Source organism: Paraburkholderia sp. GAS199, from assembly GCF_050436585.1.
Classification (GTDB): Bacteria; Pseudomonadota; Gammaproteobacteria; order Burkholderiales; family Burkholderiaceae; genus Paraburkholderia.
The window spans coordinates 57,672-98,992 of record NZ_JBNDMM010000015.1 but is presented as its reverse complement, the minus strand read 5'-3'; the positions used below and the strand labels follow the sequence as shown (position 1 = coordinate 98,992).

Sequence of the window (41,321 nt, the reverse complement as noted above, 5' to 3'; positions counted from 1 at the left end):
TCCCACCCCTTCCCATCCCGAACAGGACCGTGAAACGACTCCACGCCGATGATAGTGCGGATTCCCGTGTGAAAGTAGGTAATCGTCAGGCTCCCCAGCAGAAAACAGAAACCCCGCCCAGAAAGGCGGGGTTTTTGCGTTTGGGGATGCAATTCAACACGCCAACCCGTGGCACGGTGATTGCGTAAGGTCGGTTCACAAGCCATATCAATAACGAGAACCACCATGCGACCCAACCACACCGCTACCGACTTCGCTGCAGACTTTGTTTCGCCGTCGCCCCTGCTGGCCACGCCAGCAGACGCTGTCGCCGACACTGAATTGCCGCAGCGCACGAGCGCTTTCACGCGCATGACGTTCTGCTTCGCCTGGCTCTTCGGGCTGGAGCCGTTTCTGACCGGAACGTCTAACGAAATGCCGCGCTCGTCTTTCGATCGACACTGAGTCGACTATGCGCCAGCAGCGTTTTCGGGCATTGAAAATTCTGTGACGCACTAGCGCAATTTGTACAAGCAAGCATGCGTCAGCGTGAATAAGTCGCGAGGCGCCGCGGATGAGTGGTCCGCGCGTCGGGCACACGCCAGCGGGCAGACTCGGCGCCACAGCCCACCATCAGGCGCAGCAGCCCATGACGCACGATCGTCCGGAAGTAGGGAAAGTCCCTGTAAAAAGGATCGATGCTTCGCCGTTAATGCAATAAGGAGGGCGGTGTGATAACTGCCTTTCGCTTTCGGCGCGGGATTTGTCACGCGGCGGTTGGCGCCGCAGATTACCTCCGGGCAATTCCCGCGCTGAAGGCTTTACTATCTGAATCAAATCCAATTTAGATATCGGCATTAATTCGCCGCGCGTCACTTCAATAAAATGATAGCGGCCGACAAATCCGCTGTGTCCCGCCGATAAAGCTTCTCCTACCTGCGCACGCCGCCTCGCTTCTCAAGCGAATTCAGCGCAATTCAAAACCCCATTCACAAAGCCGCACGGAAACGAGATTCTGTTAAACGGATTAAGTTCCCGAGATTCTGAAATAAATTTCCGACCGTCATTTTGTCGCAGATTCATGTGCCTAATTTAAAGGCATAACTCGGTCTCTGATATCGAATCGTTCCGACCCGATTACGACAGGCATATTAAAACGTGTTGCATACGCACAACTTTATTATTGATAAGTTGCAAAAGTCTTATCGTCATTGCAGCTGATTTTTCTAGCGAATTTCACGATAAGTGTATTCAAAACAATCACTTAACGATCAGGCCTTACCGATTGTTGCGTATTTCGAAAAATCCTGTTGTGCGAATTGCCGCCGCTGCTACCAGGGGCTCCCCCTACACTCACGCTTCGTTTCAAGGGTGCCCAGTCGAGCCGAAGCGGTTCGTCGAATTGGGCGGTGGCGCGAAGCAGCGCTGTCGAGGCAAGTCTTGCTCCCCGCGTAAATCTTTCGAACAGGAGTCCCACATGAAGAAGAGTCTCATCGTCGTTGCGGTTGCCGCATCGTTCGCATCCGTCGCTCACGCACAAAGCAGCGTGACGCTGTACGGTCTGCTGGATGCAGGCCTGACCTACACCAGCAACGTGAACCACGGTTCGCAGTGGTCGGCTGGCAACGGCGGCATCAATCAAAGCATGTTCGGTCTGCGTGGTTCGGAAGATCTGGGCGGCGGTCTGAAGGCAATCTTCACGTTGGAAAGCGGCTTCAACATCGGCAACGGCAAGTTCGCTAACAACAACGGCATGTTCAACCGTCAATCGTTCGTCGGTCTGTCGAGCGCACAATTCGGTACGATCACGTTGGGTCGTCAATACGACGCAGCGCAAGACTACCTGGCACCGCTGACCGCAACGGGCAGCTGGGGCGGTACGTACTTCGCTCACCCGTTCAACAACGACAACCTGAGCACGAACGGCGGCTACGCTGTCAACAACTCGGTCAAGTACCAGAGCGCTAACTACGCTGGCTTCTCGTTCGGCGGCACGTACGGCTTCTCGAACCAGGCTGGCGCATTCGCAAACAACCGCGAATACAGCGTCGGTGCTGCATACCAGTGGCAAGGCCTGCGTTTGGGCGCTGCTTACGCACAGCAGAACAACCCGGCTGCAACGAACGCAGCAGGCACGGCAAGCAACGGCGGCGCTTCGGACGGCTCGGTGCTGGGTCTGGGCGGCAACTTCCGTCAGCGTGAATTCGGTGCAGCAGGTTCGTACGCATTCGGTCCGGCTACGGTCGGTCTGGCATGGACGCAATCGCGTATCGACAACGTGACGGGCGCACGCCAATCGCTGCGCGCTAACAACTACGAAGTCAACGGCAAGTACAACGTGACCCCGGCTCTGGGCCTGGGCGTGGCGTACACGTTCACGGACGGCACCGGCTACGGCGTTGGCGCGAACGGCAATTCGGAATCGGTTCGCTATCACCAGATCGGCCTGCAGGCTGACTACTCGCTGTCGCGTCGTACGGACGTCTACGCTCAAGCCGTGTACCAGCACGCAATGGGTGACGGCGGTGTTGCTTCGATCTACAGCGGCGATGTGAACCAGCTGCCGTCGTCGTCGAAGAACCAGACGGCTGCTACCGTCGGTCTGCGTCACCGCTTCTAAGCATCAACAGAAGCTGGTCGTAGTAAAAAAGGTGCCGCTCGCGGCACCTTTTTTTATGGGCGCGGTTTTCAGCGCCACGCTCTTGTCATCCGGCAACTCTGAACACCGACACCGCATGACGCAACTGCTCGCTCTGCTCATCGAGAGAACCGGCTGCGGCGGCAGCCTGTTCGACGAGCGCGGCATTGCGTTGGGTAACATCGTCCATCTGACGGATCGCGAGGTTCACTTCGCCGATGCCGGAGCTTTGCTCTTTCGACGCCGCCGAAATCTCGTTCACGATAGCCGTCACGCGACGAACCGCGCCGACAACCTCGTCGATCGTGGTGCCTGCCTTGCCGGCCAGCGTGGAGCCTTCCTCGACCTGCGCGACCGACTGGTCGATCAACACCTTGATTTCCTTGGCGGCTGTTGCGCTGCGCTGCGCGAGATTGCGCACTTCGCCGGCAACCACCGCGAAACCGCGGCCTTCCTCGCCGGCGCGCGCGGCTTCCACCGCGGCATTCAGCGCAAGAATGTTCGTCTGGAATGCGATGCCTTCGATCACGTTGATGATCTCGCCGATCTTGCGCGAGCTATCCGTAATGCCGGCCATCTTTTCGACGACGTCGTTGACCACGCGGCCGCCACGCTCGGCGATGCTCGACGCGTCCGTCGCCAGGCCGGACGCGGTCACCGCATTGTCGGCGTTGCGCGTGACGGTGCGCGTGAGTTCGTCCATGGTGGCGGCGGTTTGTTGCAGTGACGCCGCCTGTTCTTCGGTGCGGCTCGACAGGTCGAGATTGCCCGCGGCGATTTCCTTCGACGCCACCGTGATGGTTTCCGCGGACGTCTTGATGCGTCCGACCGTAGCGGCCAGTTGATCGCGCATCTCGCGCAACGAATGCAGCAGGCTCGACGTGTCGCCGTGGCGCAAATCGATGGGCGTGGCGAGGTCGCCGCGCGCAATCTGCATCGCCATGGCCGCGGCGCTCGACGGCTCGCCGCCGATCGAGCGGGAAACGTTGCGCACCACGCGCGACGCCACGAACGACACCAGCACGCCGAGCACGACCAGCATGCCGGCCGAGCGGACCAGCGTGGCATAGAACTGCGCCTGAATGTCGTCCATGTAGGCGCCGGCAATGAAGTCCCAGCTCCACGGCGCGAAGCGCTTCACGTAGCCGATTTTCTCGCTCGGCGCGGTCTCGCCGGGTTTGGGCCACCAGTAGCGCAGATAACCCGCGCCGTCGGGTGAACCGCCGGCTTGCGCGATGTCGTGATACAGCGCGTTGCCTTTGGCGTCGCGGAAGCTGCTCATGTCTTTGCCGTTGAGCTTCGGGCTCATCGGATGCGTGACCATGACCGAATCGCTGCGCACGATCGTGACGTAGCCCGACGTGCCATAGCGCTGCGCGTTGACGCGCGCGATCGCCTGCTGTTTGGCATCGTCGACGGACAGCTTGCCGCTGTCGGCCAGCTTCGCGTAGTCGGAAACAATGGAGACGGCCATGTCCGTGACGTCGGCCAGATCGGCGCGGCGCGCGTCCATTTGCGCGTTACGTGCCTCGAACGCGTTCACAACGGTCACGATCAGAAGGGCCGCCCAGCACAGCAGCAACGGCACCCACAATTTCTGTTTCAGTGTCAGACGGTTCATTTCTCGATTTCGACGGTACGTTGGCCTCGGAATGGGGAGGGCTGCAATCTGCGCTGCATAGTCCGCATAACGGCGTGAGCGCCGCTTTCTTTATCCGGGTGACGGGAACGCGAGCCGAAAGACGACCGGCCGCTCCGTGGAAACGGCGGCCGCGAGCGATGGAAAAAGCGTGAATGCGCGTCAAACCCGGCGAACGGGAACGCATCCGATCAGATCTGTTCCCGTCCGAAGGCGGACAGGCGTTCCAGGTCGAGCACGTCGATCTGGTTGTAGGCGAGGCGCAGCATGCCGAGCTTTTCGAGGTTTTGCAGCGCCTGATTGATCCGTTGCCGCGAGACACCGGCCAGCAGACCGATCTCTTCCTGCGAAACAAGCAGCGTGCGGCCCGTGTCGGGGTAAAGATCCGGATTGAACAACTGCGCGAGCGATTGCGCGACGCGTGCGTCGACGTCGAGGAGACGGCTGTTCTGGATCGACGCGATGAATTCGCCCATGCGGTTGTTCAACTGCCGGATCACGAAGCCGGTAAATGGCAAACTCGTTTCCAGCAGCGCGTGGAAGGTGTCGGCGGGCACGAACATCACCAGCGAGGGCTGGATGGCGGCCACGTCGTACTTGCGCAGTTCGCGCTTGATCACACTGCCTTCGCCGAACCAGCCGCCCGGCGGCACGCCGGACAGCGTGCAACTGCGTCCCGAAGCGTTGTAGATGGCGAGCTTGATGAGCCCGGAATGCACGCCGATCCAGTAGTCCGACGGCTCCTGACGACGCGCGATCCAGGCGCCGCCGTCCAGATACTCGGCGTGCGCGCTGGCCAGCACCAGCGCCCGATGCTCGTCGGCGAGCGCGCGAAACCAGGCGCAACTGGCGAACAGTCGCGGCAGATCGCCATGCGCGAGCCGTTGCGGCCGGGTGCCGGAAGCAGGAGTCGGGAGCGTGTGGTCCATAGCGGGCGAAGCAAAGTCTGCCGGATAAGATCGATGCGGGAAATCATGGGGCGCGCCACTCTGTCATTTGAATGACAGACAGTTCACCATGACACTTGTTAGGCTAACTCATCAGGCGAACTCGCCGGACAAACAGAATAAACGACGGCGCGACCCGCGCATCAGGAGACGATACGATGAAGCACAGGTTCGAAGAAGGCCTCGAGCGACGCGAAGCCAATTATGTCCCGCTGACCCCGATCGATTTCATCGTGCGTGCCGCGCAAGTCTACGGCGAGCGGACGGCGGTCGTCCATGGCGACATTCGCCGCACCTGGCGCGAGACCTACGAACGCACCCGGCGTCTCGCGAGCGCGCTGCGGCAGGCGGGTATCGAGCGCGGCGACACCGTGGCCGCCTTGCTGCCCAATATTCCTCCGATGATAGAAGCGCACTTCGGCGTGCCGATGGCCGGCGCCGTGCTCAACACGCTGAATACGCGCCTGGATGTGTCGTCGCTGCTGTTCATGCTGCGCCATGGCGAGGCGAAGGCGCTGATCGTCGACACGGAGTATGGCGAACTCGCGCACCGCGCGGCGCTGGAGTTTCCCGAGCTGCGCATCATCAGCGTGGCCGATGCCATGCCCGCCGACGCCGACAAATTGGTGCGCGCCACCGATTACGAGGCGTTCCTGCAATCGGGCGACCCCGAGTTCGCGTGGACCATGCCCGCCGACGAATGGGACGCCATCGCGCTGAACTACACCTCGGGCACCACGGGCGATCCCAAAGGCGTGGTGTATCACCATCGCGGCGCGTATCTGAACGCGCTGAGCAATATCCTCGAATGGGACATGCCCAAACATGCGGTGTACCTCTGGACCCTGCCGCTCTTTCACTGCAACGGCTGGTGTTTTCCGTGGACCGTCGCGGCGCGTGCGGGGGTGAACGTCTGTCTGCGCAAATTCGACGCGAAGACCGTGTTCGACCTGATCCGTCGCGAAGGCATCACGCACTATTGCGGCGCGCCGATCGTGCAGAGCGCGCTGGCGAACGCGCCGGCGCAATGGCGCGAGGGCATCGCTCATCGCGTGTCGACGATGGTGGCGGGCGCGGCGCCCGCACCTGCCGTGATCGCCAAGATGAAGGAAATCGGTTTCGAACTGACGCACGTGTACGGGCTGACGGAAACCTATGGTCCGGCGGCCGTGTGTGCGAAACAGGACGAATGGGACGCGCTCGACGACAGCGGCCGCGCCGAAATGAACGCGCGCCAAGGCGTGCGTTATCACTTGCAGGCGGATATCGCCGTGCTCGATCCCGACACGCTTGAACCCGTGCCGAACGACGGCGAGACGATCGGCGAGATCATGTTTCGCGGCAACATCTGCATGAAGGGTTATCTGAAGAACGAGCGCGCTACGCAGGCCGCGTTCAGCGGCGGCTGGTTCCACACCGGCGATCTCGGCGTGCGCATGCCCGACGGCTACATTCGCATTCGCGATCGCAGCAAGGACATCATCATTTCGGGCGGCGAAAACATTTCGAGCATCGAGGTCGAAGACACCTTGTACCGCCATCCTGCGGTCGCTGTGGCGGCCGTGGTGGCGATGCCCGACCCGAAGTGGGGCGAGGTGCCGTGCGCATTCGTCGAGCTGAAGGAAGGGGCCGAGGCGAGCGCGGAAGAGATCGTTGCGCATTGCCGGCTTTTTCTGGCGGGCTACAAGCTGCCGAAAGCGGTGCGCTTCGGCGAATTGCCGAAGACTTCGACCGGGAAAATCCAGAAGTTCGAATTGCGCGCGCGGATCAAGGCCGAGTCGGCCGGTTGATCCACGCGAAGCTAGTAAGCGCGCCGGATGGTGCGCCTCGTGGTCGCGCTCGATAACGCTCGACCACGCTTAAGCGCGTTCAACCGCGCGTATCGACCCAGTGACGCGCCCAGCGCGCCGAATGCTGCAATGCCTGCTCTTCGTTCGTGAAGTAGTCGAGCGAATAGAACTGGTAGCGCCCTTCGGCACGCGCGCTGTCGGCACGTTCGAGCAACAGGTTGGACGAAAAACTACCGTCGGGCAAACGATGCGCCGAAGGTTGGACGGCATAGCCGTTGTAATGATGAATATGTTTGTTTTGCATTTTATGTTTTTAATAATTGTCGAGTGCGCGCCGGCCGTGCGAAGCCTCGTCGAGGTCGCGCGAGCGCAGCCGATTCAAGCCATGAAGAGGCGAATCCAGACGCAGTCGGAAAGCGTAAAAAGGGCGTTGAAGCCAGAGGGGAGAATGAGGTGCAACGAGGCGTTTGGCGCTTGAGCTAGCTGCTTTGAACACACTGCAGCCAAAAAGCGATCGCGCCAACTGTGGGAGCAAAAAGGCTCCGCGAGGATGTCGCTGCAGCCCGATGTCCGTTGCCGGACACCGAGCCCTTCAAACTTACATCGGCTTGATGTTAGCCGCTTGCAGACCCTTCGGGCCTTGCTTCGTTTCGAAGCTCACCTTCTGATTTTCAGCGAGCGTCTTGAAGCCGTCACCGCTGATTTCGGAGAAGTGTGCGAACAGGTCGTCGCCGCCCTTGTCCGGAGTAATGAAGCCAAAGCCCTTGCTGTCGTTGAACCACTTAACTGTACCGGTATCCATGAAGAATCCTTGAGGTAAAAAAATTGAAAATTTGCTCGATTGACGAGCGCGTGAAGCATCAAGGAGGGAGAGGACAACGAATACCGCTGAGGGAGCGAGACATTGATGAACAGCAATCGAACTTCTTGAACTTCGAGTGCCACAGTAACCGTTGGCGCCCTGGAGCGTCAACACTTATCTTGTAACTGTTTTCGGGATACGCGTAAAACGGTCACTGCGACTGTCACGATCAGATGCCGACTTTGTGCGCCGTGAGCACGAGCCGCAAGCCGAGCGCGGCGACGGCGCCGGCCGCGACGCGGTCGATCCAGGCTTTCCAGGTCAGATAGATTTCACGCGGACGCCGGCTCGAAAAACACAGCGCGACCACCGTGTACCAGCCGGCTTCGATCGCGAAGATGGCCGGCGGCAGCGCGAAGTAACTCCACAGCGGCGGGTGTTGCGGCAGCAGCGCCGCGAAGATGCTGCCGTAATAGACCGCTGTTTTCGGATTGCTGAGTTGTGTGCTCAAGCCAACCCAGAACGATTTGCGTACGTTGCCGGTGGCCGTTTGCGTGGCCTCGAATGCGAGCGGTTGCGCCGCGCCCCGCCAGATTTTCGACGCCAGATAGATCAGATAAAGGCCGCCGGCGATCTTCAGGCCGATATAGAGCCATTCGACCGTCGCGAGCAAGGTGTAAAGCCCGAGCAATGCAATGCCGCTGAAAAACACGCCGCCTATTCCCATGCCCAACGCCGTAGCGAGGCCGTCCGTGCGCGAGAGCCCGATGGCGTTGCGCGCGACGATCACGAAGCTCGGTCCGGGGCTCATCGCTCCGAGCAGCAGCGCGGCGAGGATGGTCAGAATGGCAGTTGAGGCGGGCATGTCGGCAGCTCCGGTGCGCGTTCTTCAGTGGGATAAACATAGCATGCGCGCTGCACTTTTTTCCGCATTTTTATTCGTTTGCCGGTAAAAGCGCATTCACGTTAATACGTCAATCAGGCGCTAACCGTGTGATTGGCGGTTTATTGATAGGTCAATGCAGACGGTCGAAGTTGAATGCTAGAATCGGCTTCCATACGCTAAAGCCGCCTTGCAATAACGAGGCGAAACCCGGCGCAGGTCGAACCATTTACCGTAGATTCCCTGAACTCTGTCTGGAAAGACATGCATTCCCGATGCGAGCGTTTTTCGCACCGGAAGAGGGCGCGCATTCGACTTGCACTTCCCCATTGAATTGCGGCAAAGGCTTCGCGTTGTTTAGCGAGGCCTTTGTTTTTTCACCGCGCGCGTGAATCGCCGCGCATCCGATACGCTATGAAAGTGCGACACGAACAAGGGCAACTCGACTTCGACGGAAATGCGCGCGAGCGCCTGATTGCCTGGATCCGTCATCGTATGGACGAATACAGCATTACCCTCGACGCGTTGAGCGAGTCGATCGAAGCCGATAAGGCCGCGATACGCGCGGTGATATATCGCGACGCCTTCGGCAATAGCTGGGACGGTCACGGCGACAAACCCGACTGGCTCAAGCGCGCAATTTACGCCGGCCAGAGCATCGACCACTTCCGCTGTTAAAAACGCGAGGCGCGTACCCGATTGTTTCGCTATCCAGACGGATCGCAAAAACGGCTAGCCGCCTTCCATCCGTTAGTCCAACGGACGAAAAAAAAGCCCGCATTCGCGGGCTTAAATTCGGAGTTTCGCGATCCAGTCGCTAAACGGATCAACTCCAGTGTAGGTGAAAGCTATCTGAAAGTGTAGAAAATCCGCTTCAGATGTCGAAAAATACGGTTTCCTTATCGCCTTGCATGTAAATGTCGAAGCGGTAGACGTTTGCCGTATTGGGCTCGCGGCGCGCGATCAGCGTATCGCGGCGCTCCGCCGGCACGGCGGCCAGCACCGGGTCTTTGCTGTTCGCCTCGGCTTCGTCTTCGAAATAGATGCGCGTGAAGGTGTGAAGCAGCATGCCGCGCATCGTCACGATCACGTTCAGATGCGGCGCTTCGTCCGGATTGGCGCGTCCCGGCTTCACGGTTTCCACCACGAAGCGCTTGTGCGGGTCGGTTCCCGTTCCCACGCGCGCAAAGCCGCGGAATCCGCTCTTCAGAATTTCTTCGCGCGAGGTCGGATACTGGCCGTTCGCATCCACTTGCGACACTTCGAGCATGGCGTCGCCGATCGCTTTGCCGTCGCCGTCGAACAGTTGACCGACGATCGTGATGTGCTCGCCGGCCGCTTCACGGTCGGCCACGACCGGCGTGAACAGGCTTTTGAAGTCGAAATCGTATTGCTGCGGGCACAGGCCGTAGGCGAAGTAAGGGCCGACCGTCTGCGAAGGCGTTTGCTTGAGAGTCGTCATGGCTTAGCGCTCCATCGGGGTTTCGTTGCGGCCGCGCAGCACGATGTCGAAGTCGTAGCCGAGCGCATAGGCCTCTTGCGTGGTGTCGAGCGAGAAATTCGCGATCAGACGGTCGCGCGCGTGTTCCGGCGTGCCCTGGAAGATCGGATCGAAAGCCAGCAGCGGATCGCCCGGAAAATACATCTGCGTGACGAGTCGCGAGCCGAAATGGTCGCCGAACAGCGAAAAGTGAATATGGTTCGGACGCCATGCGTTCGGATGATTGCCCCACGGATAGGCACCCGGCTTGATCGTCAGGAAACGGTAGCGGCCTTCGTTGTCGGTGATGCAGCGGCCGGCGCCGAGGAAGTTCGGATCGAGCGGCGCGTCGTGCTGATCGGCCTTGTGCACGTAACGGCCGGCCGCATTGGCCTGCCAGATTTCAACCAGCGTATTGCGCACCGGGCGGCCGCCTTCGTCGAGCACGCGCCCCGTCACGATGATGCGTTCGCCGAGCGGCTCGCCGTTGCGCACGGCGTTGCGCGTCAGGTCGTGGTCGAGTGCGCCGAGGTCGTCGGTGCCGTAGACCGGCACGCGCTGGTCGCGCAGTTTTTCCTTCAGCGGGATCAGCGGCAGCGTCGGGCCGCGTTTGACCGAGGAACCGTAGCCGGGATAGACGTAAGCCGGGTGGGACGCGAAGTCGCGCGCGGAGAGAAAGGAATCGTCCATCGATGTCTCCTTGGGGGAATTGTGGGATAGGTTTGTGGAGCGACTTTATCTAACCTGATCGGTTATGCAAAATGACGTTTTCGCCCTTTTCGTATAACCTGCCGTTATGCAACGCAGCCTCGCGGACAGCCGCGTCAAATTCCGTCATCTCCAGTGCTTTCTGGCCGTCGCCCAGTTCGGCGGCGTACAGCGGGCCGCTGAGAGCCTGTCGATCACCCAGCCGGCCGTCTCCAAGACGGTCGCCGAACTGGAGGCGATTCTCGGCGTGAAGCTGTTCGAGCGCGGCCGGCACGGCGCCGTCCCGACGCGCGAGGGTCAGCTTTTCATGCCGCATGCGAGCGCCTGCGTGGCCGCGCTGCGTCAGGGCGTCGATTTATTGGCGCGCGCCGAAGGCGCTCCCGCGGCGACGCTGGAAATCGGCGTTCTGCCGACCGTCGCCGCCGTGCTCATTCCGCCAGTGCTGAAACTGTTCGCCGCGCAATGGCCGCGTGTGATCGTGCGGCTCGCGACCGGCGCCAATCCCGAACTGCTCGAACGCCTGAAGGCCGGCACCATCGAATTTGCAATTGGCCGTCTCGCGGACCCCGAACGCATGGTGGGCTTAAGCTTCGAGCAGCTATTCAGCGAGCCGCTGATCGCGGTGGTGCGCGCCGGTCATCCGCTGGCGTCGGGGCCGGGTTTGCCGGCCACGTCGCTGGACGACTATCCGGTGGTCTTGCCGCCGTTCGGCACGCTGATCCGGCAGTCGGCCGAGAGTTTGCTCAGCGCATGGGGCGTGGCGCCGCTGTCGGGCTTCATCGAAGTGCTGTCGGTGTCGACCGGCCGGGCGTTGGCGCTGGAGAACGGCGCGGTGTGGTTCGTGCCGCTGAGCGCCGTCGAGTACGAGCTGGCGCACGGCATGCTGGTGCGTTTGCCATTGCCGTTCGCGGGCACGGACGAACCCGTCGGATTGATCCGGCGTTCGGACACGCAACCGTCGGCAGTCGGCCGCGCGTTGATCGACGCGGTGCGCGAAGTGGCCCGGCAGCGCATGACAGCGGCCTCGGCCGCGAGCAGCGCGAGGCCGGCAGCCGTCGCGAGCGGCAAGGGCGCACGCAAGCGCAGTCGCGCCACCTTGCCAAAACATTGATGCCGCGCGCCGTTCGAAGCGGGACCGCTGCAAACGTCCGCGCGAGTGAACCAGTCAGTACAAAATGAAGGTTGCGAACGCACCGTCAGCCGGTGTACAAACACGGTTCAAAAGCCGTCGCGCTGCCGATTTGCTGCGGCACACCATGCTTTGCGCCGTGACACAGCGTCGAATGACTGTACAAGGAGATTGCCATGCCTAGCGACTTGCCCACTCCAGACGCCGCGCTGCGCGCCGTGTCGGTTCCTGAGCACAATCCGCTCGGCACTGCCGGCCTCGAATTCGTGGAGTTCGCCACGCGCGAGCCCCAGGTGCTGGCCGACACCTTCACCAAACTCGGCTTCAAGGCGATTGCGCGCCATATCAGCAAGGACGTCACGCTGTACCGCCAAGGCGAAATGCAGTTCCTGCTGAACGCCGAGCCCGATTCGTTTGCCGCGCGTTACGCCGAGGAATACGGCGCGGGCATTTGCGCGATCGGCATTCGCGTGGCCGACGCGCAGCGCGCCTTCGATCGCGCGATCGAACTCGGTGCGTGGGCATTCGAAGGCGAACGGCTCGGCGCAGGCGAACTGCTGATTCCGGCCATTCAGGGCATTGGCGACTCGCACATCTATTTCGTCGACCGTTGGCGCGGCCGTGGCGGCCAGCGCGGCGGCCTCGGCGACATCTCGATCTTCGACATCGACTTCCGCCCCATCGAAATCGACACCGCTCAGGCCGACCTCAGTCATGCCGGCACGGGCCTCGTCGCAGTCGACCACCTGACGCAGACGGTCGGCGAGGGCCGCATGCAGGAATGGCTCGATTTTTATCGCGACCTGCTCAACTTCCGGGAAATCCACGAGTTGCATGCCAACTGGCACGTCGCGGCGGAATCTCGGGTCATGGTGTCGCCCTGCGGCGCGATCCGCATTCCGTTATACGAGGAAGGCACGCGGCGCACGAACCTGATGCACGAATATTTGCCGGATCATCCGGGCGAAGGTGTGCAGCATATTGCGCTCGCCACCGACGACATTTTCACGTGCGTCGAGCAGCTGCAGGCGAACGGCGTGGAATTCGTCGAACCGCCGCCGCGCTATTACGAGCAGCTCGATGCGCGCTTGCCGGGCCACGGTCTCGATATCGAGCGGCTCAGGCGCACGCATGTGCTGGTGGACGGCGAGATTGGCGCGGACGGTGTGCCGCTGCTGTTTTTTCAGACGTTCGTGCACCGCCGCGCGGGCGAGATTTTCTTCGAAATCGTGCAGCGCAAAGGGCATCACGGTTTCGGCGAAGGCAACCTCGGTGCCTTGGCTCAGGCGCGCGAACCGGCGGGCGCCTGAGCGAGACTGCCCGCGCCCGCTGCGCCCGTCGGCGCTACTTTTTCGGCGACCCGGCAGGCGTGACCTGCGCCAGATCGGCGCCGGTCGCCATCCACAGAACTTCCGCGTCTTCTTCGCTGGTGGAGACCGCGGCGTGGCCGGTGCGGCTGTCGAAGTAAAGGCTATCGCCGGCGTTCAGGTGCGTGGGCGCGTATAGCTCCGAATACAGGCACACGCTGCCGCTGATCACATACAGAAACTCTTCGCCTTCGTGGCGGCCCCAGTCGTCGAACGCGTCGAGCGTATGCGCGGAGATACGGATCCGGAACGGCAGCATCGCCTTGTGCGCGAGGTCCGTTGCCAGCAGTTCCATCTGATAGCCGCGATACGCGTGGCGCTGGCCTTCGTCTTTGCGAGTCAGGGCACGGCGGCCGCTTGCGCTGACTTTCGGCGTCGAGCCGAACAGTTCGCCGATTTCGATCTTCAATCCTAGGACGATTTTCTGCAGCACGTCGAAAGTGGGGGACATGAGCCCGTTTTCCACTTTCGAGAGTGTCGATCGGGAAACGCCGCACAGACGGCTCGCGGTTTCCAGCGTCAGATCCTGCGCCTGCCGCGCGGCGCGCACCCGGCGGCCGAGGTCGGTGGTGGAGGGATCGGCGGATTTGGTGATGTGGGTGTCCATGAGGATGGCTGCTTCAAATGCACGCTTTGCAAGCGCTCGGTGTTTCCGATATTAACATTCGAACGCAGCCGTCTTTGCCGCCAGACAAACACGCCATACAGGTAGAGCGATTCCGGTTTGAAACTTGCCGCAATCTTTTCTTATCGGAAACGCCGGGGTTCGCTAGAAGCGATAGCCGATGCCGCCCAATATCACGTCGGTGTCGCGGCTGTAGCGCGTGACGACGCGATTCCACGTGACGCGCGCCGACCAGTGCTGCGCGAAACGATAGGAAGCCGACACCGAAACGAGTCCCGAGAGAATGCCGTCGCCGGTATCGCGGTCTTCGTTCGAACTGCCGTGATGAATTGCGGCGTACGCGCCCGCGCCGACGCCGAGCGAAAGACGGTCGTCGAAAAACGCGCGCGTGAGCCAGAGTTGCGCGGTGGCGCCGTCGCGTCGCGCGACGAGGCCATTACCTTCGTGCAGATAGCCGAGCGTGGCGTCGAGATAGTTGGTGATGCCGCGCCGGTATTCGATGGCTTCCGCCGCCGACGTTTGCGACTCGAGGCTGTTGAGAATCGTGGTGCCCGCCATGAACGTGATTTCGTTGTTCGTGACTTTGTGCGAGCGGGGCAAAGCGAAATCGCGCGGGCCGGGCGAATCTGGCGCGTCGAGTTGATAACCGACGCCGAGCATCACCGCATTCGTGGATGGTCCGTTCGCGACCTGAACATGATTGAACTGCAGATTCGCTGTCCAGCGCGCAGTGGAATACCAGGTGGCGCGCGCGCTGTACACGACGCCCCAGCCGTGCGTGTTCGAATAGTCTTTGCCCTGTTCCGCGGCCTCGGTATCGAAGTAGCGATACGGACCCACGCCGAACGCGACGACGAAACGACGCTGCGCGAGCGGCAGACGTCCCCAGACCTGAACCAGTTGCCCGTCGCGGTGATTGTTAGGCATATGGCCTTCGTTTAGCCAGGTAAAGCTGCCGGCAAAGTACTGACCGAAGCCTTCGGTGTAGTCCATTGCCCACGAGTACGAGTGACTTCCGTCGCCGGTCAGCGGACCGGTATAGAGCGCGAATTCCTGTGCCTCGGCGCGGCTCGCGCTCACGCAAAGTACTGCGCCGGCGAGAACAAAAGTCCAGTTGGCCTTCATCGTTGTCGAGAACTTCTGTCGTGATTAAGTGCGCGACCACTCGCAGCGTGACGCGAGCTTTACGTCCCTCGTTGACATCCCTAATACGCAGAAGAATTGTGGCAGGCTTTCTCGTGAAATGACGCTGGCAAGCGACGTGAAAGTATTTCCACAGGTTTCAATCCGGGGCCGGAAAGTCGAGTCGCACGCTCGCGGCAGTGGCACGGTATCTGAAGTTTTTTTTAAAGCCTCGTATAATTTTTTCGTGTCGAACATGACTTCAGATCTGTGCAATGCGTTGGGCTATCCTGATTCTTTTCGTTGGGTGCGCAATCTATATTCACTGTCGTGGCAAGGCGCGGCACGGAAGTTTCTTCAGACAATTTTCTGATCACTCCACCTTCACGGCGCCGCTTAATTGCATTGCGTATCTGTTCTCCGGTGTACCCAATACGCCGTATATCGCGCCGTCCGAATTCCCAGAACTTGCCTTGCTGAAATCGGAATGGAGAACCTTCCGGGAAGAAGCACTCGCGCTGTGGGAGGCGAGTCGTATTCAGGCCGCGAACAAATATAACGACATCGGCTTCAATTCGTTTTTTCGCACGGGCTGGAAGCGGTTTTATCTGAAGTGGTATGACGATCCGCATCCGTCGGCGGCGTCGTTATGTCCGCGCACCATCGAAGTGCTACAGCAAATTCCGTCGGTGAAGGCGGCGATGTTCGCCATGCTGCCGGCGGGCGGCAAGCTCAATCCGCATCGCGATCCTTTTGCCGGTTCGCTGCGTTATCACCTCGGTCTGATTACACCGAACGACGACCGCTGCGCGATCGTGGTGGACGGTATTCCCTATTCGTGGCGCGACGGCGAAGACGTGGTATTCGACGAAACCTATTTACATCACGCGGCCAATGCCACGGAGCAGGACCGGATCATTCTGTTCTGCGATATCGAGCGGCCCATGAAATACCGTTGGGCGCAAAAGATAATGAATGCGGCGGGCGGCTTTCTGATGCGGGCAGCAGCGTCGCCGAATGAGATTGGTGATCGCACTGGCGGGTTGAACCGCGCGTTTCATTATATTTACGCGGTTCGCCGCGCGGCCAAGGCACTGAAGGCCTGGAATCGCACCGTGTACTACGTCGTGAAGTGGTGCCTGTTCGGTGCGATTCTGGCCGCGATTTTCTGGCATTAAAAGAACCAGCGGCAGAGCGATTACATCGCGGAAAAAACAGCCGGCGACTCCGCTCGTTTCAGACTTGTCCGCAATCCGAGGTTTCGCGCGCGCTCCATTACGGACTGCACGGTCCGTTTTATTCGGAACCCGAGGCCGTTTTTCTCGTTGCGTCCGGTCCGTACACTGCCCCTTGGCTGGACCGCAGCCGCGTGCGAAGTCGCGGCGCTGGTGCTGACTGTCGGCGTCGGCCGGTATCTGCTCGGGGCGCGCAAGGAAGCGGCGGTTTGCGCGTGAAGTGAACGACGTCGGTTTGGGCGGGGAAGCGGGGAAATAGCGCGCATCGGACGCTGCACGCAGGCGAAGCCGCGTGCAGTGTCGGGCGCTCGTGCTTTTACAGATAACTGCAGACGTAGTCGAGCGTTTCGATCACGTCGATATCGAAGCGGCTTTTACCCGGCACGGAAAACGACTCGCCGGCGCCGTAGGTTTTCCATTCATCGCTGCCTTCCAGACGGATGCGGCATTGACCGGCCTGCACTTCCATCAGCTCGGGCGCGTCGGCACCGAAGTTCAGCGTGCCCGGCAGAATCACGCCGAGCGTCTTGCGTGTGCCGTCGGCGAACAGGACGGTGTGCGAAATGCACTTGCCGTCGAAGTACACGTTGGCGCGTTTGACAACAGAAACCTGATCGAATTGCGTAGTGGCCGTCATGGCGGTCTTCCTCTGGGTCTTCGTGAATGAATGCGTCGGCATCGGCTTGCGGCCGGAACACGCGTTAGCGGCTTTCCGTCGAGTGCCAGGCCGTCATCATACAGAAGCGCTTACCGGCACTCGCGCTTGCACAAGGCAAGGCGCGGCCATTCAGGTGGGCCGTTGCCAGCGGCCCGAAGCGGGACACAGCACGGCCGCTTCGCCATTCACGCGGATATGCTCTTCTTCGGCCGGTGCCGAGGCGCTATCGCCGATGTCGAAGCGGATGCCGAGCGTTCGTGTCACGCGCGGGTCTTCGATGGCAAGCTCCCACGTCAGGAAGATCTGCACGAGATCGTGAGCGGGAATGAAATCCGCGGCGTCGAAGCCGCTTGCGCCGCGTCGAATCACGCCGTGCGGCTGGCCGGTGTCGAATACGACGGCGGTGCCGCGCGTCAGCGGAATGCGCAAATCCAGTGAAGCGAAGTGCAGGTCCAGTCCTTTGTCTTCGCTCACGAACAGATTGCAGAAGGCGGCGTTGCCGTACTGCGCGCCGTCGTGGTGGTAGCGCGCGCCGCGGCAGGCCATGAGCGCCACGTCGCTTTCGGCGAGCACGCCGGACAGCCCGAGCGAGCCCGTCCAGTCGGACATGGCTTCTACGCAGCGCGAGTAATCGGGCCAGCGCACCCGCGCTCGCGGCAGGGGCAGCGTGTCGACGTCGCCGGCTTCGAGAACCATGTTCGACGCGATCTCACGCTCCCAGTCCGCCAGCAGTCGTGCAGACGGCTGGGGAACCTCGACGACGCCCGACAGCACGATGTCGCTCACACGCCGGCTGCGGATAACGTCGCCGCTCCAGAACCAGGAGGTGATTGCGTCGGGCATGCGAGCTTTCACCGATTAACGAACCGATCAGCCGACGCGGTTCGCGATCGGCCCTTCGAGCAGACAACCGAACTCGCGGGCGAAATCGACCGACACGCGTGCATGAACCGCGCCTTGCTTGTCGAAAAAGCGCTGCGTGCCTTCGAGCGTGAATACGCCTTCGTGCCAGATGTTCGGATGAATGTAGAGACCCTGGCTTCCGTCGAAACGGAAGCAGACGAACTTCTCGGGCGTGATGTCGTCACCGGGCAGAGCCAGCGGCACGTAAAACGGGCGGCCGTCGAGCGGGAAGAATAGTTGACCGCCGTCGGGATGATAGTTCGCGTGCCACAGCAGCATGCATTGCGGCGCGTCGGTATGGTGCTCGTTCGCCGTTTCAGGCTGCGTGGCGTAGGCGAGGATGTAATTGCCGCCCACTGCTTCGTTGCGGCCGTAAAGAATATCGCCGCGCCATTCGCTGATGAACGTGCCTTCGGTGGTTCCTGCTTCGTCGCCCGTGCCGGGGTCGATGGGACGCGAACCCATGGCCGGCCATTGCACGATTTCTACAGTGCAGTCGTTGGGATCGGCGACGAGACGGCCGTAGCCTTCGAGCGTGGCGGGAGTCGCGTCGACCACGGGCATGGTGACGCGGCGCAGGCCCGAGGGAAGGGCCGGATTGAGGTAATCGATAGCTTCGGACATGCGCGCAGTTTACACGAGTCGAAACCATTCGAACGTGCTCACTGCACGCAAAAACGGCGCGGCGTTTTACGTCCGCGCCGCTATCGGCGTGACGCCGGGCTTACTGGTTTGCGGCCGGCGTATTGGAGCCCGTTTGCGAAGAACCATTTGCCGCCGGACCGTAACCAGTCGTGTCGGCCTGAGCGGTGGCGCTATTTTGCGCAGCGACGCGTGCCTCGGCGGCCTGGATATCGGCGGGGTAGGTGGAGTCGACGGCGCGTGCCGGGTTGTAGCCCGCTGCCTCGATCTGACTCAATTGCGCTTTCACTTCCGCGCGGGTCAGCGGCTGTTCCGATTGCGCGAACGACGCAACAGGTGCGGCGAGAATGACAGCCAACGCAACTGCCTGGATAAGTGATTTCATGATGCTTCCCTCCGAGAATTTTTGTAAGGCGCCGATGAGCCATGTCTGCCATCCGTGGCAGTGACGCGCGCACGACGCGCACGGCAACCAATGGTCTGATTCTAGGAACGGGCCTACTCAGGGGAAACACCTAATCGGGTAATTCAGTCTTGCAGAAAACAGTAAGTCGGAATTGTAAGGACACCGGCGTTTGTCGACGAGTTGAGCGCTTACACGCTGCTGCGCACATCGACGCGATACTGCGTCACCTGCTGGTAGACGCCGCCGGCGCGCACGATCACCTGTTCCTGGTCGGCCATATTCACTTCGTTCGGAAAGCCGCCCGCTTCGAGACATAAACCGGCGTGCGTTCGATACGCAACGCCGTTGCGTCCCACGTCGCCATTCAGAAAGTTGCCGCTATAGAACTGTAAGCCGCGTTGGTCTGTCGATACCGTGAGTTCGCGGCCGCTGCCGGGATCGTAGGCGCAGGCCACGCGCCGCACCTGCCCGGCGCTTTGCGCGCTCTCGCTGCTATCGCGCAGCACGTAGCAGTGATCGAAGCCGCCGGCCACCGCGAGTTGCGCATGCGGCCAGTCGAGCCGCGCGCCGATCGGCGCGCTTTGCCGGAAGTCGAAGGCGTTGCCCGCCACGTCGGCGAGGTTGCAGGGAATCATCGTGGCATCGACTTCGAAGAACCGGTCGGCGTCGATCGACAGCATGTGACCGCGAATGTCGGTGTTCGGTTGGCCGGTCAGGTTGAAATACGGATGACTCGTCAGATTGAGCGGCGTCGCCGCGTCGGTGACGGCTTCGTAGGCGATGGTCAGCGTGCCGTCGTCGTCGAGCGTGTAGCGCACTTGCGTCGTCACGTTGCCGGGAAATCCGGCGTCGCCTTCGGGCGACTCCAGTCGCATGACGAGCGCGCCGTTGTCTTCGCTCGCGTCCCACAGCGCGCGATGAAACCCGGTCGTGCCGCCGTGCAGCAGGTTGGTGCCTTCGTTGCGGTCGAGCGTGTAGTCGATACCGTCGAGCGTGAAGCGCGCGTCGGCAATCCGGTTGGCCCAGCGTCCTACGAGGCCGCCCATGTAGGTGGTGGCCGCAGCGTAGTCGGCGGGCGTGTCATGACCGAGCAGAATGTCGCCGAGACGGCCGGCCCGGTCCGGCGCATGCCACGACACCAGCGTCGCACCGAGGTCGCTGATGGCGACTTTCATGCCGTGCGTATTGCGCAGCGTGAAGAGCCGGACGGGATCGCCGCCGGGCAGCGTGCCCCACGGTTCGGAGGAAAGCGGTGCGATGCTGATCATGTGGTGGGCGGCAAAAAGTAGTGGCGTGTTCAGCCCGGTGTGGCTGTCGAACTGGCGCGCTCCTGATACTCGCGCGGCGTACAGCCGAGTTCGCGGCGAAATACCGCGTACATGTATTGCAAGGACGTGAAGCCGCAGCGGATCGCAACTTCCGCGCTGGAGGCGTCGCGTTTGGCCAGCAGTGCTTTTGCCACGTCCAGTTTATGGCGCAGGATTTCCTGGTGCACCGTGCATTGTCTCTCGCGCCGGAAGTATTCTTCGAGCGAAGAACGCGACACGCCCACGTAATCCGCCACCTGTTCGGTGCGGATGCCCTGACAGGCGTACTGCCGGATGAAATGCCGCGCTCGCATGACATACGGGCTCGCGAGCGGCTGATGGCGCGTCGATTCCAGTACGTTGATGCCGACCGGCGGCACGCGAATGCGCCGCCCTGGAAAGCGTGCGCCGTGCAGCATCTGGTGCAACAGGTGAGCGGCGGTGCGGCCCATTTCCTCGGTGCCCTGAATGACCGAAGACAGCGGAATGCGGGTGAGCGTGCGAGTAAGCGGATCGTTGTCGATGCCGATGATCGCCACTTCTTCCGGCACCGGAATGCCGGCGATCAGGCAAGCCTGCAGAAGGTGGCGCGCGCGGGCGTCGGTCACGGCGATAATGCCGACCGGTTTCGGCAACTGACGCAGCCACGCCGTGAGTTGTTCGGTTGCCTGATTCCACGAGGGCGCACTGGTGGAGAGCCCGCGATAAATCTCACTGCGGGTCTGTTCGGCGCTGTGACCGTCTGCCTCGCGCAGATGCGCAAAGGCGAGTTCGCGCTGCTGCGCCCAGCGATTTTCCTGCGCCTGCGGCAGACTGTAGAGCGCGAAATGTTCGAGGCCCGCGCCGATCAGATGCGTGTAGGCGAGCGAAACGAGTTTGGCGTTGTCGGTGGCGATATAGGGTAAGTCCGGAGGATAGTGCGCCGGGTCTTCGAACGACGAGCCCACCGCCACCACCGGCAGCGCGCAGTCACGCAATGCTTCGCCCACGGCGGGGTCGTCGAAGTCGGCGATGATGCCGTCGCCGTCGAACCGCTCGATGCCCGTGAGACGGCAGCGAAAGTCTTCTTCGAGAAAGAGATCCCACGCCACGCGAGTGGACAGCAGGTAGTTGCCGATACCGGTGATGATCTCGCGGTCGTACACCTTGTTCGCGTTGAACAGCAGCGCGATCCGATGGGTCGTCTGAGGTGATTGCGGTCGGGTCATGGGTAGGGTCGACGTAATGTCCTGTTCTGGCGCGGCACCGTTTTTAAGCGTCTGGTTATTCTAGGCCTCGAATCTCGCGCTGGTGTTAAACAAAATGCGCGGGCGGTAAGAAACATCAAGCAGGCTGCGCAATTTCGCAATTGCCGAGGCAACTCGCACGCGGCAGCATGGCGTCACCTTGTCGACCGGTGCGGTCCGTCGCACGGTTGCAGTGCAACATACAACAGGAGACGCCGATGTCCTACTTCGAACACATTCCCGAGATCCGCTATGAAGGCCCGCAATCGGATAATCCGCTTGCGTATCGACATTACGACAAAAGCCGGCGAGTACTCGGGAAAACACTCGAAGAGCATCTGCGAATTGCCGTGTGTTACTGGCATACGTTCGTGTGGCCCGGCGTGGACATCTTCGGTCAGGGCACGTTTCGCCGCCCGTGGCAGCAGGCCGGCGACGCCATGGAGCGGGCGCAACAGAAGGCCGACGCCGCTTTCGAATTCTTTAGCAAGCTCGGCACGCCGTACTACACGTTCCACGATACCGACGTGGCGCCCGAAGGTTCGAGCCTCAAGGAGTACAGCGAAAACTTCACGCGTATTGCGGCCTACCTCGCGCGCAAGCAGCAGGACAGTGGCATCAAACTGCTTTGGGGTACGGCCAATCTGTTTTCGCATCCACGTTATGCGGCCGGCGCGGCAACCAGTCCGGACCCCGAAGTATTTGCCTTTGCCGCCACCCAGGTTCGCCACGCGCTCGACGCCACGTTGCAACTCGGCGGCGAGAACTACGTGCTGTGGGGCGGACGCGAAGGCTACGACACCTTGCTCAATACCGACCTCGTGCGCGAGCGCGATCAGCTCGCGCGATTCCTGCATATGGTGGTAGATCATGCGCATAAGATCGGTTTCAAAGGCGCGCTGCTGATCGAGCCGAAACCGCAGGAGCCCACCAAGCATCAATACGATTACGATGTCGCGAGCGTGCACGGCTTCCTGCTGCAATACGGGCTCGAAAAAGAAATACGCGTGAACATCGAGGCCAATCACGCCACGCTCGCCGGACACTCGTTTCATCACGAGATCGCGACGGCGTACGCGCTGGGTATTTTCGGCAGTGTCGATGCGAACCGGGGCGATCCGCAAAACGGTTGGGATACGGACCAGTTTCCGAATAGCGTCGAAGAACTCACACTGGCCTTCTACGAAATTCTCAAACACGGCGGCTTCAAGACGGGCGGCATGAACTTCGATTCGAAAGTGCGTCGTCAGAGCGTCGATCCGGAAGATCTTTTTTACGGCCATATCGGCGCCATCGACAATCTCGCGCTCGCTGTCGAACGCGCGGCCGTGCTGATCGAAAACGACCGCCTCGAGCAATTCAAACGCCAGCGCTACGCGGGTTGGGACGCCGATCTCGGCCGCAAGATTCTCTCGGGCGATTATTCGCTCTCGACGCTGGCCGCGGATGCCGTCACGCGCGGCGTCAATCCGCAGCATGCAAGCGGTCAGCAGGAGCGGATGGAGAACATCGTCAATCAGGCGATTTATAGCCAGCGCTGAACGTGTCTGGCAGCAGTTGCAATATCAGAAGGAAAAGAAGCAGGCAGAAACAAGAAGGCAAAAAAATCGCGCGGCCACGCTGACCGCGCGAACACAAAGAAGCTTTGGGTTGTCGCTTGTCCGGTTTCGCGGCTCGCAGCGCGGACCGCCCAATCCGGTATTCCGGCTATCAGAAGAAGGAGAGAGACATGAAGTTCGCAACGCGTCGTACCGTTCTGAGTTCGCTCGTCTGCACAGCGATGCTCGCCAGTCTGTCGCTTGTCGCGCCGCTCGCGCACGCAAGCAAGGATCACCCCGAAATTGGTTTCTGTATCGACGACCTGCGTGTCGAGCGCTGGTCGCGTGACCGCGATTATTTCGTCGCCGCGGCGGAAAAACTCGGCGCGAAAGTCTCGGTGCAATCGGCCGACGCGAGCGAAGAGCGGCAGATTTCGCAAATCGAAAACCTGATCTCGCGCGGCGTCGACGTGATCGTGATCGTGCCGTTCAATTCGAAGACGCTCGGCAATGTCGTGGCGGAAGCGAAAAAGGCAGGCATCAAGGTCGTTTCGTATGACCGCCTGATTCTCGACGCCGACGTCGATGCGTATATCTCTTTCGATAACGAGAAGGTAGGCGAATTGCAGGCGCAAGGCGTTTTCAATGCGCAGCCGAAGGGCAATTACTTCCTGCTCGGTGGCGCGCCGACCGACAACAACGCCAAGATGCTGCGTGAAGGCCAGCTCAAGGTGCTCAAGCCCGCCATCGACAAAGGCGACATCAAACTGGTCGGCCAGCAGTGGGTGCCGGAATGGAGCGCGTCCACGGCGCTGCGTATCGTAGAAGACGCGCTGACGGCGAACAACAACAAGATCGATGCCATCGTGGCGTCGAACGACGGCACTGCCGGCGGCGCGATTCAGGCGCTTGCAGCGCAGCATATGGCGGGCAAAGTGCCGGTGTCCGGGCAGGACGCCGACCTCGCCGCCGTCAAGCGCGTGATTGCCGGCACGCAGACCATGACCGTCTACAAGCCGCTCAAGCTGATCGCGGGTGAGGCGGCCAAGCTCTCCGTTGCGCTTGCGAAGGGCGAGAAGCCCGCCTATAACGCGCAATACGACAATGGCAGAAAGAAAGTCGATACCGTGCTGCTGCAACCCACCTTGCTGACGAAGAGCAATGTGGATGTGGTGGTCAAGGATGGCTTCTACACGCAGGCCCAGCTCGCGAGCCAATGAGCGTAACGTGCGCGCGGTGCGCGCCGGTTCGTCCGCGTGACGTGGGACGAACCGGTGTTGCCGCGCGCCATGCAGCGAGGCATAGCGCATGACGCAACCCCTACTGACGATGCGCGGCATCGTCAAAGCGTTTTCCGGCGTAAAAGCACTCGACGGCATCGACCTTACCGTTGCGCCCGGCGAGTGTGTCGGCCTGTGCGGTGAAAACGGCGCGGGCAAATCCACGCTGATGAAAGTGCTCTCCGGTGTCTATCCGCATGGCACGTGGGACGGCGAAATCACGTGGGAAGGCGAGCCGCTGAAAGCCGCGAGCGTGCGGGACACCGAGCGCGCCGGCATCATCATCATTCACCAGGAACTGATGCTGGTGCCGCAGCTTTCGGTGGCGGAGAACATTTTTCTCGGCAACGAAATCACGCTGCCCGGTGGCCGCATGAATTACGCCGCGATGTATCAACGCGCCGATGAACTGCTGCGCGAGCTCGGCATCAGCGGCATCAATGCCGCGCAGCCGGTGATGAACTACGGTGGCGGTCATCAGCAGCTGATCGAAATTGCCAAGGCGCTCAACAAGCGCGCCAAGCTGTTGATACTCGACGAGCCTTCTTCGTCGCTCACGGCATCCGAGATTCGCATTCTGCTCGACATCGTGCGGGATCTGAAACGGCGCGGCGTGGCCTGCGTGTATATCTCGCACAAGCTCGACGAAGTGGAAGCCGTGTGCGACACCATCAGCGTGATTCGCGACGGCCGTCACGTGGCGACCGAGCCGATGCATGCACTCACCACCAACCGCATCATCTCGCTGATGGTGGGTCGCGAAATCAAGAACCTCTTTCCGCGCGAACCGCATCCGATCGGCGACGTGATCTTCGAAGCGCGGCACGTGACCTGTTTCGACGTCACCAATTCGCGCCGCAAGCGCGTCGACGACGTGTCGTTCACTTTGCGGCGCGGCGAGATTCTCGGCGTGGCCGGTCTGGTCGGAGCGGGGCGCACGGAGTTGATGCAGGCGATTTTCGGCGCCTATCCGGGCGTGAGCGAAGCGAGCGTGGTGATGGAAGGCAAACCGCTGAAAATCCGCGCGCCCGTCGACGCGATTCGCGCCGGTATCGGCATGGTGCCGGAAGACCGCAAGCGCGACGGCATTGTGCCGGGCCTGAGCGTCGGCCATAACATCACGCTGGCGGTATTACAGCGCTTCGCTGCGGGCGGCCGCATCGATTCCGCCGCGGAACTCGACACCATTCACACCGAAATGAAACGGCTCTCGGTGCGCGCCGCGCATCCCATGCTGCCGATCGCCAGCCTCTCCGGCGGCAATCAGCAAAAAGCCGTGCTGACGCGCATGCTGCTGACCAACCCGAAAGTGCTGATCCTCGACGAGCCGACGCGCGGCGTCGATGTCGGTGCGAAATTCGAAATTTACAAGCTGATTTTCCAGCTCGCGCAACGCGGCATGTCGATCGTGATGGTGTCGTCGGAATTGCCGGAAGTACTCGGCATCAGCGATCGAGTACTGGTGATCGGCGAAGGCGAATTGCGCGGCGATTTCATCAACGAAGGCCTGACGCAGGAAGACATTCTCAGCGCCGCGATTCGCGCCGTGCCGCGAACGCCGAACTCAACCGTCTCTACCGCAGCGAGTGCCGCATGACTCCCGACGTTACTTCCCGACCCACCGAGGCCGCCGCTTCGCGCGGCGCATTCGGCGGTCCGCAACGACTCCAGCAACTGTTCGCGCGCTACAAGATTCTCGCGCTGCTGATTGCCGTGGCGGCTATCTGGCTGTTCTTCTCCACGCTCACGCACGGTGCCTTCGTGACGCCGCGCAATCTGTCGAATCTGCTGCGGCAGATGTCGATCACCGGCATGCTCGCGTGCGGCATGGTGTTCGTCATCATCGCGGGTGAAATCGATCTGTCGGTCGGCTCGCTGCTCGGATTGCTGGGTGGCGTGGCGGCGATTCTCGACGTCAACCGGCACTGGCCGATCGGCGTCACGGTGCCGGTGGTGATGGTGCTCGGCGTGCTGGTCGGCATGTTCAACGGCTGGTGGTCGACGTATCGGCGCGTGCCGTCGTTTATCGTGGGACTCGGCGGCATGCTCGCGTATCGCGGCATTCTGCTCGGCGTGACGGGCGGCTCCACGATCGCGCCGGTGTCTGATGGTTTCGTGTTCGTCGGACAAGGCTATTTGCCGCGACTCGCGGGCGACACGCTCGCCGTGGTGCTGTTCGTCGTGCTGGCCTTTCTGACCTTGCGGCAACGGCGCAACCGCGAGCGTTACCAGTTGTCGGTCGTGCCCATATGGCAGGACGTGGTGAAGGTGGTCGGCGCGGGCGTGATTCTCGCCGCCTTCGTGGCCACGCTCGACCGCTACGGCGGCATTCCGGTGCCCGTGCTGCTATTGCTGGCGCTGCTCGGCATCTTCACGTGGATCGCCACGCAAACCGTGTTCGGACGGCGCATCTATGCCGTGGGCTCGAATCTCGAAGCCACCCGGCTCTCGGGTGTGAACACCAATCGCGTAAAGCTCGCAATTTTCGCGCTGATGGGGCTCATGTGCGCATTCGGCGGCATCGTGAACACGGCGCGGCTGGCGGCGGGTTCGCCGTCGGCGGGATCGATGGGCGAACTCGACGCGATCGCGGCGTGCTTCATCGGCGGCACGTCGATGCGCGGCGGCTCGGGCACGGTCTACGGCGCGCTGATCGGCGCGCTGGTGATGGCGAGCCTCGACAACGGCATGTCGATGCTCGACGTCGACGCGTACTGGCAGATGATCGTGAAGGGCGGCATTCTGGTGCTCGCCGTGTGGATCGACGTGGTGTCGGGCTCCAACAAGCGTTGAACGACAACCAGGCGGCGCGACGTGCGCCGTCTGTGTTTCGAAGCAAATCAGGCGAATTTACGCGGCGCTGCCGCATCGTCTCCATCGGCCTACGCAGTCGAGCCGGCAAGATTGGTGTCCCGCCGAAGCGCCTCGCGCCTCGCGCCAGGTGCAGCGCAGCGTGCGCTGCATCATCCCATGACATTTAATGAAACGGCACACGGCTTGCCGGCGCGGCCGCGCGCCCGCTGCGCGTGGCTTTGAACCGTGCGTTTAAGTCGGGCCGCCGCTCGCGCGTCTTAGTTGTGTTCCACAGCGAAAGTTCGACGCCCGTGCTCCGAAGCATGCTGCCTGCGCCGGCGCACCGGCTCCTTATTCCGTCGTCGCGCACGCTCTTCGAGTCATGACATGGTCAAGCGCAGAACCTTTCTGCTCGGCGGTGCCGGCGCCTTCGGCGCGTTGCTGGTCGGCTGGTCGGTGTTGCCGCCCGCGCAGCGTCTGACGGCCGCGATGCCCTTGCCCGTGGAAGGCACGCAGGTACCGCTCAACGGTTGGGTCAAGATATCCGCCGACAATCGCGTGACGATCATGATGAGCAAGGCGGAAATGGGCCAGGGCATCCACACCGGCCTCGCCATGCTGCTCGCCGAAGAACTCGACGCCGACTGGTCGCAGGTTCGCGTCGAGAATTCGCCGATCGACAAGATCTATAACAGCGTGCAGAACATCATCGACGATCTGCCGTTTCGCCCCGACGATGACAGCGAACTCAAGCGCGCGGTGGTGTGGATGACGCGCAAGCTGGTGCGCGAAGCGGGCACGATGATGACGGGCGGGTCGTCCAGCATCAACGATCTCTGGACGCCGATGCGTGAAGCGGGCGCGTCGGCGCGCGCCATGCTGATCGGCGCGGCCGCTGCGCAATGGAAAGTGCCGCCTGACGAGTGCCGCACGCAAGGCGGCTTCGTGCGGCATGCGTCGGGCCATCGGGCGAGCTATGGCGAACTGTCGGCGCAGGCCGCGCAGCAGGCGCTGCCGCGCAAGATCGCGCTGAAGAATCCCGCCGACTTCACACTGATCGGCAAGCCGCTACGGCGCATCGAGGCGGCGTCGAAAATCAACGGCACGGCGCGGTTCGGCATCGACGCGCTGCCCGACGAACTGCTCTACGCCAGCGTCGTGATGTGCCCGACTCTGAGCGGCACGGTCGCGCATTTCGACGCGTCGAAGACAATCGGCATGCCCGGCGTCGTCAAGGCGTTTGCGGTTGCGCCGTATAGCGGCGGATCCGGTGGCGTCGCGGTGATTGCCAGCAATCCGTTTCGCGCGATGAACGCGGTCAACGCGATCCAGGTGACGTGGAACGAAGGCGGCGCCGCGAACCTGTCGAGCGCCGACGTGCTGAACCAGTTGGCGAGCGCGCTCGATCACGGCGACGGTCACGCGTACTACCATGCAGGCGATGTCGAAGCCGCGATGCGTGGCGCCGCGCGCGTGATCGACGCGGAATATCGCGCGCCGTATCTCGCGCATGGCGCGGTCGAGCCGGTGAACTGCACCGTGCAGGTCGCGGACGGCGCGGCCACCGTGTGGGTCTCCACGCAGATGCCGGCGCTCGCGCGGCAACACGTCGCCAAAGTGCTCGACATCGACGCCGACAAGGTCGACATCCAGTCGCAACTGCTCGGCGGCGCATTCGGGCGCAGGCTCGAACTCGATTTCATCGCGCAGGCAGCGGCGATTGCGCGCGAGGGCGGCGGACGTCCGGTGCAAACCGTCTGGTCGCGCGCGCAGGATTTCACGCACGACTTCTACCGGCCCGCCTGCGTGTCGCGTCTGAAAGCCGGGCTCGACAAGAACGGCAGACTGATCGCGTGGCGCAGCACGTCGGCGAGTCAGGCCATCGTGCCGGAATCGTTGTCGCGTTACTACGGCGTGCCGCGCATTCCGATCGACAAAACTACGTGCGAAGGCGCGTTCGATCAACCGTACGAATGGCCCGCCGCGCGCGTGGCGCACGAGATCGTCGATTTGCCGGTGCCGATCGGTTTCTGGCGCTCGGTCGGGCATTCGCATCAGGCCTTTTTCACCGAGAGTTTCACCGACGAAATCGCTGCCGCCGTCGGGCAGGACCCGGTTGCGTTTCGTGCCGCGCTGCTCGCGCGGCATCCCCGGCATCTGGCCGTATTGCGTCGCGTGGCGGATTTGTCGGCGTGGGGACGACCGCCTGGCCGCGCCGCCGACGGTGCGCCGACAGCGCGCGGCGTGGCGCTGCACGAGGCGTTCGGCAGCGTGGTCGCGCAGGTGGCGGAGGTCTCGCTCGGGCCGGCCAGGCAGATTCGCGTGCATCGCGTGGTCTGCGTGATCGACTGCGGTTTGCCGGTGAATCCGAACCTGATCCGTCAGCAGATGGAGAGCGGCATCGTGTTCGGACTCTCCACTGCCTTGCAGGACGAAATCACGATTGTCGGCGGCAAGGTGCAGCAGCAGAACTTCCTCAACTTTCCCGTGGTGCGAATGAACGATTGCCCGGTGATCGACACCGACATCATGCCGAGTCAGCTGCATCCACAAGGCGTGGGAGAACCCGGCGTGCCGCCGGTTGCGCCCGCTATCGCCAACGCGGTGTTCGCGCTGACCGGTCAGCGTTTGCGTTCGTTGCCGTTGAAGCTGGCCTGACGCGAGTCATCGAGAAGGAGGACGTATGGGATCGCTGAATATCAATGGCCGCGCCGTGGCGGTGCAAGCCGAGCCAGACATGCCGCTGCTCTGGGTGCTGCGTTGCGACCTCGGCATGACGGGCACCAAGTTCGGCTGCGGCGTGGGCATCTGCGGGGCCTGCACGATCCATCTGGACGGTAAGGCGGGACTCGCCTGCCAGACGCTCATGTCGAGCCTGCATGCGCAGAAAATCACCACGATAGAAGGCGTGCAGGGCCCCGAAGCGCAGGCGTTGAAAGCGGCGTGGATCGATCTCGATGTCGTGCAGTGCGGCTACTGCCAGAGCGCTCAACTGATGGCCGCGTGCGCGTTGCTCAAACAGCATCCGGACCCCACCGACGCCGATATCGACGCGGCCATGAGCAACATCGTGTGCCGTTGCGGCACCTATCCGCGAGTGCGGGCGGCAATTCATCAGGCGGCGAAGCGGCGGCACGCGTAAAGCGTCATGCGCACGCACCGGCCGCCTGGCGTTCACTTCACTTCAGTTCGCCAGCGTTTCCACGACGGCGACGACCATCGTAAAGACGCCGATACAGCCGCCCAATGCAGCGAAACTCTTCATGAATTGCGACATACATGCCCCGTAACGTGTGGTGTAGATGGGCTGTATTTAACACGAACTGAAAGCTAAAAGAAAGCTTCTCAATAATAGCGATTTACCCGCAGCGGCAATCGCTCATGGCGCGTCCACCGTGCATTCACTGCGCTTTGACGGCGGTTGTGGGCACGACTGCCGGCACCACCTTCGGCGCAGACGCTCCGGCCGCGGAATCCGCGCTCGCCGCCTGCGGATCCATTTCCCAACCACCGCCCAGTGCGAGGAACAGGTTCACCTGATCGATCGCGACCTGACCTTCGGCGGCGGCGACCTGTGAACGTGTCGAGGTGAGCGTACGCGTGGCGTCCAGGTCGGAGATGAACGACTCGCGTCCGGCCTGATAGAGCTGGTGCGTTTCGTTGGCCGATTCGGTGGCCGATTTCAGCGCGGCGTGCAGCGCGTCGGCGCGGGCGTAGTCGGAGGAATAGGTGGCGAGATTGGTTTCGGTTTCGCGCAACGCGGTCAGCACCACGCCGTCGAATTTGGCGAGCGCCACCTGGCTTGAAGCCGCCGCTTCGCGCACACGTCCGCGCGCGCCGTTGGCCGGGAAGGTCCAGCTGATCAGCGGACCGAAACCCCAGCGGGCGGTCGGCGAGGTGCCGAGGTCTTCGAGGATACCGGTCAGGCCCGCCGACGCGCCGATGCTCACGGTCGGATAGAGCGCGCCGGTCGCGACGCCGATGCGTGCCGTCGAAGCCGCCAGCTGACGCTCGGCTTCGCGCACGTCGGGACGGCGCTTGAGCAGCGCGGCGCCATCGCCGACCGGAATCGGCTGACGAATTTGCGGCAGCCGCTTGCAGGCCAGCACGGCGGGCGGCAGATCGGACGGCGCGCGCGCCAGCAGCGCGGCAAGCCGGTATTGCGCGATCTTGCGACGCGCCGTGTAACGCGGAATATCCGCCGACAACGTATCGACCTGGGTTTGTCCGCGCGTCACGTCGGGCTGATTGCCGCGCCCCGCGTCACGCAGACGCCGCGATACGTCCACGCGCTGCTTCTGCAAGGCGAGCGACTGCTGCGCGATCTCGAGTTCTTCCGCCGCCGAACATTGCTCGACGTAGGAGCGCACCACGTCCGCGACCACGGTGATGCGCGCGAGGTCGCCGGCGGCCTGCACGGCTTCGGTGTCGGCTTGCGCCGCTTCCACGCCGCGCCGAAGTTTGCCGAACAGATCGATCTCGTAGTTGATGCTGATGCCGATGTCGCCTTCGTTGGCAACCGGCAACTTGCTGAACAGCAGATATTGTTCGGCCGACTCCTGCGCGCGTTCGAACGCGGCGGACGTCTTGCCGGAAAAGCCGCCCTGCGCCTGCGCCACGCCGAGCGCTTCACGCGAGCGCGCGAGGTTCGCGGCCGCGACGCGCAAGTCGGTATTCGATTGCAGCGCCTCGTCCACGAGACCGTTCAGCACGGGATCGTCGTAGAGTTTCCACCACACGGCGGGCACGTTCCGGCGCGTGGTCAGCGTCGTATCGGCGCCTTCGATGGGCGCGTTGGCGAGCGGCGCATTGACCAGCGCCTGCTGCGGCAACGAATAATTCGGGCCGACGTTCATGCAGCCGTCGAGCGCCGCGACCAGCGGCAATAGCGGCAGCAACGACAATAAGGGCAGGGCGCGCGACAGCTTCATTGCGAGGCGCCCGACGTGACAGCGGCCGATGCCGGATGCGCGATGGACGCCGTCGGCGCGGTCGGCGCCACGGGAACCGGTGCGACTTCGGACGCGCTCGAACTCGCCACGGCGCCCGACGCGCCCGCCGCCTTGAGCGGCTTGCCGGTCGGCGACAGATCGCGCACCGAGACGGTGGCGGTACGTCCCGCGATCAGACGGAAGTCGGCGGGAATTTCGTCGAGCGCAACGCGAACCGGAATCCGTTGCGCGAGACGCACCCAGCTGAACGCCGGATTCACGTTCGGCAGCAGGTTCGCGCCCTGCGTGCGGTCGCGGTCTTCGATAGCGGCGACGATGCTCTGCACGTGACCGCGCAGCACGCCGGGCTCGCCCATCACGTTGATATCGACCGGCTGGCCGATGTCGATGCCGCGCATCTTGGTTTCCTCGAAATAGCCATCCACGCGGAACGAATGCAGATCGACCACCGCCAGCACCGCACGGCCGGACGACGCGAATTCGCCGACGCGCGGCGCGCGGTCGTTCAGATAACCGTCTACCGGACTATGAATCGTGGAGCGCTGCAGATTGAGACGCGCCGTGTCGATCGCGACGTTCGCGTCGGCGAGTGCGGCTTCGCCCTGCTCGACTCGCGAGCGGCTTTCTTCCGAGATTTCGGCCGCGACCAGGTTGCCGAGCTTGCGGTTGCGGGCGTCTTCGCGGCGCGCCTGATCGAGCGTGGCGCGGCGTTGCTGCGCGGTGGCCTGCGCCTGACGCAGCGCGAGTTCGTAGCGGGCTTCGTCGATCTTGAACAGCACCTGGCCTTGCTTGACCTGCTGGTTGTCCGCGACTTCGACCGACGAGATGAGTCCGGAGACGTCCGGCGCGACCTGGATGATGTCGGCCCGCACGTGACCGTCGCGCGTCCAGGGCGCGAACATGTAGTAGCCGACCAGTTTCCACAGCACGAAGGCCGCGATCACGACGACGATCAGGGTCAGCAGAATCTGACCGACGGAGAACCAGGTTTTTTTCACGTTATTAGTCTGTGCGAAACGACGACGACAAGGCCCAGCACCAGCACATAAATGCCGAGATCGAAAATGGAACGGTGCCAGACGAAGCGGTAAAAACCGACGCGGCCGAGCACCGTGCGGATCGCGAGGTTGATCAGATAGGCGATCAGCATCAGGACCAGCACGGCCGGCACGAACACGCCGAAGATATCGATTTCACCGATCATCGCGGAGAGTAGAAAAGGACAGGAAAACGGTGACGCCACGCGGGCGCCGAAGCGGCGCCGCGGTAGCGACGAGGTGCTTACGCCGGCAGGGGCAGGAGCGGCGAAAGGTTTGCATTACGCAGCGGCCTCCGGTTCGGGCGGCGTCGGTGTCGTGAGCGTGGCCGGAAACAGCGAAAGACGCAAGCCGACCAGCGCATGCAGCGCTTCGCGCAGATGCCGCGCGGACGTTTGCGAAGTCGGGCCGGGCGTGCCGGCATTGGCGAGACCTTGCGCGTTGACGCGCGCCACGGCGGCGTCGATCGATGCCATCAGGCTGTCCGGCACCGGCTGACGCGCGCGCCGCTCGACACAGCTTTCGAAATACTGACGCACGTGGTCGAGCACCTGATCGATCGCGACCGGCGCTTCGCCACCGAGCTTGCGGGTCAGACGGCGCAGGTCGAGCGCGTTGAAGGCGATGCGCAGATCGCGGAAGCTTTCGATCGACGGATGGCGATTGTCGTCGGTGGCGGCGAGGCGCGGAATCAGTTGCATCAGACGGTCGAGCATGCGCGCGGCGAGATTGCGCGGATCTTCGATCGGGCGTGTCGACGCGGTGAGCGCGACGTCGGCCCAACTCGAACGCAACAGCCGCGAGGCCGCGAGTTCGGCGCCGAACGGCCGTGTGACGCGCGTCCACAGATAGGCGTAGAGCAGACCCGCCAGACCGGCGATGTTGCTGTTCAGGAAGATCAGGAAGTCCGCCGAGTAAGCATCCTGAATGCTGATGAAGGTCGCCGTGTTGACCGCCACCAGCACCGTGACCATGTTGAATTGCGGACGCGGAATCAGCGTGCCGACCAGAATGAACGGCGCGGCGAACAGCACCACCAGCATCGGGAAGTCGTGCACGTGCGGCAGCACGGCGAACAGATAGATGCCGGCCGCCACCACGCTGACCGCCGTCGCGAGAAAGAACTTGAAAACGAATGGCGCGGGTTCGTCGAGCGCCGCGAAGAAGCAGCAGGCCACCGCGGCCAGCGTCACCGCGCTCGCGCCGTCGGCCCAGCCGGAACTGATCCACAGTGCGCAGGCCAGCACCACGGCCGCGCCCGCCGAGACAGTCGAGAACAGCATGATGCCGCGATCGAAGAAGCGGTCGGTGCCGCCCAGGCGCCAGTGACGGAAGCGCGGCCGCCACGAACCGTCTTCGCGCGTGATGATGATGCGCAGCGAACGGCAGTCCTGCCACACGTCGATCACCTGTTTCATACGCCATAAAGCGTTCGACAGCAGCGCGCCTTCCCACGTGACCACCGCGGCCGGCGGCGGTTGCATCGTGGCGATTCGCGCGCGCAGGGCGTCGGCGGCGAGATCGGGTTGATCGCCCTTGCTGGCGGCCGGCAGCGGCGCGTTGAACCACTTGATGACGTCGTTGAGCAGCGCCTCGAGGTCTTCCGGCCAGCTTTGCCGTCCGCTGTTGTAGAGCGCGAGCAGCGGATCGGCGAGCGACGACATGATCGGCAGGAACAGTTGCATGCGTCCGCGCAACTCGTAGCTGCGGGCGAGCACGTCGGGCCGCGTGTGATCGTAGGAAAGCTGGCTCAGCAGCAGTTCCAGGCCGTTGACGGTGGCCGCGAGCCGCTGGCGCGCGCTGGAAATGGCCGAGCCGGCGATGCGCCCGGACAGCGTTTCGCTTGCGTAGAAAGCGGCGTCGCGAAACCAGGCGTCGGTGCGTTCGATGATGGTGGGCGCGAGCCGGCTCGGAAACAGCGAACTGCCGACGATGCTCGCGCAGGTGATGCCGAGCAGGATTTCTTCGGTGCGGCTGATCGCGAGGTCGAACACGCCGTCGGGGTTGGTCACCGAAGGCAGCGCGATGATCGGCATGGTGTAGGCCGCGAGCATGAACACGTAGCTGCGCGCGGTGCGGTCGGCGACGGCGAGGTAGAGCAGCGTGCCGGTCCATAGCGCGACCACCACGCTGAACAGATACGGCGACTCGACGAACGGCGGCACCAGCAGCACCGCGGCCGACGCGCCGAGCGCCGTGCCCAGCGCGCGATACAGCGCCTTGGAACGGGTCGCGCCGACGAACGGATTCGACACGATGTAGACCGTCGCCATGGCCCAATAGGGGCGCGGCAATTCGAGCGCGAGACCGATATACAGCGCGATCATCGCCGCAGCGAAAGTCTTGACCGAGAACAGCCAGTCGCGAAGAGTGGGATAGACCATAAACCTTTATGCCGGATCGCGCGGGGCGGCCTGACCTGACGGCGGATCGTCGCGCTCGCCGGCGTCCGCGGTGAAAGCGGCCAGTACGCGCAGCGTCGCTTCGAGGTCGCTGCGCGAGATGCCTTTGAGTGCCTGGGCGCGCAGCGTCACGAGTTCTTCTTCCATCTTTGCGGTGACGGCGCGGCCTTCTTCGGTCAGCACCACGGTTTTGGCGCGGCGGTCTTCGGGATCTTCGTCGCGGCGCATCAGACCGGCCGCGCAGAGCTGATCGAGCAGACGCACGAGCGACGGCCCTTCGATGCCGACGTGATCGGCCAGCGTCACCTGACGCACCGCGGCGCCGAGGCGGCTGGCGGTGAGCAGCGGCGTGGCGCACGCTTCGGAGACGTTGAAGGTCGCAAGCACGCCATGACTCGTGCGCCGCCATTTTCTGGCGGCGACGACCAAAGTACTGCTGACGGTGCGGCGCAGGGCATCGAGATTCGACATGGCCGCCATTGTATGGCCTAAATATTCGTTAGCAAACTATTGAATTTGAATTTTTTATGAAGAAACCGAGTGCACTCCCTGGAGCGTGTCGGCGGGTGAGTCATCTAAAATCAGACGAAACGATGCCGTTAACCATGCTGTTAGCCGGTGGACGATTTAGCGCTCGTGTCTGCAAAACAGCGGCGAGACAGCGGATCGTGCGCCGGCCAGCCGGTTGTGCGCGCATCGGGTTCGCAAGCTGGCGCAATCAACGGGAAGCCAACGTGATTCATGAATTCGACAGTGTGTCGTTCGCGACACTCCATGCCGCCGACCAGCCCACGCTCGACGCGTTGCCGTTCGGCGTGATCGGTTTCGACGCCGAGGGTCTCGTCACCGTGTACAACGCGTTCGAATCGGCGGGCGCGGGTTTGCGGGCAGCCAATGTGGTCGGCCGCCATCTGTTCGTGGAAGTCGCGCCGTGCATGAACAACTTCATGGTGGCGCAGCGTTTCGAAGACGAACCCCGGCTCGACGCCACGCTGCCCTACGTGCTGACCTTGCGCATGCGGCCGACGCCGGTGCGCTTGCGTCTGCTGCAAGCGGAGGCGGGCGCGACCCGCTTCGTGCTGGTCGACCGGCAAGGCGCGCAGTGAAGTCCGCCAGCGAAGCCGACGACGAACTTCAGGCGGAACACGAGGCGCTGCTCTCGTTCATGTACATGTCGCCGGTCGGGCTCGTGCGCAGCAACGCCGCGGGCACCATCGACATGATGAACCCGCTCGCCGCGCAATTGCTGATGCCGCTGGTCGGCGCGCACAGCATCGACAATATCTTCGACAGCCTGGCGTCGGTCGCGCCCGAGTTGCGTCATCTCGTGCAGCGCTTCACGGCCGAGCGCGGACCGGTGTGCGAGAACCATCACGTGTTCGTCACGCCGGCGCACGAGCGCGCCGTCGTGTTGTCGTGCTCGGTCTTCAAGATCGGCGCCGATCTGCTGATGACCGTGCTCACCGACATCTCGCGTCAGGTCGCGGCCGACCGGCGCGCGCGCCAGACCGAGTCGTGGCTCGCCGCGATCTACACGAACGTGAAGGACTTTTCGTTTTTCACGCTCGACCAGCATGGCCGCGTGGAAAGCTGGAACACCTCGGTCGAGCGCGTGACGGGTTACGGTGAAGAGGAAGCGCTGGGTCACACGTTGTCGCGTTTCTTCGCGCCGGGGCAATTTCCGCCGCATCGCTCGCCCGAGCATCTCGCCTTTGCGCGCGACCAGGGCTGGCATGTCGAAGAATGCTGGTGCGAAACGCGTGACGGCCAGCGCTACTGGGGGCAAATTCTGGTCGCGGTGCTGCGCGAAGAAGACGGCGTATTCAGCGGCTACTCGGTCGTGCTGCGCGATATCACCGAGCGCAAGATCACCGCCGACAATTTGAAACGTCTGCTGACCACCGATCACCTGACCGGCGCGTCGAGCCGCGCGCATTTCTTCGAAACCGCCGAAGCGGAAATTGCGCGGGCGCAGCGCAACGGCGAAGCGTTGTCGATCGTCATGCTCGACGCCGATCACTTCAAGCGCATCAACGACACGGCGGGCCACCCCGCCGGCGACGAGGTGCTCAAGCGGATCGTGAGCGAAGCACGGCAGACGCTGCGTCCGCAAGACATGCTGGCGCGACTGGGCGGCGAGGAGTTCGCGCTGCTGTTGAGCGGCATCGGCGCGGCGGCGGCGCGGCAGGTGGCCGAGCGTTTGCGCGTGGCGATCGAGGCGGCGCGCGTCGAGACATCGGCGGGCGAGGTGCGGGTGACGGTGAGCCTCGGTTGCGCCACGCTCGGCGAATCGTGCGCGAGCCTGCAGGCGTTGCTGAGCGCCGCCGACAAAGCGCTCTACGAAGCCAAAACGGCGGGACGCAACTGCGTGCGCTGATGCGTCCGGTCGCTCGATACGGCGTTAGCCGATCTGGCGCAACACCGCTTCGAGCGTCACCGTGTCGTAGGGTTTGCGCAGCAGCCAGCAGCCCGGCGGCGTCGGCACGTGATCCGCGCCCGTCGCGAACACCACCTTCAATTCGCGACGCGCGGCCCGCGCGTGTTCCGCCAGCACGTCGCCGGGCATGCCCGGCAATCCGACATCCGTAATGAGCAGATCGAACGGCAGCGTGTGCAGCAGTTGCAACGCGGCTTCGCCGTTGCCGGCCTCGTGAACGAGGTGTCCCATGTCGCGCAGCAATTCGCAGGTGGCGGCGCGAATCAGCGCGTCGTCGTCGACGAACAGAATGGACAGGCGGCGCGCAGGCGACTCGACACCCGGCACCAGCGGACGCGTCGCGCGATTGGCCGGCTGGCTGGCGCTGGTGGTCGGCGTGCCGCGCTGGCGTTCGTTGGCGAGCACATGGCGCACCTTGCGCGCCAGCGCTTCTCTCGTGTACGGCTTGCTCAACAGTTCGACACCGGCGTCGAGACGGCCGCCGTGCACGATCGAATTCTCCGTATAGCCCGAGGTGAACAGCACGGCGAGATTCGGCATCCGCTCGCGCGCCTTGCGCGCCAGTTCGGGACTGCGCAGCGCGCCGGGCATGACGACGTCGGTGAACAGCAGATCGATCGGCACACCGCTTTCGATGACGACGAGTGCGCTGCTCGCGTCGTTCGCTTTCAGCACGCGATAGCCGAGCTCCGTCAGCATGTCGACCACGGTGGTGCGCACCTGCTCGTCGTCTTCGACGACCAGAATCGTTTCCGCGCCACCGACCACCGGCGCCGATTCGGGCGGCGCGGCGAGTACTTCGCGATCGAGCGTGCGCGGCAGATACAGCTTGACCGTCGTGCCGTGGCCGGGCTCGCTGTAGGTTTTCATATGGCCGCCCGACTGCTTGACGAAGCCATACACCATCGACAAACCCAGCCCCGTGCCCTTGCCCTCGGGCTTGGTGGTGAAGAACGGTTCGTAGGCCTGCGCCAGCACGTCGGGCGTCATGCCGCAGCCGGTGTCGGTGACGGCGAGCAGCACGTACTGGCCCGCGTTCACTTCGACGTGCTCGCGCGCGTAGGCGTCGTCGAGATAGGCGTTGCCGACTTCGAGCGTAAGCTTGCCCGCGCCGTCCATGGCGTCGCGCGCGTTGATCGCCAGATTCAGGATCGCGTTTTCCACCTGGGTCGGGTCGACGAAGGTGTTCCACAAACCCGCCGACATGATGGTTTCGATTTCGATCGCCTCGCCGAGACTGCGGCGCAGCATGTCTTCCATGCCGGCGATCAGCCGGCCGATCATCACGGTTTTCGGTTCAAGCGCCTGACGGCGGCCGAACGCGAGCAACTGACTGGCGAGCCGGGCGCCCCGGCTCACGCCGGCAAGCGCGTTGGCGAGGCGCCGCTCGGCGCGCTCGCTGCCGGCCACGTCGGCGGCGAGCAGTTGCAGGTTGCCCGAAATCACTTGCAGCAGATTGTTGAAGTCGTGCGCGACGCCGCCGGTCAGCTTGCCGATCGTCTCCATCTTCTGCGCCTGCTGGAGCGCGAGTTCGGTGCGCCGCAAGGCGTCGGCGGCATCGCGGTCGGCGGTGATATCGCGTCCCACTGCGTGAATGAAGTGCTCGTCCGGCACGGCGGTCCACGAGAGCGTCACGTACGAACCGTCGCGGCGCCGGTAACGGTTGACGAACTTGTAGGTGCGCAGGCCTTCGCTCAGTTCGCCGACTTCCGCGAGCGTATCGACGCGGTCGTCGGGATGGACGAATTCGAGGAACGTCCGGCCGATCAGTTCGTTCTGTTCCCAGCCCAGCAGTTGCGTCCAGGCCGGATTGACCGCGACGATGATCGACTGGAAATCCGCGACGAGCATGATGTCGGTGGACAGCCGCCACATGCGGTCGCGGTCGGCGGTACTTTCGGCCACCTGCTGCTCGAGCGTGCGGTTCAGGCGTTCGAGCGCGCGCGCCGCCGACTTCTGATCTTCGATATCGGTGTGCGTGCCGATCCAGCGCAGCACCTGGCCGGCGTCGTCGCGGATCGGCAGGGCGCGCGAGATGTGCCAGCGGTACACGCCGTCGGTGCGGCGGATGCGGAACTCGCATTCGAAAGTCGAGCCTTGCGCGACCGAGCGCAGCCATTGCGATTCGGCGTGGGCCACGTCGTCGGGATGCACGAACGCGCTCCAGCTGTCGCCGTCCAGCGCGCCGTGGCGGGCGCCGCAGTATTCGTAGGCGCGGTCGTTGAACCAGTCGTGCCGGCCGTCGTGCAGCGCCGACCACACCTGGTTCGGAATGGCCTGTGCGAAGCCGCGAAACTTGGCTTCGCTGGCGAAAAGTTCGCGTTCGGCCAGCAGGCGGTCGGTGACGTCGGTGCCCTGGACGAAGATGCCCATCACGTCGCCGGCGGCATTGCGCACCGGTTGATAGACGAAGTCGAGATAGCGCAACTCCGGCGTCGCGTTCGGCTGACGGTTCAGCGTGACGCGTTGCGCCTCGCCGAAGAACGGCGTGCCGGTGCGGTAGACGTCGTCGAGCAGTTCGAAGAAGCCCTGGTCGATCAGTTCCGGCAGCGCCTCGCGCACGGTCCGGCCGATCAGACTGCGATTGCCCACCAGTTGCGCGTAGGCTGCATTGGCCATGTCGAACGTGTGTTCGGGACCGGTTAGCATCGACATGAAACCGGGCGCCTGTTCGAACATGCGCCGCAGGCGCTCGCTCTCGCCGCTCAGCCAGCGTTCCGCGCGCACCTTGGCGGTGGTTTCCACGACGATCGCGATGACCGCGACGGGCACGCCGCTCTCGTCGCGAATCGGCGAATAGTCCAGGTTCATCCACACCTGTTCGCCGACGCCGTTGCGATGCAGCGTGAGTTCCTGGTCCACGTAACGCAGCGTACGGCCGGCGAGGCCGACCTTCATCACGTTGTCGTTGAAGTCGGCCACTTCGGGCCAGCCTTCGCGCACGTTGGAGCCGAGCAGTTGCGGATGACGGCCGCCCGCGAACACCGAATAGGCGTCGTTGTAGAGCATCACGCCTTCCTCGCCCCACAGCGTGACGATCGGCACGGGCGATTGCAGGATCAGCGCGACCGTGCTGGTGAGCGTGCTCGACCAGGTGTCGATTGGTCCGATCGGCGAGCGCGACCAGTCGCGCCCGGCGATGATCTTGGCGACTTCGCCGCCGCCGGTCAGAAAGGCATGGCCGGACGGCGCACTCTTGGGCCTCTGATTCATATACGGTTATCGCTGTGGCAATGCCATCCTGCACTCCGCCGGAAGATTGCGGTGATGGACCGGATCGCTCGTGTCAGGCCGCCAGCCCGAGCCGCACGGTGCGTGCGAGATCGTCGAGCTGGAACGGTTTGCGCAGGATCGTACAGCGTTTTACGGCGAGGCCGGAAATATCCACGTCCGCAT

The 41,321-nt window shown here is 62.9% G+C and carries 37 protein-coding genes and 1 rRNA gene (1 of these 38 only partly in view); 16 read left to right on the top strand and 22 right to left on the bottom strand.

Features of this window, described 5'->3' with window-relative positions; all coding sequences use genetic code 11:
• The 3 genes from rrf to P3T18_RS36255 all read left to right on the top strand — a co-directional run.
• A 5S ribosomal RNA gene (gene rrf, locus P3T18_RS36265) occupies window positions 1-91 on the top strand; the annotation flags it as partial.
• A gap of 134 nt (window positions 92-225) precedes the next feature.
• Window positions 226-444 carry a hypothetical protein gene (locus tag P3T18_RS36260; RefSeq protein ID WP_429304762.1) on the top strand — a complete coding sequence of 73 codons (219 nt, stop codon included), beginning with the start codon at window positions 226-228 and terminating at the stop codon, window positions 442-444.
• Between the two features lie 1,012 nt (window positions 445-1,456).
• The gene (locus P3T18_RS36255) at window positions 1,457-2,599 is read left to right on the top strand and encodes a porin (RefSeq protein ID WP_429304761.1); all 1,143 of its coding nucleotides are present in this window, start codon (window positions 1,457-1,459) and stop codon (window positions 2,597-2,599) included.
• Between the two features lie 85 nt (window positions 2,600-2,684).
• Here P3T18_RS36255 and P3T18_RS36250 read toward each other — a convergent pair whose 3' ends face one another.
• Together P3T18_RS36250 and P3T18_RS36245 are read right to left on the bottom strand one after the other, a co-directional pair.
• Window positions 2,685-4,238, bottom strand: coding sequence for a methyl-accepting chemotaxis protein (locus P3T18_RS36250; RefSeq protein ID WP_429304760.1), 1,554 nt, complete (start codon window positions 4,236-4,238; stop codon window positions 2,685-2,687).
• A 209-nt stretch (window positions 4,239-4,447) separates the two neighbouring features.
• Window positions 4,448-5,185, bottom strand: a complete 738-nt coding sequence (locus P3T18_RS36245; protein ID WP_429304759.1) for a Crp/Fnr family transcriptional regulator — start codon at window positions 5,183-5,185, stop codon at window positions 4,448-4,450.
• A gap of 176 nt (window positions 5,186-5,361) precedes the next feature.
• On the opposite strand from P3T18_RS36245, the gene P3T18_RS36240 reads away from it, so the two are divergent.
• Window positions 5,362-6,993 (top strand): acyl-CoA synthetase, encoded by a 1,632-nt coding sequence (locus tag P3T18_RS36240; RefSeq protein ID WP_429304758.1) that lies wholly within the window; start codon window positions 5,362-5,364, stop codon window positions 6,991-6,993.
• A gap of 79 nt (window positions 6,994-7,072) precedes the next feature.
• On the opposite strand, the gene P3T18_RS36235 is transcribed toward P3T18_RS36240, so the two are convergent.
• The 3 genes from P3T18_RS36235 to P3T18_RS36225 all read right to left on the bottom strand — a co-directional run bounded on the left by P3T18_RS36235 (window position 7,073) and on the right by P3T18_RS36225 (window position 8,660).
• The gene (locus P3T18_RS36235) at window positions 7,073-7,297 is read right to left on the bottom strand and encodes a hypothetical protein (protein ID WP_429304757.1); all 225 of its coding nucleotides are present in this window, start codon (window positions 7,295-7,297) and stop codon (window positions 7,073-7,075) included.
• A gap of 294 nt (window positions 7,298-7,591) precedes the next feature.
• Window positions 7,592-7,795, bottom strand: coding sequence for a cold-shock protein (locus P3T18_RS36230; protein ID WP_007178877.1), 204 nt, complete (start codon window positions 7,793-7,795; stop codon window positions 7,592-7,594).
• Window positions 7,796-8,024: 229 nt separating this feature from the next.
• Entirely contained in the window at window positions 8,025-8,660 is a 636-nt protein-coding gene (locus P3T18_RS36225; RefSeq protein ID WP_429304756.1) for a LysE family translocator, read from the bottom strand.
• A 432-nt stretch (window positions 8,661-9,092) separates the two neighbouring features.
• Here P3T18_RS36225 and P3T18_RS36220 point away from each other — a divergent pair, with 432 nt between their 5' ends.
• Window positions 9,093-9,356, top strand: a complete 264-nt coding sequence (locus P3T18_RS36220; protein ID WP_429304755.1) for an H-NS family nucleoid-associated regulatory protein — start codon at window positions 9,093-9,095, stop codon at window positions 9,354-9,356.
• Between the two features lie 196 nt (window positions 9,357-9,552).
• On the opposite strand, the gene pcaG is transcribed toward P3T18_RS36220, so the two are convergent.
• On the bottom strand, window positions 9,553-10,140 hold the full coding sequence (pcaG, locus tag P3T18_RS36215) for a protocatechuate 3,4-dioxygenase subunit alpha (protein WP_429304754.1): 588 nt from the start codon (window positions 10,138-10,140) through the stop codon (window positions 9,553-9,555).
• A gap of 3 nt (window positions 10,141-10,143) precedes the next feature.
• Window positions 10,144-10,848, bottom strand: a complete 705-nt coding sequence (pcaH, locus tag P3T18_RS36210) for a protocatechuate 3,4-dioxygenase subunit beta (protein ID WP_408497864.1) — start codon at window positions 10,846-10,848, stop codon at window positions 10,144-10,146.
• A gap of 106 nt (window positions 10,849-10,954) precedes the next feature.
• Between pcaH and pcaQ the strand changes: the two genes are divergently transcribed.
• Window positions 10,955-11,977, top strand: a complete 1,023-nt coding sequence (pcaQ, locus tag P3T18_RS36205) for a pca operon transcription factor PcaQ (RefSeq protein ID WP_429304753.1) — start codon at window positions 10,955-10,957, stop codon at window positions 11,975-11,977.
• 194 nt (window positions 11,978-12,171) lie between these two features.
• On the top strand, window positions 12,172-13,305 hold the full coding sequence (locus P3T18_RS36200; RefSeq protein ID WP_429304752.1) for a 4-hydroxyphenylpyruvate dioxygenase family protein: 1,134 nt from the start codon (window positions 12,172-12,174) through the stop codon (window positions 13,303-13,305).
• Window positions 13,306-13,339: 34 nt separating this feature from the next.
• Here P3T18_RS36200 and P3T18_RS36195 read toward each other — a convergent pair whose 3' ends face one another.
• Window positions 13,340-13,969, bottom strand: a complete 630-nt coding sequence (locus tag P3T18_RS36195) for a helix-turn-helix domain-containing protein (protein ID WP_429304751.1) — start codon at window positions 13,967-13,969, stop codon at window positions 13,340-13,342.
• A 162-nt stretch (window positions 13,970-14,131) separates the two neighbouring features.
• Window positions 14,132-15,112, bottom strand: coding sequence for a hypothetical protein (locus tag P3T18_RS36190; protein ID WP_429304750.1), 981 nt, complete (start codon window positions 15,110-15,112; stop codon window positions 14,132-14,134).
• 272 nt (window positions 15,113-15,384) lie between these two features.
• Here P3T18_RS36190 and P3T18_RS36185 point away from each other — a divergent pair, with 272 nt between their 5' ends.
• The gene (locus P3T18_RS36185; protein ID WP_429304749.1) at window positions 15,385-16,287 is read left to right on the top strand and encodes an aspartyl/asparaginyl beta-hydroxylase domain-containing protein; all 903 of its coding nucleotides are present in this window, start codon (window positions 15,385-15,387) and stop codon (window positions 16,285-16,287) included.
• Between the two features lie 373 nt (window positions 16,288-16,660).
• On the opposite strand, the gene P3T18_RS36180 is transcribed toward P3T18_RS36185, so the two are convergent.
• The 6 genes from P3T18_RS36180 to P3T18_RS36155 form a co-directional block, all read right to left on the bottom strand.
• The gene (locus P3T18_RS36180; protein ID WP_429304748.1) at window positions 16,661-16,981 is read right to left on the bottom strand and encodes a pyrimidine/purine nucleoside phosphorylase; all 321 of its coding nucleotides are present in this window, start codon (window positions 16,979-16,981) and stop codon (window positions 16,661-16,663) included.
• A gap of 150 nt (window positions 16,982-17,131) precedes the next feature.
• On the bottom strand, window positions 17,132-17,845 hold the full coding sequence (locus P3T18_RS36175; RefSeq protein ID WP_429304747.1) for a hypothetical protein: 714 nt from the start codon (window positions 17,843-17,845) through the stop codon (window positions 17,132-17,134).
• A 27-nt stretch (window positions 17,846-17,872) separates the two neighbouring features.
• The gene (locus P3T18_RS36170; protein WP_429304746.1) at window positions 17,873-18,529 is read right to left on the bottom strand and encodes an ureidoglycolate lyase; all 657 of its coding nucleotides are present in this window, start codon (window positions 18,527-18,529) and stop codon (window positions 17,873-17,875) included.
• A 100-nt stretch (window positions 18,530-18,629) separates the two neighbouring features.
• Complete coding sequence (locus P3T18_RS36165; RefSeq protein ID WP_429304745.1) at window positions 18,630-18,932, bottom strand: DUF4148 domain-containing protein; 303 nt, start codon at window positions 18,930-18,932, stop codon at window positions 18,630-18,632.
• Window positions 18,933-19,141: 209 nt separating this feature from the next.
• A complete protein-coding gene (locus tag P3T18_RS36160) occupies window positions 19,142-20,221 on the bottom strand; it encodes an aldose epimerase family protein (protein WP_429304744.1) in 1,080 nt (359 codons plus the stop codon).
• Window positions 20,222-20,250: 29 nt separating this feature from the next.
• Window positions 20,251-21,468, bottom strand: a complete 1,218-nt coding sequence (locus P3T18_RS36155; RefSeq protein ID WP_429304743.1) for a XylR family transcriptional regulator — start codon at window positions 21,466-21,468, stop codon at window positions 20,251-20,253.
• 236 nt (window positions 21,469-21,704) lie between these two features.
• Between P3T18_RS36155 and xylA the strand changes: the two genes are divergently transcribed.
• The 6 genes from xylA to P3T18_RS36125 all read left to right on the top strand — a co-directional run bounded on the left by xylA (window position 21,705) and on the right by P3T18_RS36125 (window position 30,239).
• Window positions 21,705-23,027 (top strand): xylose isomerase, encoded by a 1,323-nt coding sequence (xylA, locus tag P3T18_RS36150; RefSeq protein ID WP_429304742.1) that lies wholly within the window; start codon window positions 21,705-21,707, stop codon window positions 23,025-23,027.
• Window positions 23,028-23,215: 188 nt separating this feature from the next.
• On the top strand, window positions 23,216-24,244 hold the full coding sequence (gene xylF / locus P3T18_RS36145) for a D-xylose ABC transporter substrate-binding protein (protein WP_429304741.1): 1,029 nt from the start codon (window positions 23,216-23,218) through the stop codon (window positions 24,242-24,244).
• Between the two features lie 88 nt (window positions 24,245-24,332).
• Window positions 24,333-25,901: a D-xylose ABC transporter ATP-binding protein gene (xylG, locus tag P3T18_RS36140; protein ID WP_429304740.1), complete on the top strand. Its 1,569-nt coding sequence runs from the start codon at window positions 24,333-24,335 to the stop codon at window positions 25,899-25,901.
• Window positions 25,898-27,097, top strand: a complete 1,200-nt coding sequence (locus P3T18_RS36135; protein WP_429304739.1) for a sugar ABC transporter permease — start codon at window positions 25,898-25,900, stop codon at window positions 27,095-27,097. The genes xylG and P3T18_RS36135 overlap by 4 nt, the downstream gene beginning before the upstream one ends.
• Window positions 27,098-27,484: 387 nt before the next feature.
• Window positions 27,485-29,755: a molybdopterin cofactor-binding domain-containing protein gene (locus tag P3T18_RS36130; protein ID WP_429304738.1), complete on the top strand. Its 2,271-nt coding sequence runs from the start codon at window positions 27,485-27,487 to the stop codon at window positions 29,753-29,755.
• Between the two features lie 25 nt (window positions 29,756-29,780).
• Window positions 29,781-30,239 (top strand): (2Fe-2S)-binding protein, encoded by a 459-nt coding sequence (locus P3T18_RS36125; protein WP_429304737.1) that lies wholly within the window; start codon window positions 29,781-29,783, stop codon window positions 30,237-30,239.
• 259 nt (window positions 30,240-30,498) lie between these two features.
• Here P3T18_RS36125 and P3T18_RS36120 read toward each other — a convergent pair whose 3' ends face one another.
• The 5 genes from P3T18_RS36120 to P3T18_RS36100 form a co-directional block, all read right to left on the bottom strand.
• Window positions 30,499-32,028 carry an efflux transporter outer membrane subunit gene (locus P3T18_RS36120; protein ID WP_429304736.1) on the bottom strand — a complete coding sequence of 510 codons (1,530 nt, stop codon included), beginning with the start codon at window positions 32,026-32,028 and terminating at the stop codon, window positions 30,499-30,501.
• Window positions 32,025-33,047: an efflux RND transporter periplasmic adaptor subunit gene (locus P3T18_RS36115; RefSeq protein WP_429304735.1), complete on the bottom strand. Its 1,023-nt coding sequence runs from the start codon at window positions 33,045-33,047 to the stop codon at window positions 32,025-32,027. Before P3T18_RS36115 ends, P3T18_RS36120 begins: the two co-directional genes overlap by 4 nt.
• On the bottom strand, window positions 33,044-33,253 hold the full coding sequence (locus P3T18_RS36110; protein ID WP_408497895.1) for a DUF1656 domain-containing protein: 210 nt from the start codon (window positions 33,251-33,253) through the stop codon (window positions 33,044-33,046). Before P3T18_RS36110 ends, P3T18_RS36115 begins: the two co-directional genes overlap by 4 nt.
• Before the next feature lie 114 nt (window positions 33,254-33,367).
• Window positions 33,368-35,470, bottom strand: a complete 2,103-nt coding sequence (locus P3T18_RS36105; protein ID WP_429304734.1) for an FUSC family protein — start codon at window positions 35,468-35,470, stop codon at window positions 33,368-33,370.
• A gap of 6 nt (window positions 35,471-35,476) precedes the next feature.
• A complete protein-coding gene (locus P3T18_RS36100) occupies window positions 35,477-35,959 on the bottom strand; it encodes a MarR family winged helix-turn-helix transcriptional regulator (RefSeq protein WP_429304733.1) in 483 nt (160 codons plus the stop codon).
• Window positions 35,960-36,222: 263 nt separating this feature from the next.
• On the opposite strand from P3T18_RS36100, the gene P3T18_RS36095 reads away from it, so the two are divergent.
• Window positions 36,223-36,594 carry a phosphonate transporter gene (locus P3T18_RS36095; RefSeq protein WP_429304732.1) on the top strand — a complete coding sequence of 124 codons (372 nt, stop codon included), beginning with the start codon at window positions 36,223-36,225 and terminating at the stop codon, window positions 36,592-36,594.
• A complete protein-coding gene (locus P3T18_RS36090; protein ID WP_429304731.1) occupies window positions 36,591-37,865 on the top strand; it encodes a sensor domain-containing diguanylate cyclase in 1,275 nt (424 codons plus the stop codon). The genes P3T18_RS36095 and P3T18_RS36090 overlap by 4 nt, the downstream gene beginning before the upstream one ends.
• A gap of 24 nt (window positions 37,866-37,889) precedes the next feature.
• Here the strand turns inward: P3T18_RS36090 and P3T18_RS36085 are convergent, their stop codons facing one another.
• Entirely contained in the window at window positions 37,890-41,138 is a 3,249-nt protein-coding gene (locus P3T18_RS36085) for a PAS domain S-box protein (RefSeq protein ID WP_429304730.1), read from the bottom strand.
• Between the two features lie 73 nt (window positions 41,139-41,211).
• Window positions 41,212-41,321 carry the end of an ATP-binding protein gene (locus tag P3T18_RS36080; protein ID WP_429304729.1) on the bottom strand. The gene runs 1,549 nt beyond the window's last position, so 110 of the gene's 1,659 nt are visible here — the last part of the coding sequence; its start codon lies beyond the right edge, outside the window — the gene reads right to left on this strand; its stop codon occupies window positions 41,212-41,214.

Excerpts from the sequence above, each read along its gene's own strand:
- P3T18_RS36260 (WP_429304762.1), top strand. The coding sequence starts at position 226 with ATGCGACCCAACCACACCGCTACCGACTTCGCTGCAGACTTTGTTTCG.
- P3T18_RS36255 (WP_429304761.1), top strand. The coding sequence starts at position 1,457 with ATGAAGAAGAGTCTCATCGTCGTTGCGGTTGCCGCATCGTTCGCATCC.
- P3T18_RS36250 (WP_429304760.1), bottom strand. The coding sequence starts at position 4,238 with ATGAACCGTCTGACACTGAAACAGAAATTGTGGGTGCCGTTGCTGCTG.
- P3T18_RS36245 (WP_429304759.1), bottom strand. The coding sequence starts at position 5,185 with ATGGACCACACGCTCCCGACTCCTGCTTCCGGCACCCGGCCGCAACGG.
- P3T18_RS36240 (WP_429304758.1), top strand. The coding sequence starts at position 5,362 with ATGAAGCACAGGTTCGAAGAAGGCCTCGAGCGACGCGAAGCCAATTAT.
- P3T18_RS36235 (WP_429304757.1), bottom strand. The coding sequence starts at position 7,297 with ATGCAAAACAAACATATTCATCATTACAACGGCTATGCCGTCCAACCT.
- P3T18_RS36230 (WP_007178877.1), bottom strand. The coding sequence starts at position 7,795 with ATGGATACCGGTACAGTTAAGTGGTTCAACGACAGCAAGGGCTTTGGC.
- P3T18_RS36225 (WP_429304756.1), bottom strand. The coding sequence starts at position 8,660 with ATGCCCGCCTCAACTGCCATTCTGACCATCCTCGCCGCGCTGCTGCTC.
- P3T18_RS36220 (WP_429304755.1), top strand. The coding sequence starts at position 9,093 with ATGAAAGTGCGACACGAACAAGGGCAACTCGACTTCGACGGAAATGCG.
- pcaG (WP_429304754.1), bottom strand. The coding sequence starts at position 10,140 with ATGACGACTCTCAAGCAAACGCCTTCGCAGACGGTCGGCCCTTACTTC.
- pcaH (WP_408497864.1), bottom strand. The coding sequence starts at position 10,848 with ATGGACGATTCCTTTCTCTCCGCGCGCGACTTCGCGTCCCACCCGGCT.
- pcaQ (WP_429304753.1), top strand. The coding sequence starts at position 10,955 with ATGCAACGCAGCCTCGCGGACAGCCGCGTCAAATTCCGTCATCTCCAG.
- P3T18_RS36200 (WP_429304752.1), top strand. The coding sequence starts at position 12,172 with ATGCCTAGCGACTTGCCCACTCCAGACGCCGCGCTGCGCGCCGTGTCG.
- P3T18_RS36195 (WP_429304751.1), bottom strand. The coding sequence starts at position 13,969 with ATGGACACCCACATCACCAAATCCGCCGATCCCTCCACCACCGACCTC.
- P3T18_RS36190 (WP_429304750.1), bottom strand. The coding sequence starts at position 15,112 with ATGAAGGCCAACTGGACTTTTGTTCTCGCCGGCGCAGTACTTTGCGTG.
- P3T18_RS36185 (WP_429304749.1), top strand. The coding sequence starts at position 15,385 with ATGCGTTGGGCTATCCTGATTCTTTTCGTTGGGTGCGCAATCTATATT.
- P3T18_RS36180 (WP_429304748.1), bottom strand. The coding sequence starts at position 16,981 with ATGACGGCCACTACGCAATTCGATCAGGTTTCTGTTGTCAAACGCGCC.
- P3T18_RS36175 (WP_429304747.1), bottom strand. The coding sequence starts at position 17,845 with ATGCCCGACGCAATCACCTCCTGGTTCTGGAGCGGCGACGTTATCCGC.
- P3T18_RS36170 (WP_429304746.1), bottom strand. The coding sequence starts at position 18,529 with ATGTCCGAAGCTATCGATTACCTCAATCCGGCCCTTCCCTCGGGCCTG.
- P3T18_RS36165 (WP_429304745.1), bottom strand. The coding sequence starts at position 18,932 with ATGAAATCACTTATCCAGGCAGTTGCGTTGGCTGTCATTCTCGCCGCA.
- P3T18_RS36160 (WP_429304744.1), bottom strand. The coding sequence starts at position 20,221 with ATGATCAGCATCGCACCGCTTTCCTCCGAACCGTGGGGCACGCTGCCC.
- P3T18_RS36155 (WP_429304743.1), bottom strand. The coding sequence starts at position 21,468 with ATGACCCGACCGCAATCACCTCAGACGACCCATCGGATCGCGCTGCTG.
- xylA (WP_429304742.1), top strand. The coding sequence starts at position 21,705 with ATGTCCTACTTCGAACACATTCCCGAGATCCGCTATGAAGGCCCGCAA.
- xylF (WP_429304741.1), top strand. The coding sequence starts at position 23,216 with ATGAAGTTCGCAACGCGTCGTACCGTTCTGAGTTCGCTCGTCTGCACA.
- xylG (WP_429304740.1), top strand. The coding sequence starts at position 24,333 with ATGACGCAACCCCTACTGACGATGCGCGGCATCGTCAAAGCGTTTTCC.
- P3T18_RS36135 (WP_429304739.1), top strand. The coding sequence starts at position 25,898 with ATGACTCCCGACGTTACTTCCCGACCCACCGAGGCCGCCGCTTCGCGC.
- P3T18_RS36130 (WP_429304738.1), top strand. The coding sequence starts at position 27,485 with ATGGTCAAGCGCAGAACCTTTCTGCTCGGCGGTGCCGGCGCCTTCGGC.
- P3T18_RS36125 (WP_429304737.1), top strand. The coding sequence starts at position 29,781 with ATGGGATCGCTGAATATCAATGGCCGCGCCGTGGCGGTGCAAGCCGAG.
- P3T18_RS36120 (WP_429304736.1), bottom strand. The coding sequence starts at position 32,028 with ATGAAGCTGTCGCGCGCCCTGCCCTTATTGTCGTTGCTGCCGCTATTG.
- P3T18_RS36110 (WP_408497895.1), bottom strand. The coding sequence starts at position 33,253 with ATGATCGGTGAAATCGATATCTTCGGCGTGTTCGTGCCGGCCGTGCTG.
- P3T18_RS36105 (WP_429304734.1), bottom strand. The coding sequence starts at position 35,470 with ATGGTCTATCCCACTCTTCGCGACTGGCTGTTCTCGGTCAAGACTTTC.
- P3T18_RS36100 (WP_429304733.1), bottom strand. The coding sequence starts at position 35,959 with ATGTCGAATCTCGATGCCCTGCGCCGCACCGTCAGCAGTACTTTGGTC.
- P3T18_RS36085 (WP_429304730.1), bottom strand. The coding sequence starts at position 41,138 with ATGAATCAGAGGCCCAAGAGTGCGCCGTCCGGCCATGCCTTTCTGACC.